At 40.3% G+C, this 55,754-nt stretch carries 66 protein-coding genes (1 of these 66 running past the window's edge); 24 read left to right on the forward strand and 42 right to left on the reverse strand.

The genetic code is table 11. From position 1 onward, the window contains the following. Positions 1-263 precede the first annotated feature (263 nt). On the reverse strand, positions 264-1,130 hold the full coding sequence (locus tag PFZ69_RS18610) for a nucleotidyltransferase-like protein (protein ID WP_270182609.1): 867 nt from the start codon (positions 1,128-1,130) through the stop codon (positions 264-266). Positions 1,131-1,314: 184 nt separating this feature from the next. Here PFZ69_RS18610 and PFZ69_RS18615 point away from each other — a divergent pair, with 184 nt between their 5' ends. Next, a complete protein-coding gene (locus PFZ69_RS18615; protein WP_270182610.1) occupies positions 1,315-1,674 on the forward strand; it encodes a YgzB family protein in 360 nt (119 codons plus the stop codon). 61 nt (positions 1,675-1,735) lie between these two features. Here PFZ69_RS18615 and perR read toward each other — a convergent pair whose 3' ends face one another. From perR to PFZ69_RS18650, 7 genes are all read right to left on the reverse strand, one after another. Next, on the reverse strand, positions 1,736-2,170 hold the full coding sequence (gene perR, locus PFZ69_RS18620) for a peroxide-responsive transcriptional repressor PerR (RefSeq protein WP_270182611.1): 435 nt from the start codon (positions 2,168-2,170) through the stop codon (positions 1,736-1,738). Between the two features lie 106 nt (positions 2,171-2,276). After that, positions 2,277-2,831 carry a cob(I)yrinic acid a,c-diamide adenosyltransferase gene (locus PFZ69_RS18625; protein WP_270182744.1) on the reverse strand — a complete coding sequence of 185 codons (555 nt, stop codon included), beginning with the start codon at positions 2,829-2,831 and terminating at the stop codon, positions 2,277-2,279. A gap of 2 nt (positions 2,832-2,833) precedes the next feature. Continuing rightward, positions 2,834-3,784: a D-2-hydroxyacid dehydrogenase gene (locus PFZ69_RS18630; RefSeq protein ID WP_270182612.1), complete on the reverse strand. Its 951-nt coding sequence runs from the start codon at positions 3,782-3,784 to the stop codon at positions 2,834-2,836. A 205-nt stretch (positions 3,785-3,989) separates the two neighbouring features. Beyond that, the gene (gene bcp, locus PFZ69_RS18635) at positions 3,990-4,460 is read right to left on the reverse strand and encodes a thioredoxin-dependent thiol peroxidase (protein WP_270182613.1); all 471 of its coding nucleotides are present in this window, start codon (positions 4,458-4,460) and stop codon (positions 3,990-3,992) included. 62 nt (positions 4,461-4,522) lie between these two features. Then, positions 4,523-4,951, reverse strand: coding sequence for an ion channel (locus PFZ69_RS18640; RefSeq protein ID WP_270182614.1), 429 nt, complete (start codon positions 4,949-4,951; stop codon positions 4,523-4,525). A 49-nt stretch (positions 4,952-5,000) separates the two neighbouring features. Beyond that, positions 5,001-5,606: a class F sortase gene (locus PFZ69_RS18645; RefSeq protein WP_270182615.1), complete on the reverse strand. Its 606-nt coding sequence runs from the start codon at positions 5,604-5,606 to the stop codon at positions 5,001-5,003. Positions 5,607-5,629: 23 nt separating this feature from the next. Continuing rightward, entirely contained in the window at positions 5,630-6,439 is an 810-nt protein-coding gene (locus tag PFZ69_RS18650) for a DUF4397 domain-containing protein (protein ID WP_270182616.1), read from the reverse strand. Positions 6,440-6,608: 169 nt separating this feature from the next. Here PFZ69_RS18650 and PFZ69_RS18655 point away from each other — a divergent pair, with 169 nt between their 5' ends. Further along, the gene (locus tag PFZ69_RS18655; RefSeq protein ID WP_270182617.1) at positions 6,609-7,160 is read left to right on the forward strand and encodes an RNA polymerase sigma factor; all 552 of its coding nucleotides are present in this window, start codon (positions 6,609-6,611) and stop codon (positions 7,158-7,160) included. A 28-nt stretch (positions 7,161-7,188) separates the two neighbouring features. Here the strand turns inward: PFZ69_RS18655 and PFZ69_RS18660 are convergent, their stop codons facing one another. Genes PFZ69_RS18660 through PFZ69_RS18670 form a run of 3 tightly spaced genes read right to left on the reverse strand, consistent with a single transcriptional unit; the run spans position 7,189 to position 9,775 of the window. Continuing rightward, positions 7,189-7,974, reverse strand: a complete 786-nt coding sequence (locus PFZ69_RS18660; protein ID WP_270182618.1) for an ABC transporter permease — start codon at positions 7,972-7,974, stop codon at positions 7,189-7,191. Between the two features lie 3 nt (positions 7,975-7,977). After that, the gene (locus tag PFZ69_RS18665; protein WP_270182619.1) at positions 7,978-8,769 is read right to left on the reverse strand and encodes an ABC transporter permease; all 792 of its coding nucleotides are present in this window, start codon (positions 8,767-8,769) and stop codon (positions 7,978-7,980) included. Further along, on the reverse strand, positions 8,762-9,775 hold the full coding sequence (locus PFZ69_RS18670) for an ABC transporter ATP-binding protein (protein ID WP_270182620.1): 1,014 nt from the start codon (positions 9,773-9,775) through the stop codon (positions 8,762-8,764). Before PFZ69_RS18670 ends, PFZ69_RS18665 begins: the two co-directional genes overlap by 8 nt. A gap of 132 nt (positions 9,776-9,907) precedes the next feature. Here PFZ69_RS18670 and PFZ69_RS18675 point away from each other — a divergent pair, with 132 nt between their 5' ends. Together PFZ69_RS18675 and PFZ69_RS18680 are read left to right on the forward strand one after the other, a co-directional pair. Continuing rightward, positions 9,908-11,203 carry a glutamate-1-semialdehyde 2,1-aminomutase gene (locus tag PFZ69_RS18675; protein WP_270182621.1) on the forward strand — a complete coding sequence of 432 codons (1,296 nt, stop codon included), beginning with the start codon at positions 9,908-9,910 and terminating at the stop codon, positions 11,201-11,203. A gap of 168 nt (positions 11,204-11,371) precedes the next feature. After that, positions 11,372-12,454 carry an FUSC family protein gene (locus PFZ69_RS18680; RefSeq protein ID WP_270182622.1) on the forward strand — a complete coding sequence of 361 codons (1,083 nt, stop codon included), beginning with the start codon at positions 11,372-11,374 and terminating at the stop codon, positions 12,452-12,454. 27 nt (positions 12,455-12,481) lie between these two features. On the opposite strand, the gene nikC is transcribed toward PFZ69_RS18680, so the two are convergent. From nikC to PFZ69_RS18730, 10 genes are all read right to left on the reverse strand, one after another. Next, a complete protein-coding gene (gene nikC / locus PFZ69_RS18685; protein ID WP_270182623.1) occupies positions 12,482-13,381 on the reverse strand; it encodes a nickel transporter permease in 900 nt (299 codons plus the stop codon). Positions 13,382-13,393: 12 nt separating this feature from the next. Next, entirely contained in the window at positions 13,394-14,398 is a 1,005-nt protein-coding gene (locus tag PFZ69_RS18690) for an ABC transporter permease (protein ID WP_270182624.1), read from the reverse strand. A 96-nt stretch (positions 14,399-14,494) separates the two neighbouring features. Next, positions 14,495-16,114, reverse strand: a complete 1,620-nt coding sequence (locus PFZ69_RS18695; RefSeq protein WP_270182625.1) for an ABC transporter substrate-binding protein — start codon at positions 16,112-16,114, stop codon at positions 14,495-14,497. Positions 16,115-16,141: 27 nt separating this feature from the next. Further along, positions 16,142-17,122 (reverse strand): ABC transporter ATP-binding protein, encoded by a 981-nt coding sequence (locus PFZ69_RS18700; RefSeq protein ID WP_270182626.1) that lies wholly within the window; start codon positions 17,120-17,122, stop codon positions 16,142-16,144. Positions 17,123-17,136: 14 nt separating this feature from the next. Continuing rightward, on the reverse strand, positions 17,137-18,141 hold the full coding sequence (locus tag PFZ69_RS18705) for an ABC transporter ATP-binding protein (protein WP_270182627.1): 1,005 nt from the start codon (positions 18,139-18,141) through the stop codon (positions 17,137-17,139). Between the two features lie 186 nt (positions 18,142-18,327). Beyond that, the gene (locus PFZ69_RS18710; RefSeq protein WP_270182628.1) at positions 18,328-20,049 is read right to left on the reverse strand and encodes an ABC transporter ATP-binding protein; all 1,722 of its coding nucleotides are present in this window, start codon (positions 20,047-20,049) and stop codon (positions 18,328-18,330) included. A 119-nt stretch (positions 20,050-20,168) separates the two neighbouring features. Continuing rightward, on the reverse strand, positions 20,169-20,696 hold the full coding sequence (gene ntdP / locus PFZ69_RS18715; RefSeq protein WP_224885093.1) for a nucleoside tri-diphosphate phosphatase: 528 nt from the start codon (positions 20,694-20,696) through the stop codon (positions 20,169-20,171). A 197-nt stretch (positions 20,697-20,893) separates the two neighbouring features. Then, positions 20,894-21,112 (reverse strand): hypothetical protein, encoded by a 219-nt coding sequence (locus PFZ69_RS18720; RefSeq protein ID WP_270182629.1) that lies wholly within the window; start codon positions 21,110-21,112, stop codon positions 20,894-20,896. A 97-nt stretch (positions 21,113-21,209) separates the two neighbouring features. Continuing rightward, positions 21,210-21,884, reverse strand: coding sequence for an SOS response-associated peptidase (locus PFZ69_RS18725; RefSeq protein ID WP_270182630.1), 675 nt, complete (start codon positions 21,882-21,884; stop codon positions 21,210-21,212). A gap of 116 nt (positions 21,885-22,000) precedes the next feature. After that, positions 22,001-22,234, reverse strand: coding sequence for a gamma-type small acid-soluble spore protein (locus tag PFZ69_RS18730; RefSeq protein WP_270182631.1), 234 nt, complete (start codon positions 22,232-22,234; stop codon positions 22,001-22,003). Positions 22,235-22,392: 158 nt separating this feature from the next. Here PFZ69_RS18730 and PFZ69_RS18735 point away from each other — a divergent pair, with 158 nt between their 5' ends. After that, positions 22,393-22,587 carry a hypothetical protein gene (locus PFZ69_RS18735; protein WP_270182632.1) on the forward strand — a complete coding sequence of 65 codons (195 nt, stop codon included), beginning with the start codon at positions 22,393-22,395 and terminating at the stop codon, positions 22,585-22,587. Positions 22,588-22,870: 283 nt separating this feature from the next. Here PFZ69_RS18735 and PFZ69_RS18740 read toward each other — a convergent pair whose 3' ends face one another. Then, positions 22,871-23,632 carry an SDR family NAD(P)-dependent oxidoreductase gene (locus PFZ69_RS18740; protein WP_270182633.1) on the reverse strand — a complete coding sequence of 254 codons (762 nt, stop codon included), beginning with the start codon at positions 23,630-23,632 and terminating at the stop codon, positions 22,871-22,873. 4 nt (positions 23,633-23,636) lie between these two features. Beyond that, positions 23,637-24,725 (reverse strand): A/G-specific adenine glycosylase, encoded by a 1,089-nt coding sequence (gene mutY / locus PFZ69_RS18745; RefSeq protein WP_270182634.1) that lies wholly within the window; start codon positions 24,723-24,725, stop codon positions 23,637-23,639. Positions 24,726-24,933: 208 nt separating this feature from the next. Here mutY and PFZ69_RS18750 point away from each other — a divergent pair, with 208 nt between their 5' ends. Continuing rightward, positions 24,934-25,914 (forward strand): metal-dependent hydrolase, encoded by a 981-nt coding sequence (locus PFZ69_RS18750; protein WP_270182635.1) that lies wholly within the window; start codon positions 24,934-24,936, stop codon positions 25,912-25,914. Between the two features lie 45 nt (positions 25,915-25,959). Here PFZ69_RS18750 and PFZ69_RS18755 read toward each other — a convergent pair whose 3' ends face one another. After that, a complete protein-coding gene (locus PFZ69_RS18755) occupies positions 25,960-26,229 on the reverse strand; it encodes a YfhJ family protein (protein WP_270182636.1) in 270 nt (89 codons plus the stop codon). A gap of 137 nt (positions 26,230-26,366) precedes the next feature. On the opposite strand from PFZ69_RS18755, the gene sspK reads away from it, so the two are divergent. Continuing rightward, the gene (gene sspK, locus PFZ69_RS18760; RefSeq protein WP_270182637.1) at positions 26,367-26,522 is read left to right on the forward strand and encodes a small, acid-soluble spore protein K; all 156 of its coding nucleotides are present in this window, start codon (positions 26,367-26,369) and stop codon (positions 26,520-26,522) included. 28 nt (positions 26,523-26,550) lie between these two features. Further along, on the forward strand, positions 26,551-26,709 hold the full coding sequence (locus PFZ69_RS18765) for a YpzG family protein (RefSeq protein ID WP_224885074.1): 159 nt from the start codon (positions 26,551-26,553) through the stop codon (positions 26,707-26,709). Positions 26,710-26,731: 22 nt separating this feature from the next. Here the strand turns inward: PFZ69_RS18765 and PFZ69_RS18770 are convergent, their stop codons facing one another. Further along, positions 26,732-27,052, reverse strand: coding sequence for a YfhH family protein (locus PFZ69_RS18770; RefSeq protein ID WP_270182638.1), 321 nt, complete (start codon positions 27,050-27,052; stop codon positions 26,732-26,734). 98 nt (positions 27,053-27,150) lie between these two features. Here PFZ69_RS18770 and PFZ69_RS18775 point away from each other — a divergent pair, with 98 nt between their 5' ends. Further along, positions 27,151-27,822: an SDR family NAD(P)-dependent oxidoreductase gene (locus tag PFZ69_RS18775; protein WP_270182639.1), complete on the forward strand. Its 672-nt coding sequence runs from the start codon at positions 27,151-27,153 to the stop codon at positions 27,820-27,822. Here the strand turns inward: PFZ69_RS18775 and recX are convergent. Further along, entirely contained in the window at positions 27,809-28,615 is an 807-nt protein-coding gene (gene recX, locus PFZ69_RS18780) for a recombination regulator RecX (RefSeq protein WP_270182640.1), read from the reverse strand. The two genes, PFZ69_RS18775 and recX, sit on opposite strands and share 14 nt — an antisense overlap. Positions 28,616-28,750: 135 nt before the next feature. Here recX and PFZ69_RS18785 point away from each other — a divergent pair, with 135 nt between their 5' ends. From PFZ69_RS18785 to PFZ69_RS18805, 5 genes are all read left to right on the forward strand, one after another. Then, complete coding sequence (locus tag PFZ69_RS18785) at positions 28,751-29,653, forward strand: TIGR01777 family oxidoreductase (protein ID WP_270182641.1); 903 nt, start codon at positions 28,751-28,753, stop codon at positions 29,651-29,653. A gap of 103 nt (positions 29,654-29,756) precedes the next feature. Continuing rightward, the gene (locus PFZ69_RS18790; protein ID WP_442865221.1) at positions 29,757-30,878 is read left to right on the forward strand and encodes an amidohydrolase; all 1,122 of its coding nucleotides are present in this window, start codon (positions 29,757-29,759) and stop codon (positions 30,876-30,878) included. Between the two features lie 216 nt (positions 30,879-31,094). Next, a complete protein-coding gene (locus PFZ69_RS18795; protein WP_270182642.1) occupies positions 31,095-31,649 on the forward strand; it encodes a GNAT family N-acetyltransferase in 555 nt (184 codons plus the stop codon). Positions 31,650-31,733: 84 nt separating this feature from the next. Then, complete coding sequence (locus PFZ69_RS18800) at positions 31,734-31,850, forward strand: YfhE family protein (RefSeq protein WP_270182643.1); 117 nt, start codon at positions 31,734-31,736, stop codon at positions 31,848-31,850. A gap of 84 nt (positions 31,851-31,934) precedes the next feature. Continuing rightward, positions 31,935-32,102, forward strand: coding sequence for a hypothetical protein (locus PFZ69_RS18805; protein WP_270182644.1), 168 nt, complete (start codon positions 31,935-31,937; stop codon positions 32,100-32,102). 298 nt (positions 32,103-32,400) lie between these two features. Here PFZ69_RS18805 and rlmD read toward each other — a convergent pair whose 3' ends face one another. The 5 genes from rlmD to PFZ69_RS18830 form a co-directional block, all read right to left on the reverse strand. Beyond that, positions 32,401-33,786, reverse strand: coding sequence for a 23S rRNA (uracil(1939)-C(5))-methyltransferase RlmD (rlmD, locus tag PFZ69_RS18810; RefSeq protein WP_270182645.1), 1,386 nt, complete (start codon positions 33,784-33,786; stop codon positions 32,401-32,403). A gap of 18 nt (positions 33,787-33,804) precedes the next feature. After that, a complete protein-coding gene (locus PFZ69_RS18815; RefSeq protein ID WP_270182646.1) occupies positions 33,805-34,668 on the reverse strand; it encodes a DNA-3-methyladenine glycosylase family protein in 864 nt (287 codons plus the stop codon). Between the two features lie 98 nt (positions 34,669-34,766). After that, complete coding sequence (pdaA, locus tag PFZ69_RS18820) at positions 34,767-35,555, reverse strand: delta-lactam-biosynthetic de-N-acetylase (protein ID WP_270182647.1); 789 nt, start codon at positions 35,553-35,555, stop codon at positions 34,767-34,769. A gap of 82 nt (positions 35,556-35,637) precedes the next feature. Then, complete coding sequence (locus PFZ69_RS18825; protein WP_270182648.1) at positions 35,638-36,432, reverse strand: YfkD famly protein; 795 nt, start codon at positions 36,430-36,432, stop codon at positions 35,638-35,640. 146 nt (positions 36,433-36,578) lie between these two features. Beyond that, complete coding sequence (locus PFZ69_RS18830; RefSeq protein ID WP_270182649.1) at positions 36,579-37,928, reverse strand: MATE family efflux transporter; 1,350 nt, start codon at positions 37,926-37,928, stop codon at positions 36,579-36,581. 172 nt (positions 37,929-38,100) lie between these two features. Here PFZ69_RS18830 and PFZ69_RS18835 point away from each other — a divergent pair, with 172 nt between their 5' ends. Then, positions 38,101-38,523, forward strand: a complete 423-nt coding sequence (locus PFZ69_RS18835) for a pyridoxamine 5'-phosphate oxidase family protein (protein WP_270182746.1) — start codon at positions 38,101-38,103, stop codon at positions 38,521-38,523. A 28-nt stretch (positions 38,524-38,551) separates the two neighbouring features. Here PFZ69_RS18835 and PFZ69_RS18840 read toward each other — a convergent pair whose 3' ends face one another. After that, complete coding sequence (locus tag PFZ69_RS18840) at positions 38,552-38,938, reverse strand: OsmC family protein (protein ID WP_270182747.1); 387 nt, start codon at positions 38,936-38,938, stop codon at positions 38,552-38,554. Between the two features lie 133 nt (positions 38,939-39,071). On the opposite strand from PFZ69_RS18840, the gene PFZ69_RS18845 reads away from it, so the two are divergent. Then, positions 39,072-40,244: an MFS transporter gene (locus PFZ69_RS18845; protein WP_270182748.1), complete on the forward strand. Its 1,173-nt coding sequence runs from the start codon at positions 39,072-39,074 to the stop codon at positions 40,242-40,244. Between the two features lie 141 nt (positions 40,245-40,385). Further along, positions 40,386-40,844, forward strand: coding sequence for a TlpA disulfide reductase family protein (locus PFZ69_RS18850; RefSeq protein WP_270182650.1), 459 nt, complete (start codon positions 40,386-40,388; stop codon positions 40,842-40,844). A gap of 33 nt (positions 40,845-40,877) precedes the next feature. Here PFZ69_RS18850 and PFZ69_RS18855 read toward each other — a convergent pair whose 3' ends face one another. Beyond that, entirely contained in the window at positions 40,878-41,339 is a 462-nt protein-coding gene (locus PFZ69_RS18855; protein ID WP_270182651.1) for a VanZ family protein, read from the reverse strand. A gap of 101 nt (positions 41,340-41,440) precedes the next feature. Between PFZ69_RS18855 and PFZ69_RS18860 the strand changes: the two genes are divergently transcribed. Next, the gene (locus tag PFZ69_RS18860) at positions 41,441-42,613 is read left to right on the forward strand and encodes a class I SAM-dependent methyltransferase (protein WP_270182652.1); all 1,173 of its coding nucleotides are present in this window, start codon (positions 41,441-41,443) and stop codon (positions 42,611-42,613) included. A 37-nt stretch (positions 42,614-42,650) separates the two neighbouring features. On the opposite strand, the gene PFZ69_RS18865 is transcribed toward PFZ69_RS18860, so the two are convergent. Next, on the reverse strand, positions 42,651-43,448 hold the full coding sequence (locus PFZ69_RS18865) for a VLRF1 family aeRF1-type release factor (RefSeq protein ID WP_270182653.1): 798 nt from the start codon (positions 43,446-43,448) through the stop codon (positions 42,651-42,653). Positions 43,449-43,746: 298 nt separating this feature from the next. Between PFZ69_RS18865 and PFZ69_RS18870 the strand changes: the two genes are divergently transcribed. Continuing rightward, positions 43,747-45,660: a heavy metal translocating P-type ATPase gene (locus PFZ69_RS18870; protein WP_442865222.1), complete on the forward strand. Its 1,914-nt coding sequence runs from the start codon at positions 43,747-43,749 to the stop codon at positions 45,658-45,660. Positions 45,661-45,696: 36 nt separating this feature from the next. On the opposite strand, the gene PFZ69_RS18875 is transcribed toward PFZ69_RS18870, so the two are convergent. The 6 genes from PFZ69_RS18875 to PFZ69_RS18900 all read right to left on the reverse strand — a co-directional run bounded on the left by PFZ69_RS18875 (position 45,697) and on the right by PFZ69_RS18900 (position 49,992). After that, positions 45,697-46,527, reverse strand: a complete 831-nt coding sequence (locus PFZ69_RS18875) for a YihY/virulence factor BrkB family protein (protein ID WP_270182655.1) — start codon at positions 46,525-46,527, stop codon at positions 45,697-45,699. 18 nt (positions 46,528-46,545) lie between these two features. Beyond that, entirely contained in the window at positions 46,546-46,947 is a 402-nt protein-coding gene (locus PFZ69_RS18880; protein ID WP_270182656.1) for a YtxH domain-containing protein, read from the reverse strand. A 65-nt stretch (positions 46,948-47,012) separates the two neighbouring features. Continuing rightward, on the reverse strand, positions 47,013-47,876 hold the full coding sequence (locus tag PFZ69_RS18885; protein ID WP_270182657.1) for a fructosamine kinase family protein: 864 nt from the start codon (positions 47,874-47,876) through the stop codon (positions 47,013-47,015). Beyond that, positions 47,873-48,343: a low molecular weight protein-tyrosine-phosphatase gene (locus tag PFZ69_RS18890; RefSeq protein WP_270182658.1), complete on the reverse strand. Its 471-nt coding sequence runs from the start codon at positions 48,341-48,343 to the stop codon at positions 47,873-47,875. The genes PFZ69_RS18885 and PFZ69_RS18890 overlap by 4 nt, the downstream gene beginning before the upstream one ends. A gap of 2 nt (positions 48,344-48,345) precedes the next feature. After that, on the reverse strand, positions 48,346-48,747 hold the full coding sequence (locus PFZ69_RS18895; protein ID WP_270182659.1) for a secondary thiamine-phosphate synthase enzyme YjbQ: 402 nt from the start codon (positions 48,745-48,747) through the stop codon (positions 48,346-48,348). Between the two features lie 30 nt (positions 48,748-48,777). After that, complete coding sequence (locus PFZ69_RS18900) at positions 48,778-49,992, reverse strand: EAL domain-containing protein (RefSeq protein WP_270182660.1); 1,215 nt, start codon at positions 49,990-49,992, stop codon at positions 48,778-48,780. A gap of 237 nt (positions 49,993-50,229) precedes the next feature. On the opposite strand from PFZ69_RS18900, the gene PFZ69_RS18905 reads away from it, so the two are divergent. Next, positions 50,230-51,018 (forward strand): PAS domain-containing protein, encoded by a 789-nt coding sequence (locus PFZ69_RS18905; protein WP_270182661.1) that lies wholly within the window; start codon positions 50,230-50,232, stop codon positions 51,016-51,018. Between the two features lie 51 nt (positions 51,019-51,069). Here the strand turns inward: PFZ69_RS18905 and PFZ69_RS18910 are convergent, their stop codons facing one another. Then, positions 51,070-51,621 carry a flavodoxin family protein gene (locus PFZ69_RS18910; protein WP_270182662.1) on the reverse strand — a complete coding sequence of 184 codons (552 nt, stop codon included), beginning with the start codon at positions 51,619-51,621 and terminating at the stop codon, positions 51,070-51,072. 85 nt (positions 51,622-51,706) lie between these two features. On the opposite strand from PFZ69_RS18910, the gene PFZ69_RS18915 reads away from it, so the two are divergent. The 3 genes from PFZ69_RS18915 (at position 51,707) to PFZ69_RS18925 (ending at position 53,628) form a co-directional block, all read left to right on the forward strand. Then, positions 51,707-52,429, forward strand: a complete 723-nt coding sequence (locus PFZ69_RS18915; RefSeq protein ID WP_270182663.1) for a YwaF family protein — start codon at positions 51,707-51,709, stop codon at positions 52,427-52,429. Between the two features lie 55 nt (positions 52,430-52,484). Continuing rightward, entirely contained in the window at positions 52,485-52,757 is a 273-nt protein-coding gene (locus PFZ69_RS18920; protein ID WP_270182664.1) for an acylphosphatase, read from the forward strand. 70 nt (positions 52,758-52,827) lie between these two features. Continuing rightward, the gene (locus PFZ69_RS18925; RefSeq protein ID WP_270182665.1) at positions 52,828-53,628 is read left to right on the forward strand and encodes an STAS domain-containing protein; all 801 of its coding nucleotides are present in this window, start codon (positions 52,828-52,830) and stop codon (positions 53,626-53,628) included. Positions 53,629-53,655: 27 nt separating this feature from the next. On the opposite strand, the gene PFZ69_RS18930 is transcribed toward PFZ69_RS18925, so the two are convergent. Further along, positions 53,656-54,945: a lysine N(6)-hydroxylase/L-ornithine N(5)-oxygenase family protein gene (locus PFZ69_RS18930; protein WP_270182749.1), complete on the reverse strand. Its 1,290-nt coding sequence runs from the start codon at positions 54,943-54,945 to the stop codon at positions 53,656-53,658. Between the two features lie 141 nt (positions 54,946-55,086). On the opposite strand from PFZ69_RS18930, the gene PFZ69_RS18935 reads away from it, so the two are divergent. Beyond that, positions 55,087-55,754, forward strand: partial view of a class I SAM-dependent methyltransferase gene (locus tag PFZ69_RS18935; RefSeq protein ID WP_442865226.1) — the 5' portion only. The gene runs 94 nt beyond the window's last position; 668 of the gene's 762 nt are visible here — the first part of the coding sequence; the start codon lies at positions 55,087-55,089; the stop codon falls past the right edge of the window.

Here is a 55,754-nt window from a genome sequence, read left to right on the forward strand (position 1 = left end):
TCTAGCTTTAAAACAATGTTTGTTTCCGTAGAAACAAGTTCTTGCATGGCGTTTCGTTCAGTTTTCAAAGATCGATTTGTTTCTTTCAATGTCGTTTTCAGCGACTTTATTAATGTAACACATTAACTCGTTCGAAGTCAACAACATTTTTGAAAGTTTTTGTTTGCCGCGTTGCTTTCTTGCGGCGACAAGTAATAATATATCACGGGGTAAAAATATGGTCAACCCTTTTTATAATATTTTCCCCCGTTTATTTTAAATTGCTATTTTGCTCGATACTGACGACTATAAATTCCATTACCTTTTGTTTCAGATAGTAGAACTTCAATTAGTTCTTTCTCTACCATATACTCTAGAAGAGCGCCTAGGTCGATTCCATACTCTTTTAACTGATCGTTCTCCAAGAGCTCCTGATAAGTCCAAACTCCATCGCGCTCATTCATAACCTTCCTTATATGAAGAGTAGCGTTGAAAGATTTAGATGAAAGTGAAAAGTCATTAGCAAGAAGGAGCAATTCAAGGCGTTTATCAAGAGGATCCTCACCAGTGAGAAGCTCAGTATACAACTTAAAGATTTCAGGTTCAATATGTTTCACTTGATTCCAAACGGTGATTTCTGGATGAAAACCATGCTCGATGACAGATAAACGTGCTAGATGATGCAAAGCATGCAAAATAAAATTGTAAGCATCCATATATTGTTTTGAAGCAAACAGTTCCTTACCATCCATATACCTTCTGATGAGTTTAGCGAATTCAACTCCGATCTTGCGAGTACGTTCCTCTAATGGAAATTCACGAATACGCTCTTTCAATCCTGCTATGTATTCATTTCGATCAAAAATGATCTTTCCGTTAACAAGCCATGCCACTAGACGACGATGGCTTCCTGTAAGCAACCAATCATGAACTTGTTGTTCAGAAACAACATGCATCGCTGCTTTCTTGTCCTCAAATTCATAATGCTTAACAAGCCATGGCTTTTGATTATTATTAACGATGATCAATAAAACGACATCAAAGTTATCAGTCAATGGATGATGTGGTTTTGTTTTTTCAATTACAATAACTCCAAGGGTTTCGGGGTGACTTGCTCTTTCCTGGTAAATCGGCCTTAAAAGGTTTTCCATCTGACTTTCCTCCAGCAGTACTTTTTTATTCTTGGACCCGTACCTGTCTAAACAATTCAACATTCAATATTATAAATCCTGTTATAAATTAAGCAATCCTAATTTTGAACTTTTTATGGAAGATGGTAAGGAAAGTGCTTACAGATAATCCATATGCTATACTTGGTTGCAGGAGGGACAAGTGATGCAATTAAAGTATACAAACAAAATAAATAGAATTCGTACGTTCGCACTGAGCTTAGTCTTTATCGGAATTGGTATAATGTATATAGGTATTTTCTTTAAAACATCCGTCTTCTTAATGACGTTGTTTATGATTATTGGTTTCTTAGCAACGATTGCTAGTGCTGTTGTGTATTTCTGGATTGGGATGCTATCGACCAAAGCTGTCCAGGTCACCTGTCCTAATTGCGAGAGAACCACGAAAGTTCTTGGGCGAGTGGATGCTTGTATGTACTGCAAACAGCCATTGACGATGGATCCAAGCTTAGAGGGTGTCGAGTTCGACGAGAAATATAATAGTAAAAAGACTAAAAATAAATAAGGAGCCGCTGTGCTCCTTTTTTGTTAACACAAAAAAAGCTCGCCATTTGAGGCGAGTTTTTTTAGTGTTTATTCTTTTGACACTCCGGACATGAACCGTATATTTCCATCCTGTGGTCGCCAACTTTGAAGCCTGTGACTTGCTCAGCTAGCGTTTCAACTTCATCTAATCCGGGATAATGGAAGTCTACAATTTTCCCACATTCATCACAGATAATATGGTAATGATCAGTCGTAACACAGTCGAATCTGCTTGAAGAATCTCCATATGTTAATTCTTTAACGAGTCCAATTTCCTTAAACACTCTTAAATTATTGTAGACAGTGGCTACACTCATATTAGGGAATTTTCCTTCAAGCGACTTATATATTTCATCTGCTGTAGGATGGGCCATTGATTGGATCAAATGTTCCAATATGGCATGACGTTGAGGGGTAATACGCACACCCGAGCTTTTCATTGCTTCTATCGCTCCATGCAGTTTTTCTTCAGCCATTCGTCATGCACCTCTCTTCCAACAAGCATTCTTACATTATAATGTTTATAATTAGTGTACATGGTAGAGCCATCAATTGTCAATGATCTACTACTCGTGCAAGGAATCACTTCTTTTCATCATGCAAAATAGATTCCTTTTCTCCCATATGATAATTAATATAACGTGCAGCTACGAATAGAAAATCAGACAAGCGATTTAGAAATGAAAGAACGAGCGGATTGACCCCATCTACTAAAGTTGCATTTCGTTCTGCTCTTCGTACGATCGTCCTTGAAACATGTAAACCTGCACCGGCTTGATGTCCACCTGGCAGAATAAAGTTTTTCAAAGGATCAAGTTGTTTCTCCCAAACATCGATCTGAGCTTCCATCTCTTCAATATGAGAAGCTTCTATTTTCCACCCAACATTTTTACCATCAGGAGTGGCTAGTTCTGCACCCACATGAAAAAGCCACGTTTGGATTTTGTGAAAAATATCATCCCAATTCTCTTTTCCATCGAATCGGGCGTTTGAGACATAGCTGAGCGCAAGTCCAATCTGAGAATTCGCTTCATCACAAGTCCCGTAAGCTTCTACTCTAATATCATTTTTTGGGACACGCTTCCCGTAGATTAATGACGTCTCACCTTTATCACCCGTTTTAGTATAGATCTTCATCATTAATACCCCCTATCTAGATTAATATTATTTTGAAAATCGTTCGTACCGTTCATGTATTCGTTCAAGTTTCTTTTGAAAATCTCGATTGCACGAGGCTGATAATTCGGTGATACTCCTGAGTGATGTGGTGTTACAGTAACGTTAGGCATTTCCCAAAAAGGGTGTTCCTTATCGAGCGGCTCGGTTTCAAAAACATCCAAGACAGCATGGTGGATCTCTTCATTGTGTAGTGCACTCACCAAAGCATTTTCATCTACAGTATCGCCTCTTCCAATATTTATAAAAACGGATGTGTCTTTCATCGCACGGAAGTGTTGGCCTTTAAAGAACTGATACGTATCAGGAGTGCTTGGAAGTACGTTGACGACAGTGTCACACTTCGGAAGCATATCCATCACTTTGTCATTAGAATACATGTGATCGAAATATGCAGATGGCTCCCCTTTACGATTCACTCCAATCGTAGTCATATTGAATGCTTTTGCTATTCGACCTATTTCGCCACCAATAGCTCCAGTACCGATTACACCGAGAGTTGATCCAGATATCTCATTTAATGGCATCCTCTTGTTCCACGTATTAGAAGCTTCATTCGCAAGAAGTTCTTTTGTATTACGAGCCGTCATCAGCATCGCCCAAACCGTATATTCTGCCATTTGGATACGATGAATTCCTCTTGCATTCGTAACGAATATCCCTCTCTCTTTTATCGTATTAAAAGGTAACAACTCTACCCCTGCTGATAAGACCATGATCCACTTCAGCTTTTTCGCTTTATAGATATGCTCCTCTTGAACGTCCTCACCATATGTAACCAGTACGTCTGCATCATGTAGGTGTTCCTCTGCTTCACTCATAGAAGGATAAAACTGAAATGTAACTTCTGGGTATTCACTTATCAAATCGCTTTTAATTTGTGATTTAAGTTTTGCTGTAGATACAATGTTCATAGTTTCACCTCAGGGAATTATTATGATTCAAGTATAGCTGATTTATGTTGACCCTTTAAACGAAAACCCTTGAGTTAAGAGAATTTTCCGAATAAACACAATAAAAAAGAGCGCTATTTGCGCTCAAAACTGAAGATATGATCTTCTGATAGACTATGCATATCGACTAGATCTGGATAGTCTTTTGCCATTAAAGCATCACCTTTTAGCCTAGGTATTCTTTAATATAGTTTAGTGCTGTTTCCACATGTTCTTTCACTCTGACTTTGCGCCATTCTTTTACAAGATTGCCTTCCTTATCGATAACGAACGTGGATCGCACGATTCCCATGTACTCCTTACCAAAGTTCTTCTTCAGCTGCCATACGTCATACGCTTCAGCTACTTGATGATCTTCGTCAGCTAGAAGAAGGAAAGGAAGTTCATATTTATCGATGAACTTTTTATGTTTCTCAACAGGGTCTGGGCTAACGCCTAGAATAACTGTATCGAGCTCTTCGAAACCTTCGATATGATCTCTGAAATCACACGCTTCAGTCGTACAGCCAGGTGTCATATCCTTAGGATAAAAATAAAGAACGACGTTTTTACCTTTGTAGTCTGATAGGGATACTGTTTCTCCAGTACTTGCTTCTAATTTAAAATCAGGTGCTTTTTGACCAACTTCAACACTCATCGTTACGCCTCCTTATAATTACTTCTAAAGTAAGCGTACCGAAATACGAAGAAACTTACAACTCATGACCCCTCTTTGTAATGGACGATCGTCGTCACAAAGAATGCTGCTGGCATTAAGTATCCTATCAAAGCTTCGAGTATAGCGATCCAGCGCCCTACCCCGATTGGGGTGATGTCACCATATCCAACTGATAAAAGTGTCACTGCACTAAAATAAAGAACGGATTGCACCCTAGTCAACGCATCCATAGGAATTAAGGAAATATCAATACTACCTTCTCTTAATACAGGAATTTCAAGAATGATTAGCCCTAGATAGATGCAGGCAAAAGCTGTAATCATCGTAAAATATACGATAAATAATAGTACTAGCTTGTAAACGGAGAGAAGACTTCCTGGTATACGCGTCCTCTTCATTAGTGAGACTAGACTTTTCCCAATTCCTAAAGTAGCGATTATCATTGCTAGAATTATCAATCCAATGATCATTGAACCACCTCATAATCACTTTATGAGGATTATTACGAAATAGGACAAACTAATGCGAAGATAGCACGGTATAGACGACCATCCGCTCTTCGTGCGTACCGGCACTTCGATTGAAAGTCCCTGTGCAGGTAATAAGGTTTAATCGTGGTTTATTACTCATACCAAAAATCTTCTCTAGCGGGGCATCATTTCTTGGATATGAAGATGTGCTCTCGACTGTAAACTCATAGGATTTTCCGATATTGCTCGTTACGGTTAGGACATCGCCTGGTTTAAGATCGCCTAGATGAAAGAATACTGCAGGCCCAGTTTTATTATCTACGTGTCCAGCAATTACAGCATTTCCAGCTTCCCCAGGCTCAGCGCCTAATTCATACCACCCTACGTTCTGATCATCTTTTGGCACATCCATTTGACCATTAGGTAACTGACCAACATGTTCAACCTTTGCATCTACATCTATTTCTGGGATCGACAATCGTTCTGGTACAACCCCTTCATATATTGGTGTCTTTGCTTCTGATTTACTTTCATAAGTAACAGCCACTTCTGCACTCTCAGTAACTGGCATCGCCTCTGGCTCAGTATTATCAGAAGAGGAGCAGCCCATGGCTGCCCCTAAAAGAATGATACTGAACACCTTCTTTAGTGACATCGCTGCTCCTCCTCTTTAATGAATTATGCTGTTACCTTTTTACGAATAAAGATGATTGTTCCAGCTGCTAGAATTCCAGCACCTAACAATGTCCAAGCAATCATATTGTTTCCTTGATCAGCCGTACCACCCATTCCTGTCTGAGGCATATCAGAAGGCATGTTTGAAGAATCTACAAGCGGCCAAGCTTCTAAAGGTTGTTCTCCTTCAACAAGTCCGATTGCATATACAGAATAGACATATCCTTCTTTAAGTTCTACTCCAGGGATTTCAAGTACAACGTCTTCAGAACCAGCTGGACGAACTTCTAAATCAACCGTCATAGGATCAACTTCAGCATAGTCAGATGTGGATTTAAAAGCAACATCTGAGAAAAGAACATCTCCATCTTTTACTGCTACATCAACGTTAGGAGCATCCGGGGAAGCATGTACAACTCTTACTTTCGCTTTTCCTTCAGAAGCTTTCGCGTCATCACCTAGCGCCCAAAGAGAAATTCCATCAAGTTTACCAACTGCAGCTGCAGAATATTTCATTCCTTCTTCAAGTGTTACGTTCTGAATGATAACTGGGTCACCTTCACCGTTTTCACCTGCAGGGAAAACTTCGATCTTGTGGTCTCCAGCAGGTAGAGCCATATAATCTGTCGCTTGCTTATACTCAGCACCTTCCACAACCGCTTCTCCATCAACATAAACATCTACTGCCGGTGCATCAGGTGATGCATGAATAACGCGAACCATCGCTTCGTGATCATCCGCAAAAGCCTGAGTACCGATAAGACCAAACATCATAACTAGTGCAACTGCGGACGCCATAAATTTCTTCAACATGCTTCCACTCCTCTTGTTTTGTTTTTGTTATACTTTTGTATAACCTATGTTCAACTATTAATACGACAAAAAGAGTGTGAATGGATCACTTTTTTTAAAGTTAATTTGTTTTTATTTCGAAACAAGGGGAATAAACCTACTAAATTAACTAGAGAGGGAGTTGCGTAACGTGAAGAAAGAAAACTTCGCGATCGGTTACTGGAGCTCGAATAATGAGGAGCTGTTCCAGAGGTTTTGTTACGAAAATCAACAGACGCTGATCAACATCGCACGTCGTATCGTCAATGATCAACAAATTGCTGAAGAGGTCGTTCAAGATGTGTACATGGAGGTCTGGAATAAGCGCAATCAATTCGATCCTAGTAAAGGAAAACTTTCTTCATGGGTGAATCAGATTACGAAGAATCGTGCCATCGATCGAATCAAAAAGGAACAGCGCAGCTTCCAAGAAACGGTGATGGAGGATTTTCGTGCTGTGAACGAAACAGCTTATACACATGATCATATAGAAGATAACCATGTGATCGATCAGGCATTAACGACATTGACGCATGAACAGCAAGAAATCATGAGACTTATTTATTTTGAAGGGTACTCACAATCAGAAGTGGCGACTAGAAAGAAAATTCCACTCGGTACAGTTAAAAGCCGCGTTCGGTTAGGAATTAAAAAACTCAAAGAAAATCTTGCGCTGTCTCAACTTGGCTTAGCTTCTAAATAAAAAAACCAGAGGGAGTCCCTCTGGTCGATCAATTACCTGCGCCTCGATATTTAGTTACACCGATGTTCCACATGAATATGGCGAAACCGAAGAAAGCAAAACCGATTACTGGTGTAAGAAATGCATAGCCGTACCATTCTTCACGGCCTAGAAAATAAGCGGAAGGATAGACACCAACGAATGCAAACGGAAGAATCCATGTTAGGATAAAGCGAATAACTTTATTGTAGATATCGACTGGATATCTTCCATAGTTTCCGATATTGTACATCATCGGCATAATGCTTGTTCTGCTATCAGACCAGAAGCTAATACTAGCAAGAAGAACGAAGATTCCTGCATAAACAAATGCCCCTCCGATCACCATCATAAGAAAAACAAACGGATCATACCAAGATAGAGTTAAATCCAACCTGCTTCCTGCGTAAACCATAACCGCTATCCCCGTAATCATTCCAAACAATGATTCTAGTTCCATTCGTTCAAGGATGATCTGAAACAAACTGTGAACCGGCCGAGTAAGGATACGATCCATTTCTCCTTTAACGATGTACCTTTCATTAAAATCCCAAATGTTAAAGAAGGCACCGAAGATAGCGAACGGAACGAGGAAAAAGCCATAGATAAAGATGATTTCATCCCTCGACCAACCACTCAGCATATTAGTGTGTCCGAATACCACAAGGATAAAGATTAGATTTACAGCTTGAAACAATAGGTCAGACATGATTTCCATCGCCATATCAACGCGATATGTTAATCTCGTTTTCATATATTGTGAAACATATAGAAAGAAAATAGTTGCGTGCTTCATATATTACCCTCCCTGCACGATCAGTTGTTTTTTTGCGATGATCCAGAGAGCTTGAATCGGAATAATTAAAATCGCTGCCCATACCACTTGAAAAAGAAGTGCTTCATAAACGGCAGCACCTTGGAAACCTTCAGTAAAGATCATACTTGGAATATAGCTGATCGCCTGAAATGGTAAAAAGTCCATTACCTGTTGCGCCCACCCGGGATAAAAACTGATCGGCAGCAGTAGTCCAGAGAATAGATCGATAACAACGCGTTTCGCTCGAATAAGGCCGTCGTTGTTAAAGAAAAAGAATGTAAGGACGCCGGTTAACAAATTGATCTGAGTATTGACGATAAAACTAAGAATAATTGCTAGCGTAAAGAAAAGCCACGTTGAGGCTGCTGCTGAAAACTCGATAGGAAAGATTAAGCTAACGATGAACATGCCCGGTATTGAAAAGAAACTCAAACGGAAGATGCCCTCTCCTAATCCTTGCATCGTCTTCATCATTAAATAATGATACGGTCGAATAAACTCTACAGCTACTTTTCCTTCTTTAATTTCTTGAGCGATTTCTCTGTCGATATTATTAAAGTAAAATGCCCGAGCCATCCAGGCCACTGCGATGTAAGTCGTCATCTGAATAACGGATAGGCCTTCGATCTCTCCTTTGTTCCCATAGATCGCACTCCACAAAAAATAGTAGGCCCCAATGTTGATGCTGTAGATCAAGATACCACTATAATAATTGGTACGATAAGCAAGCATCATGAGGAAACGAATTCGAATCATCTCAATATACTTACCCATTGAGCATTCCCTCTTCATAGATGTTACGTATAATCTCTTCAGTCGAAATCTCATGAATCTTAATATCTGTAATACGATGAGCCGCCACGACCCTACCGATCACTTCAGAAATAACGTGCTCTTCATTCACAACGTTTGCAACAAAGACATTTGGGCGATCACCTATCGTCCATTCTGCTTCAAGCTCATTCAATAACGGAACAAGCTTTTCTTTGTTAACATCCTCACCAAACTGAAACTCGATCTGTTTTCCTTCTCCCCAATTCGAACGAAGTTTCGCAAGTTTACCATCATAGATGATTTGTCCCTCATCGAGCATGACCACTCGATCGCATAGTGCTTCTATATCAGTTAAATCATGCGTTGTAAGTAAAATAGTCGTTTTGTACTTTTCATTAATTTCTTTTAAGAAATTACGAATCTTAAGTTTTACTAATACATCAAGTCCAATTGTAGGCTCATCTAGAAACAATAGTTTAGGATTGTGAAGTAGTGCTGCTGCGAGTTCACACCTCATGCGCTGACCAAGTGAGAGTTTTCTAACCGGTTTATCTAATAAAGGGCCAATGTCGAGTGATTCGATCACATGGTTCATGTGTTCGTTATACACATCATCTGGAACGTTATATACTTTTTTAAGTAAGCGAAAGGACTCCTGAACAGCAATATCCCACCACAGTTGAGATCGCTGACCAAACACAACACCGATCGAACGAACGAATTTCTCTCTTTCTTTATGGGGATCCATTCCATTGACGCGAACTGTACCTGACGTCGGAGTCAAAATGCCAGTCAACATTTTGATACTCGTTGATTTTCCCGCTCCGTTCTCTCCAATATATCCAACCATTTCACCTTCATTAACGGTGAACGAAATATCTTTAACAGCTGAAATCACTTTGTAGTTCCTTGTAAACAAATCTCGAAAAGCTCCTTTAAGTCCAGAGCGGCTCGAGTGTGATTTAAAGTCTTTGCGCAGTGACTGCACATCGATGACTTTTTCCATTTGCCTTCCTCCTTTTTACACATACCAATTTAGTTTACAAGAGGCTTTATAAATGTACAATCAATGAGCTTGTTTCTTCCTATATATATCATGCTACAATGAAACAGGAATTAGTTTTAGAAGGAGGCAATTATGAACATTTCAAAATCAGAACAACATCATAAAGAATCACTAGAAATTATGCTGGGCGGAGTCAATAGTCCTTCCCGCTCTTATAAAGGTGTTGGAGGCGGCACCCCGATATTTATGGAGAAAGCTCGCGGTCCTTATTTCTGGGACGTAGACGGAAATAAGTACATAGATTATCTAGCTGCTTACGGTCCTATCATCACAGGACATGCACATCCACATATCACTCAAGCGATTACGCACGCGGCAGAAAACGGCGTTTTGTACGGTACGCCTACCGTACTTGAGAACCGTTTTGGAAAGATGCTTCAAGATGCAATTCCATCTTTAGAGCGTGTGCGCTTCGTGAACTCGGGTACAGAGGCTGTCATGACGACGATCCGTGTTGCTCGTGCTTATACAGGCCGAAATAAAATCGTTAAATTTGCTGGCTGCTACCACGGACATTCTGATCTTGTTCTTGTGGCAGCTGGTTCTGGTCCAGCAACACTTGGTAGCCCGGACTCTGCTGGTGTACCGGCGAGTATTGCGAAAGAAGTCATTACAGTCCCTTTCAATGATATTGAGGCATATAAAGAAGCGATGAATAAGTGGGGCGATGAGGTCGCTGGCGTTCTTGTCGAACCAATCGTGGGTAACTTTGGCATCGTAGAACCGAAAGAAGGTTTCCTTGAACAAGTGAATGAGATTACTCATGATTACGGGGCACTCGTTATCTACGATGAAGTCATCACCGCATTCCGTTTTATGTACGGCGGAGCTCAAAACCTAGTCGGCGTTGAACCAGATATGACAGCATTAGGTAAGATCATCGGTGGTGGTTTGCCGATCGGGGCATACGGTGGTAAGAGAGAGATCATGGAAAGCGTCGCACCACTTGGACCAGCGTATCAGGCAGGTACGATGGCAGGAAATCCAGCTTCCATTTCAGCTGGTATCGCTTGTTTAGAAGTTTTACAACAAGATGGTGTGTACGAACACCTGGATGAGATGGGAGCTAGACTTGAAACGGGTATTCATAAGCTTGCAGAAGAGAACAACATCCAGATTACAATCAACCGACTGAAAGGTGCCTTAACTGTCTACTTTACAGAAGAGGAAGTCGTAAACTATGAGCAAGCAGAAAATACGGATGGAGAGAAATTCTCAACGTTCTTCAAACTTATGCTAAAGGAAGGAATCAATCTGGCACCTTCCAAATATGAAGCATGGTTCCTTACAACGGAACATACGACCAAAGATATCGATGACACACTTGATGCTGTCGGACGAGTCTTCCAACAGATGAGCAACATTTAGTATAGATTAGAGAGGCAGAATAAACGCTATTCTGTCTTTCTTTTAGTAAAAATAGGGCTTGCTATCTTTCTCATTCCATTGTATAACTAGTACATTCTGTAATGTTTAAAAGTGGTAAGACAGGATAATCACTATACTAAAAGCTATTCATGAAAGGATCTATCAAAAATGAAGTTTGGTGCCCGGATTTTTAAAACAGGGCTAGCGATTACGATCGCTCTTTATATTGCTACTTGGCTAGAACTAGACCCACCCTCTTTTGCAGGAGTTGCAGCTCTTTTTGCGATCCAGCCGTCTATTTATCGATCATATCAATCAGTAATTGAACAAATCCAATCAAATATCATTGGAGCTATTCTAGCAGTAGTGCTTGTACTTGTATTTGGAAATCAGCCTATCGTCATCGGACTCGGTGCGATCTTACTCATTGCGATCAACATTAAACTTAAGATCGAAAGCACGATTCCTCTTGCAATCGTGACGCTCATTTTGATTATGAACGCACCTCAAGAAGAATTTATTTCGTTCGCAACCAACCGTTTCCTTGTTATCATGGTCGGGGTGATCAGTTCATTTTTCGTAAACTTGATTTTTCTCCCTCCAAAATACGAAACGAAGTTGTTTCATAAAATCGTACGGAACACAGAATACATTTCGCAATGGATTCGCCTCGCAACTAGAAATGATGCGGAGCATAAGGTATTGAAGGAAAATTTAAACCAGCTTAAAGAAGATACGGTGAAAAGTGATCAGTACTTCCTCCTATATAAGGAAGAACGAACATACTTTAAGAAAAGAGATTATGTAAAAGCACGCAAGTTGGTTCTCTTTCGACAGATGATCGCCACTACTGAAAAATCTTTTGCGATCTTGAAAATGTTAGATCAGCTTGATGTGAAAATATTGATTATGCCTGACGAGGTAAGAAAACTCATTCAGACGCACTTAGACGAATTAACAAACTACCATGAACGTATACATCTGAAATACATTGGTAAAGTACGACACCAATCACCTGAAGAGATGTTAAATATAGTAGATAATGGAGAGTCTTCGTTGACGGAAAGGTACGTAGATTTATATGAAGGCGGAGAGTGTAATCGTGACCTATGGATGACGATCTTCCCATTGATCGGTATGATTATCGATTACCATGATCATCTTGAACATTTAGATCTACTCGTAGACAGCTTCCACTCCTACCACCAAGAAGATAACGAAGTCGACATACAAGAGTTACACGCAAAATAAAAAAAATCAGCCAAACGGCTGATTTTTTTATTTCTTCATTTTCGGATCGAGTGCATCCCTTAACCCATCTCCTAATAAGTTGAATCCTAGAACGGTCAACATGATTGCGAGACCAGGGAAGAAAACGGTCCAAGGTGCTTGGATGATATATTGTCTAGAGTCTGCAAGCATTTTACCCCACTCTGGCTGAGGTGCTTGTGCCCCAAGACCCAAGAAACTCAGCGCCGCCGCTTCGAGGATCGCTGTTGCAATCGCGAGCGTTCCTTGAACGATGATAGGGGCTAACGAGTTCGGAAGTACATGAGAGAAGATGATCCGTGTATCCCTCATCCCTACGGCTCGTGCAGCCATCACATACTCTTCTTGCTTTACACTCAATACCCTTGACCGTACCAACCGCCCAAAGTTCGGGATGTTGATGATTGCGATCGCGATCAAAGCATTTCGAAGTGATGGTCCAAGTACTGCTACTACAGCGATTGCTAGTAGAATACTAGGGAATGCAAGCATGATATCGAAAATACGTGAAATGATCGTATCGACCCAGCGGCCATAATAGCCAGCAATCATTCCTAGTAAACTTCCAATTGCAGCTGAACCTAGTACAGCAAAAAACCCTACCCATAATGAGATCCTTGCTCCGTAAATAATACGTGATAAAATATCTCTTCCGAAGTCATCGGTTCCGAACCAGTGACTCGCTGAAGGCGATTGTAGACGCTCGGATAATTTTTGTTCATTGATACCTTCCGGAGCAATCACTCCGGCAAAAATGGCAAGAAGAATGAAGAAGAGAACAATACCCATGCCGACCATTGCCAGCTTATTTCTCCTGAACCCTTTCCAGGCTTCGCGCCATGGTGAGATTACTTCTTCGTCTGGTTGTTTTGGTACATTTGTTTGCTTCTGCGGAGCAATTTCAGCCATCTTGAAGCCCCCTTAGTTGTATTTGATTCGAGGATCAATTGCAGCATAGAGCAGATCGACAATTAAGTTGATGAATACGAAAATAACAGCGACAACAAGGATACCTGATTGAATTACAGGATAATCTCTAAAGTTGATCGCATCGTAAATATACCTTCCGATTCCCGGCCAACCGAAGATCGTTTCTGTTAGGATAGCGCCCCCTAGTAGAAGCCCCATCTGTAGACCGATTACCGTTAAAACAGGAATAAATGCGTTTTTCAAAGAGTGTTTGTATACTACCCAGAACATTCTCGTTCCTTTAGCACGTGCAGTACGAACAAAATCAGAGCGCATGACTTCAAGCATACTCGACCTTGTCATTCGTGCAATGATTGCCATCGGAATCGTTCCGAGTGCAATCCCTGGTAAGATCAAATGTTTCACTACTTCTCCGAATTGATCCATACGACCTTGGATAAGGGTATCGACAAGGTAGAGATGGGTGATCGCATCGACCGGATTTCTTACATTTTCTCGACCAGTGGACGGAAGCCAGCCTAATTCAAGAGAAAATGCCCACTGTTCCATTAGTCCAAGCCAGAAAACTGGCATCGAAACACCCACTAGAGCAAGTACCATCGCCGTGTAGTCAAACCAGGAGTTTTGAAACCATGCACTGATGATTCCAGCATTTACTCCAATGAAAATTGCAATGACCATCGCTACAAGAGATAGCTCAAGCGTAGCTGCAAGGTACGGCCAAATTTCACCGCTAATTTCTGAACTTGTGCGTAATGATGTTCCAAGGTCTCCAGTAAACAAACCTTTAATGTAGTCAACATATTGTATGTACCATGGCTGATCGAGCCCTAATCGTTTGGTGAGACTTTCGATCGCTTCCTCTGTAGCCTGTTGACCAAGTATGACTTGCGCAGGGTCTCCAGGAATAGCTCTTATCATAAAAAACACGATCAACGTCATTCCAAATAGAACAGGTATAAGCATTAACAGCCGTCTAATTGTATATGCAAGCATATACTCACCTCTTCTTCCTTATGTACGATTCATGATTGCATCTCCGTCTTTAACCGAATAGTAAGGGGGAGTGCTCCACTCCCCCCTGTTTTTCATTTATTGTTCAACAGTAACTTTCGTCAACGTATCAGATCCTGTCGGATGTGGAGAGAATCCTTTTACTCTCTCAGATCCACCAAGTGCTGGTTTAGAATGCACTAGAGGGATCCACGGTGCATCTTCATGGATGATTTCTTGAGCTTTCTTATAAAGCTCTTCACGCTTCGCTTCGTCAGGAGTAGACTGCGCTTCGATCAAGATGTCATGAAGCTCATCGTTAGAATAGTACGTGTAGTTGTTGCTTCCAATATTGTCTTTGTCTAGTAGAACGTAAAGGAAGTTATCAGCATCACCATTATCACCAGTCCAACCAAGTAGGAAGCTGTCAGCTTCACCATTACGAGCTTTTTCTAGGTAAGTTGCCCATTCATAAGATTTGATTTCAGCATTAACGCCGATTTCAGCAAAACTACTTTGAATAACTTCAGCTACTTTTTGACCATCTGGCATATATGGACGAGGTACAGGCATTGCCCATAGCTCCATATCGAATCCATCTTCGTAACCAGCTTCTTTTAGAAGTGCTTTCGCTTTATCAAGGTCATACTCATATGGTTCGATATCATCGTTATACCCACTGATTACAGGTGGCATTGGGTTTTTAGCTGGCTCTGCTTGTCCAGCATAGAATGCATCGATGATCGCTTGCTTATCCACTGCATGATTCAAAGCTTGACGTACTTTCTTGTTATTTAGAGGTTCACGGTTAGATGTTAATCCTAGGTACCCAACGTTCATAGAAGGACGGAAAAACGTTTGAAGGTTTTCATCATCTTCAACTTGTTGTACGTCAGAAGGATTTAATCCATCCATCAAATCGATTTCTCCAGCCATCAACGCATTCAATCTAGCAGAGTTATCTGGAATAGCTCTGAAAATAACGCGCTCAAGTTTTGGATAACCATCCATCCAGTAATCTTCGTTTTTCGTTACAACGATCTTGTCATTACGGCTCCACTGATCAAATACGAAAGGACCAGTACCTACAGGGTTTTCACCAAACTTATCTCCATGCTTTTCAACAGCATCAGGACTTGCAATTGCGAATGGAGACATCGCTAGGTTCTTCAAGAATGGAGCTTGAGGTCTTTTCAATTTAATTTCAACTGTTTTCTCATCTGTTGCAGTTACGCTTTCGATTACGTGACCTTCATCACCTTTAAATCCACCAAACATAGATTTATAGTAATAAAAAGATTCTTCACTACCATTCATCCAGCGGTCGAAGTTAAACACAACAGCATCAGCGTTGAAGTCAGTACCATCGTGGAACTTTACGCCTTCACGAAGCATCAGTGTATATGTTTTACCATCTTCAGAAACTTCCCAGTCTTCAGCTAGACCTGGATTTACCTCTGTATCTTGTTCACCATAAGTAAGCAACGTATCAAAGATATTCTTTGTTACTTTGAAAGACTCACCATCTGTTACAGCTGCTGGGTCTAGTGCAACAGAGTCACCGCCACGTCCGAAGATTAGCGTTCCTCCATCAGCAGATTCGCCACCGTCGGAGTCTCCCCCACCGTTGCCGTTGGTTTCATTAGATCCGCCACAGCCGGCTAATCCAATGGAAAGCAACATCACAAAAACTAATGATAAAATGTACTTTTTCTTCATCGTTTTCCCCCTAGATTATGAATTTATTTATACCTGGTCTTCTTCATAAAGATGGCACGCAGTGTAATGCCCCTGTTCGATTTCCCTGAATTCCGGAACGACCGTGCTACACACATCCATTGCTTTTGGACATCGTGTATGGAATGGACATCCCGAAGGTGGTTTCGCTGGACTTGGCACATCGCCACTTAAAATAACGCGATCCTTTCCATATTCAGGGTCAGGTACTGGCACCGCTGAAAGAAGAGCCTGAGTATACGGATGTTTTGGTTCTAGATAAAGCTTTTCACTATCAGCCATTTCGACTACTCGACCTAAGTACATCACGCCAACCCTGTCACTGATGTGACGTACTACCCCAAGGTCATGTGCGATAAATAAATATGTTAGACCAAGCTCTTTTTGTAAATCTTCGAGGAGATTTAACACCTGAGCTTGAATGGATACATCGAGTGCAGATACTGGCTCATCCGCAATAATTAGCTTTGGATTAACCGCGAGTGCACGCGCAATTCCAATCCGCTGCCTCTGCCCCCCACTAAATTGGTGAGGATACCTTCTCGCATGATAGGGACTCAGCCCTACGATATCTAACAATTCCTTCACACGCTTTTTACGTTCAGCCTTATTCCCAAGTCCGTGAACGATAAGCGGTTCTTCAATGATCTTCTCAACGGTGTGTCGCGGGTTAAGTGAAGCAAACGGGTCTTGGAAAACCATCTGAATATCTTTACGAAGGTTTCTCATCTTGCTCTTGTTTAGAGAAAGAATGTTCTCGCCATTAAAGATGACTTCTCCTTCACTCGGTTCTAGAAGCCTCATAAGCATTCTTCCAGTTGTTGATTTCCCGCAACCACTTTCACCAACAAGGCCAAACGTTTCTCCTTTATGTAGCTTGAACGATACACCGTCTACGGCTTTTACAGTACCAACCTGCTGTTTGAGCACGCCGCCTTCTATCGGAAAATGCTTCTTAAGCTGTTTTACTTCGAGCAATGCTTCTTGCAAATTAGGTGCCCCCCTTAGCTTTCTACCCTCTCTAACAAGGTTGCTTTCTCTTTGTCTTCATGAAGCCAGCATCTTGCCATCTGACCATTACCAGCATCGATTAACTCAGGTGTAACCTCTGTACATTTGTCAAAAGCAAACTTACAACGAGGGGCAAAATGACACCCTGTTTTAATTGAGCCTGGCTTTGGTACGTTACCTGGAATCGAATATAGCCTCTCTTTTCGAGTTCGAACGTCAGGGACCGATTCGATCAGGCCGATTGTATACGGGTGTTTTGGAGATTCAAAAATCTCTTTCGTTGTACCCTGTTCAACGATTTTGCCTGAGTACATAACTACGATTCGATCGCACATCTCCGCAACAACCCCAAGGTCGTGCGTAATCATGATGATGGAAGTATCCGTATCATCGTTAAGTTTTTTCATCAGTTCAAGTATTTGTGCTTGAATCGTTACATCGAGTGCTGTTGTCGGTTCATCAGCAATAAGAACATCAGGTTCACAAGCCATCGCCATCGCAATCATCACCCGCTGCCTCATACCGCCTGATAACTGATGAGGATACTCGTTCATCAGTTCTTCAGCTCTTGGCAGACCTACCAGCTTCAAAAACTTAATCGCGTGAGCCCAAGAATCCTTTTTGTTCCACTTCTTATGTATTCGAATTCCTTCTACGAGCTGATTCCCGATCTTGAAAACAGGATTAAGAGACGTCATCGGTTCTTGGAAAATCATGCCGATTTCATTCCCTCGAATCTTTCTCATTTCTTTTTCAGATTTTGATAGGAGATTCTCGCCCTTATACGAAATTTCACCACCTACAACTTTTCCAGGTGCTGAAATAAGCTGCATGATGGATAGGGACGTAACACTCTTTCCAGATCCAGACTCTCCTACTATTCCTAACACTTCACCTTTGTTGACATGAAAGTCAACTGAATCTACTGCAGGAATTTCACCATCATCGGTAAAAAAGTGAGTTTCTAACCCGCTGACTTTTAACACTGGTTGTTCCACTCTCTCACCCCTTTCAACCAATTCTGAATTTTTTAATTAAACTAAAATCTGTTTATAATTATTACATTAAATCGAAAACTTGGCAATGAGAGATAAAAAATTTTCTGTCATCTTTTGACGCTTTTACGCAAATATGTGCAAATAAACACAAAAAAGCACCCGATTTGGGTGCTATTGTTGTTAATATCACAAGTTTTGAACTTGGAATAACTGGTGATAGGAACCTTTCAATTCCATCAATTCACTATGGTTTCCAATTTCTGATATATTTCCATTTTCAATAACGACGATGCGATCAGCATGCGTAATCGTAGCTAAGCGGTGGGCAACGATGAAAGTGGTTCGGTCTTTTGCAAGATCTCCTAACGCTTCTTGTATAAGGTGTTCACTTTCTAAGTCGAGTGCAGATGTTGCTTCATCTAAAATCAGAATAGCTGGGTTCTTCAAGAATACTCTTGCAATAGCAACCCGTTGCTTCTGTCCACCAGAAAGCTTAACCCCTCGTTCACCAACAGGTGTGTCATAGCCTTGAGGAAGATCTTTAATAAATTCATGAGCATTCGCTGCTTTAGCAGCAGCAATAACTTCTTCTTCCGTTGCATCTGGATTCCCCATCTTTATGTTCATACGCACTGATTCACTGAAGAGTATATTATCCTGTAGAACCATACCGATATTATTTCTAACACTTCTTGCATGATAGTCACGAATATCAGTGCCATCAATTTCGATTTTACCGCCCGTCACATCGTAGAAACGCGGAATCAAACTGACAAGAGAAGACTTCCCTCCACCGCTCATGCCGACAAGGGCGATGGTTTCACCAGCTCGGACACGAAGATCGATCCCTTTTAAAACCGGAAGATCTTCATCGTTATATTTGAAGTAGACATCACTAAAATTCACATCACCTCGAACATTTTTCAACTCTCGAGCATCTTCACGGTCTACGATATCGTACTTTTCATCCACAAACTCAAAGACTCGGTCCATTGAAGCGATTGACTGAGTGAGTGTTGTAGAAGAGTTAACCAAACGCCTAAGAGGGTTATACAACCGATCCATATAAGTTACAAATGCTACCATCTCACCAATTTTTAGGTCCCCAGAAATAACGAGGTATGCTGAAAATGCAATAACGATGAGTGGCGCCACATCTGTGATCGTATTAACGGTCGCAAACGTTTTAGCGTTCCATTTCGTATGATCGATTGCACGAGAAAGGAAATTTGTATTTCTCTTATCAAACTGTTTTTGCTCATAATCTTCAAGAGCGAAACTTCTTATAACCGGCATTCCCTGTACGCGTTCATGAAGATGACCCTGAACTTCAGCAAGAGCCTGAGACCGGTTCTTCGTTAAATCGCGTAATCGTTTATAAAAGTATTTAACTGCAAAACCATACAATGGTAAAAGAATAATTGCTGCAACCGTTAACCATACGTTCATGAATGACAAGATTACAATAATGATCACGATTGTGATCATATCTAGCCATACATTCATAAGCCCGGTAATCACGAACGTTTTCGTTTGCTCAACGTCATGAATCACTCTCGAAATAATCTCTCCAGCTTTATTGTTCGAGTAGAACTTTAAACTGAGCTGCTGAATATGAGAGAAAAGCTTATCTCGAATATCATAGAGGATTTTACTTCCGATCCATTGTGCAAAATACTGCCTGAAGTATTCTACTGGTGGTCTTACAATTACAAATAGAAAGAACGCCCCTCCCATTAACCACAGCAACTGTTCATATTTCTCACCACTCGTCATACCATTTGCATTTATGATATCGTCGATCACATACTTCAGAATCAACGGAAGCAAAAGTGGTATTCCAAACTTCAATATCCCTATACCGATCGTAATTCCAATCTGCTTTCGGTATGGTCTAACAAATCGCATATATCTCTTGATACTGCCCAGATGACATCACCCTTTGTTTCATTACCTCTTGCATCGTTGTGCTAACAGGTTCATTTCTATCATGCAAAAACCTGTTGAAAATGATTCAACAGGTTTTCTCACCTATATTGTAAAAATTGTTCATACCATTGATCGACAAAACCTGGTGCGAACGGTCCTTTTCGTTGATGTATCCAATTCATCAGTTCTTTAACGTTTTCCTTAACGATATGGTCGATTGCATCTGGATAATTCATTTCTTTCTTATGAGCTTCATACTCATCTTCATCTAAAAGTTTATAAGTCATATCGGGATATATCTTAATATCAAGATCGTAATCAATATACTTTAGTGCTTCCTCATCGTACGTAAACGGTGTACCAAGGTTACAATAATAGTAAATTCCGTCAGTTCTCAACATGCCGATAACGTTGAACCAGTGATTAGCACTAAAATAACAAATGGCTGGCTCACGAGTTCTCCACTGTCTACCGTCTGATTCAGTGACGAGAATACGATCGTTTCCCCCGATGATTTCTTTCGATGACCCTTTAAGTACGATACTCTCTTCCCATGTTCTGTGTAGAGTACCACGGTGTTTATAGCTTTGAATTTGAATTCTCGTTCCGGTCGTTGGGAAACTCATCTCCTTCTCCTTTCTAAGAAATTCCGGAAAACGATGAATGCCTCACGTAAGGCAGACTCACAGCATCCTTCTTTCCTTCCGATCACTACAAAGTTTATCAATCGTCTCTTCCTATTAATTCCCCTCTATTATAACGCTTAACATCCGAAAGTTAAAACAAAAGCGCCATTCGAATGAATGGCACTCCATGTAGTCCATTAAACTGACGTCTTTTCAAACGTAGAGATCACTTCGGTAATCAAATTATTAAAGTCTTCTTCCATTCTCAACAGCTCTTGTTTCTGTTTTACTAACGCTCCCTGCTCTAACGTGGATGCAGATAACATCTCTTCTTTTGATTGTATTTCCTTCTTCGTATGAATCATCTTATCGGCAAGTTGAAGCTGTAATTGAATAAGTTCATCGAATCGATCCATTCAATTTCTCCTTCCCATTCATACTGTCTACGAAAAAGAATTCAATAGGAAAAAGAAATTTCCTTTCTCAATATGTGTTGAGATATAGGAACTTTTGTCATATCTCTTCTATCGGAAGAACGCATGTCTCATCTTCATTCTTAGGCGAATTAACATGGGTGGAAACTTCATACGCATTCATTTTGTCACTAGGATACGATACCATCATATCTTTCAAGATGTTGAAATCTTCAATAGATGGATCCAGCCAGTCATGCTCTTGCTCTTTTGGCAATATAACTGGCATTCTGTTATGTATCTCTTTCATCATGTCGTTTGCCTCAGTAGTTAAGATCGTGCATGTGTAGATCGATTTTTCTCCTTCTTTCCACTGTTCCCATAATCCAGCCATTGCAAACGGTTCACCTTTGTTTACTTGTATTCTCATTGGAACTTTTCGATCTTTATCCTTTTTCCATTCGTAGAACCCATCTGACAATATGATACATCTGCGTTTTTTTAAAGCATGTTTAAAACTTGCCTTTTCAGCTGCTGTTTCACTACGTGCATTGATCAACTTATTCGCAATTGATGCATCTTTGGCCCAAAAGGGAATTAACCCCCACCTCAGCGTACCTAATCGGTTTTCATCATTCGCTCGAATGATGGTTGGCACTTGTTGCGAAGGTGCTATATTATAGCGAACAGAATAATCATCAATTGTAATTTGATCGATTTGAAATCGTTCGATCAAAGCATCTAACTCGGCTGTAAGCGAAAAGCGTCCACACATAACCATTCCCTCCCTAATGACATTTTCTTCGTTGAATGCCCTTATTCCTTTGCTCAATAAAATTATATTAAAATAATGAAACGGGGCTGACATGGTCAGCCCCGTTAGGGAAGCAATTATTGTTGTTGCTGGTTTGGTTTTTGAGCAGGCTGAGCTTGACGAGCTTTTGCTTGCTGTTGAGCTTGCTGCTGAGCTTGTTGCTGAGCTTGCTGAGCTCCCATTTCTTGACCAAATTCAGCACCGTACTGCTGCTGATTAGCTTGACCAGCAGAACCTTTGCTCTGTTGGTTTTGTTGTTTCACGTGTTGAATGCTTGTACCAGCTTGTGTTTGTCCTGGTTTCTTTGCCATGGCTTATCACCTCCCACAAACAATAGAATATCCAGATAAAAAATAGATATGTACGTAATGAGATAAATTTTTTAGGATAGTTTTCCATTGTTTCCACCCCCTTTTTTGATAGCTTTTTCTCACCTGTTGCACACTAACTAACGAAAGGGGGTTCATCGATGGATCACAAGCGAGATATGACTGAACTATCCATGATGCCTAAAAGTGACTGGGAGAATGGTGAGCTTGCCTTTTTTCATCACAGCTTGCAACAGATTGCTCCTTATCTAAATAGTGAAGGCGTAGCCATCCATAGGGAGATCATCAAAGAAATCGAACATCGTGGAGGATTGTCTTTTGGGGGAAAGAGGTAAGTTTAACTAACAAGATGTTGGTTTTGGCGCTCCGAATATCGTAGGAATTTGAATACCGTTTGCTTTCCTGCGGAAGAACGCCCGGATTTCCTCCCGGACAAACAACGTCCGGTCCGGGGTTTTGGTAGCCCGTTCTACCGCGGGAGTCAAGCGGTATTCACTTCTACTAGAAAGAGCAAAATTCAAGTGAATTTTCCCTTCAATTTGTTTTAACTCATTCAGCTACACTTTTAGTGCAGCGCGAATACACTTCCTGTATTCCGATACAGGAAGTTTTTTTCGTCTAAAAGTTTGACCGAGATTGACCACCATCAACGTTTAAGGTAGCTCCAGAGATCCAAGATGCTCTTTCTGATGCTAGGAACACTACAGCGTCAGCAACTTCTTCAGGTGTCCCAAATCTACCGCCTGGTATTTCACGATCAACAAAAGCATTGATTTTTTCAGGGTTCTCATCTAGCCTCTTCTGCCAGTTTCCGGTCGGATGAAGAATAGCCCCTGGCGCAACGCCATTCACACGGACTCCTGAACGAATCACTTCATCTGCCATCGCTTTGGTAAAGCTGATCAACGCAGACTTCGCGTTGTTGTAGGTCGGTTTTCCACCAGACTCTCTACCGAATATGGAAGAGATATTGACGATTGAACCGTAACCCTTCTCCTGCATTTCTTTAGCCGCAAGTTGACTCAAGTGAACAGCTGAATAAAAATTTAGTTCCATTGCTTTATGGAACTGATTAACATCCGTTTCCATAATCGTTGTTCCGCTACTGCCTCCCGCATTATTAACGAGGATATCGATCGATCCAAACTCTAATAAAAACGAATCGATAAGATGCACGCGTTTATGATCATCAGTAATATCCGCTTCAAAAATCGCGATGTTGTTATTTAGTTCAGCTTTTGTTTCCTCAAGTTCCTCACGGTTCCTCGCACAAATGCCTACGTTTGCTCCCTCATGATAAAATGCAGAAGCGATTGCCTTTCCAATCCCTTTCGAACCTCCTGTTATTAAAACATTACGCCCTTTTAAGTTTAATTCCATTACGCTATTCTCCTTTCACGATTTGTTTAACAATCTTTTGATGTGCAACTGGAAATGCGAATTTTTCAAGTTCACTCTCATTTACAAAACGAACGGTTTCAGTTTCGTTAATTCCATCAACTTCACCTTTATAAACTGTTAAATACCACTTAATATGACTGAACACGTGGGTGAATGTTGTCAATTCATCTTGAATAGTGGCTGTTCCACCGTATTCATCACGAATATGAGTGATCAATTGTTTTTCTTTTAACCCGCCCTCTGTAAGCTCAACATTTACAAATTCCCATAGTCCAGCTAACAATCCATCTTCTGGACGCTTTCTAATCAAGTACCTCCCACTTGAATTTTGAAAAACAGCTACCGCTATAGGTACTGGTCGAGGCGCTTTTTTCTTTGATTTGATCGGAAGCTCTTCTTGAGAACCTTCATGGAATGCTCTGCAGTGAGATTGGACTGGACAAAGTAAGCAAGAAGGCGATTTAGGCGTACATATGATTGCTCCTAATTCCATTAAGCCCTGATTAAAAGAAGAAGGGTCTTCTTTTGAGATAATTTCTCTGATGACTTCTTCAAAGATTTTTCTTGTTGAAGGTTTTGCAATATCTTCCCAGATGCCTATTATTCTTGAAATCACCCTCATCACGTTGCCGTCTACAGCAGGTTCAGGAACACCATACGCTATGCTTAAGATCGCTCCTGCAGTATAAGGTCCAACACCTTTAAGCTTTGAAATTTCGCTTGGTGTATTTGGAACCACCCCACCATATGTTTCTGCCACTTCTTTTACCGCAGCTTGTAAATTCCTTGCTCGCGAGTAATAACCGAGGCCTTCCCATGCTTTTAATACCTCTTCTTGTGGAGCATTCGCAAGGTCTTCAACAGTAGGGAATTTCTCTAGAAAATGATGAAAATACGGGATGACCGTATCCACCCTTGTTTGTTGTAACATAATTTCGGAAACCCATACGCGATAAGGGTCTTTATTTTCTCTCCATGGCAGTATCCTTTGTTCACTTCTGAACCAATCGATTAAATCATTTTGAAATTGTTCTTCTTCAAATGAGTGTAGAAGTTCCTTTACATTCGTCATTGTTCAACTCTCCGATACTTTAATTGCTTTGTTCTTCCTCTTCGCTTAATTAATACATATAATATCGTACCTTATCATTTCCAAACAGCATTTAACTTTTCACACAAACGATTATTGGGTATAACTAAACTATAGACTATATAAAACCAAAGCTTTCTATTTAGAAAATAAGGCATAAACGCTTTTTACTAAGGAGGATCTTTACCATATGGATACTGGGACACATGTGGTCATGGGATTGGGGCTAGGAGCTCTCGCAACACTAGATCCAGCAGTAGCTCAAGATCCCATCACCGCTCAGAGCGTTCTAATCGGAGCGCTGATTGGATCTCAGGCCCCAGACTTTGATACCGTGCTCAAGTTAAAAAACAATGCTGTATACATCAGACACCATAGAGGAATAACGCATTCGATCCCAGCCGTCTTACTTTGGCCAATTTTGATAAGCAGTGGCATCATGCTGTTTTACCCAGAAACAAATTGGCTCCACCTTTGGCTTTGGACGTTTTTAGCAGTGTTTATTCATGTGTTTGTAGATATCTTTAATGCTTATGGTACACAAGCGTTAAGACCCTTCTCCAACCGATGGGTAGCTCTTGGTGTGATCAACATTTTTGACCCGTTCATCTTTTTAAGTCATATAGCTGGACTTGTACTATGGTATATAGGTGCAAATCCTGGTTATACCTTTTTAACCATCTACGGTATATTAGTGCTCTATTATTTATGGAGAATATACGAACAGCGTAAGTTGATCAATGCTGTTAAAGAACGTATACCAGATGCAGTCGAAGTCATCGTATCACCTACGATCAGGTGGAGTAGGTGGCACATTGCCATTAAATCTGAAACCCAGTTTTTTGTAGCGAGGGGTGAAGGCACTACGATTCATATTCAAGATGAATTCGACCGTGTTCCTGTGCCTGAAACACCAGTACTAGAAACTGCAAAAGAAGACCCTAACCTGAGCGCATTTCTTTCGTTCTCTCCTGTATATAGATGGGAGATTGAAGAGACAGAAGAGGGATATGAAGTGAGGTTCATCGACCTTCGATACCGCAGCAAAGGTCATTACCCATTCGTTGCAGTTGTTCAAATGGAAGATCAGTTAGAAATCAAAAGCTCATATACAGGCTGGGTGTATAGTGAAGACACGCTTAGGAAGAAATTGGACCCTGCCATTGATTAATTCCATATGAAAACCGGCTGATATGTCAGCCGGTTTCTTTATCGTTTAATGCTTAATGCTTCGATCGTCATCAAAATACCCTTTATATTTCGGATTATTTTCCATGAAATCGTGTAAAACTGGACCGTAATAGTCGATCCATTGTTGAACGATCTTTTCTGTAACGTCTACGCCTTTATACTCTCTTCCAGCTTTTGCTCTGGATGATTCGAAATCTTCCCAGAGTAGTTCAACCATCGTTCTGGCCTGACCATATGACAACTGGTCATTCTTTTCAAGTAAGTTATGAGCAAGCCTTTCAAATAAATCTTCCATAAGGCATCCTCCTTTCATGTTGTCTTCCAACGGTTTCCGTTCATTCTGTATCTTTTCTTCACATAACGCCTGTTAGCTAATCACATACTAACATTGTGCCTGTTTAGACAAAAACTGTCGAAAAGGGAGGCGATGAAATGCGTAAGAAGGTCTCTAAATATCCAGATCTTAAATTCTCAGGCGAACCTCGCGCGAAGGAAGAATTTTCTTCAAAACGCGCGGACGGAACGACAAACACGCAACCTCAGGAACGCATGAAAGCTTCTAACCAAACTAACAATCGACATGGTTAATTCTCACATACGATAGGAGGCGCAAACAATGGGTAAAGACAATCGTGATAGGCTACATCCGAAATATAAAGATCCATTTCAATCACCCAGTGCTAATCCGAAGCATGCTCACCACCAGGTGAATGGAGAAACTCAGCAGGCATATAATGATATCGTTTTGCAGATTCAAACCCGCAAACGTTCTTAAAAAAGCTTAAGCAAGAGCAGCGTTATTGCTGCTCTTTCTCAATTAACATTGAAATCGGAAATGCTTCTATAGTTTCGCTTCCTTTACGAAAACCCCATGCGAACGTTCCGTTCATGTAATCGATAACGAACGAGGAACCTGGGTCACCTTCTAGTTCATATGTTTTTCCGGGAGTAAAATCGTCCGGGTTTAATAAATAAGACTTCGCAAGAGCGATTCTTCGTTCATGTACTGCAAACTCATTTACCATACCCATTTGCTCAGCTCTTCTAGCTTTCTCACTGAGCTGTGCGATTGAAGTTCGTAATTCTTCTTTATTCATTTCACTGAACCGTTTATCCATGACAACCTCCATAAAACTGTTCCTAATGTCTTCAGTATAGTTCATTTCACAATGTATGACAAAAATATGCTACGCTTTCAAAATAGGAGGTATGTAATATGAAAAGTATTGTAATCACTGGTGGAGGATCAGGTCTCGGAGCTGAGCTTGCCAAAAGGTGGGCAAGTTTAGATAAGCACGTTATTTTGGTTGGTCGCACGAAAGAAAAACTTGAGACTATTTGCACTGAGATCCAAGAACAGGGTGGATCCTGTTCATCATATACGTGTGACATTTCAAACTACACAGACGCTAAAGAACTGTATACGAAAATCACCAATGATGGTCATACCATCGAGATGCTTGTAAACAATGCTGGGGCAGGAGCATTTGGCTCCCTAGAGGACATAGAAGAAGAAGCGATACATAGCGTCATCGACACGAATGTAAAAGGGGCCATTTTTCTAACTAAAATCTTTCTTCCTGTTTTAAAACAAGCAGAAGGACGAATCATGAACATTATTTCAACAGCAGGTTTAAAAGGGAAAAAACATGAAACGGTTTATGTGGCATCCAAATATGCGGTAAGAGGATTTACTGAGAGTCTCTGGAAGGAACTAGAGGGAACCGGGGTAAGTGCAACTGCAGTGTACATGGGAGGTATGGACACTCCGTTCTGGCACTCCACAGATCACATTAAAGATACTTCCAGATTGAAATCCCCAGCAGAAAAAGCAAAGCAAATTATCGATCAAGATGAAGGACAACAAGAAATTTTCATTGATCGATAAATTCTTCTAAATAGTGATTGATCAATGAAAACGGAAAGCCTTTACGGTATAAAAATTGTTTCATTTTATATTTGTACTCTTTACTATCCAATTTTGAGAAACGGCGTTCGGCTTTTTGTGCTTGAAGCAGGAGTGCTTCCCACTCCTCTTCATGATTTTTATGATCGATCTCATTCATGACTTCTTGAATGATTTCTCTTTCAAAGCCTTTACTCGTAAGCGCCTGTCCAAGCTTTTGTTTCAGTTCAGTCGATGAGACGTTTTTAAGCTTCTTCACTTTTTTCAAAGCAAACTCTTCGGCACGTTCAAATTGACGTTCATATGGATATTCTTCAAGAGCCTTTTCGATCGTATCTTGTGAAACGCCTTTTTGAATCAACTCTTGATGGATGATGTAGGGTCCTTTCCCCCCTGCGTTCACCTTCGTTCTAACAAAAGCGCGTGCAAATTCAAGATCATTCACATATCCATAGCGCTTTAATTTACTAATGATAGAAGAGAAAGCTGCCTCCTCGATCTCTTTCGTTGCGAGGTGATCTATAATTTCTTTCTCAGATCGCATTCGATAAGACAAATAATGAAGCGCCAAGTTGAAACCTTTTTTTATGTGGTCTTCAAACTGTATCTCATCTAGAGTTTCCTGATTTAGTTCGATTCCTTTTCTAAGACCGAACCGAATCAGCACATCCTGATCCACACCGAACCCAAATTCTTCTCCATTCCCTTCATCTATAAAAATCGAAAACCGTTCACTGTTGTTCTTTTGTGTTGTGATACGTGTAATTTTAACCAATACGCTCACCTCTCTCATCACATTGTATCATTTTCAAAAAAATAGTATGAACCTAGAGCATTGGATTAAAGGATTCTCTTTACGGGTAAAGAAATAATTACTATAAGAAATGGATTAACTAGGAGGAACCACGTTATGAACATAGCGATTGCTGGTGGTACTGGTTTCGTTGGGAATGCTCTCACTGAATCATTCGTTAATGATGGACACCACGTCTACATCTTAACTCGAAACCCAAACAACAAACCTGCCCAAACAGGTGTAACGTATGTTAAATGGCTCAAAGATGATGCAGAACCAGAGAAAGATCTACAAAATCTGAATGCCATTATCAACCTTGCAGGAGAATCGATCAATAGCGGCCGATGGACGGAAGACAAGAAAGAAAGAATATTGAACAGCCGTATCTCCGCAACTCGAGAGATCGTTTCGATTATAGAAAAACTTGACCATAAACCACGTGTACTCGTTAATGCATCTGCCACAGGATTCTATGGCTCTTCTCTCGACAAGTCCTTTACGGAGAACGACACGAACCCGGGGTCTGATTTTCTTGCTGATGTGACATATAAATGGGAAAAAGAAGCGATGCGTGCCCAAAATTACGGTGTACGCACAGTGCTGACTAGATTTGGGCTCATCTTAGGTGAAGAAGGCGCACTCCCTCTTATGGTACTGCCTTATAAATTCTATATGGGCGGCAAGCTCGGAGATGGAAGACAGTGGTATTCTTGGGTTCATATTAAAGACGTGGTCGGTATGATACGATTTGCTGTCGATCATGATTCTGTTCAAGGACCACTGAACGTGACAGCACCAGAACCAAAACGAATGAACGAATTTGGTAGAACGTTAGCAGAAGTACTGAATAAACCTCACTGGATTCCTGTTCCTGAAGCACCTGTGCAGCTCGCTCTTGGCGAAAAGAGCGGCGTTGTTCTGAAGGGACAATGTGTATTGCCTCAAAAAGCGAAGGAACTCGGCTATCCTTTCCGATATTTAAAACTTAAAGATGCTCTTGAGAATCTGCTGGCTTAATTCCAGCAGATTTTTTTCAAACTCGTATTAATTCATGTTTTTCATACCTATAATATAGTAGCTACTCTTTCTTTGTACCTAACTTGAAATAAGGTGATAAATCATGACAATTTTAATTAAGAACGCCCGTGTATACCCGATAAGCAGCGCGATTTTAGATCAAGCAGATGTTCTAGTACGAGACGGCTTGATCGAGAGAGTCGCCACTTCAATTGAAGAAAAACCTGACATGACGGTCGTAGATGGAAGTGGAGCGCATCTTCTTCCCGGATTGATCGATGCGCATACGCATGTAGGTCTATATGATGAGGGAACAGGTTGGGCAGGTAACGATGCCAACGAAACAGTAGAAGCACTCACCCCTCATGTTCGTGCCCTAGATGGGGTCAATCCTCTTGATCTTGCATTCAAGGACGCCATTTCATTTGGAGTAACTTCTGTGCAAGTGATGCCAGGTAGTTCGAATATTATCGGAGGCACTACCACAGTCTTAAAGACATATGGAAAGAATGTTGAGAAAATGATCGTTCGAAAAACGGCAGGGCTTAAGGTTGCATTAGGTGAAAACCCAAAAAGGGTTCATAGTCAATCAAACAACGAGTCCATTACAAGAATGGGAATTACCGGACTGTTGCGCGAAGCATTTTACAACGCCAGCAAATCTCAGCCCTCAGAGCACCCTAGAGTCGCTCCGATCATCGCAGCCTTAAAAAGAGAGATACCTGTACGAATCCATGCTCATCGAGCAGATGATATTTTAACAGCACTACGTTTTGCAAGAGAATTTAATTTAGATGTACGAATCGAACATTGTACTGAAGGACATCTAATCGCAGATGAACTAAGCGGACAGAACCTTCGGGTCACCGTTGGACCCTCAATGACGAGACGTTCTAAGATTGAACTCAAAAACAAGACCTGGGCTACTTATGGCATTCTAAATAATCACGGTATTGAAGTTTCGATCACTACCGATCATCCGTATGTTCCGATTCAATACTTGAATATATGTGCGGCCCTTGCAGTAAGAGAAGGTTTAAGTGAAGAAAAAGCACTAGAGGGAATTACGCTAAATCCTGCAAAGAGCCTAGGCGTAGAGGAGCGTATCGGTAGTATCGAAGAAGGGAAAGATGCTGATTTAGTCTTATGGTCCCACCACCCATTCCACTTTGAAGCACGTCCACATTGGACCATGATAAATGGAAAAATTATTCATAGAAATTAGTGATATTTACAGTATCATTTTCTTAACAAATCGAGTATGATACTTTTGAAGCCAAAATAAACTAAATACAACTTCATAATTTGAAATGGGAAGGCAATTGGTGCGCCACCAGCAAAGTGACTGGTCCTAGTGGGTTCGATTCCCACCCCGAATAATAATTCAACATACTATTATTCGAGGGTGGGGTGAAATCTGCCCTCGACAGGAGGGAAACTCATGATTAAAAATCGTGACCTGTCGGAATGTCATGTTCTCTTTGACTTGATGGTTGACCCAGCTGTCTTCCCATTCGTACGTCATAAAGCAAATTCATATGAAGAATACTTGTTTTTAACAAAACAAACGATAGAAGCTGAAGAACAAGGCGAGCTCATCTCAAGAACAATCCTTGATGAATGGGGAGCACCGATCGGTACTATTAATTTGTTCGATATTCAAAATCAAGCAGGCTTTCTAGGCACATGGATTGGAACGCCTTATCATGGAAAAGGCTATAATCAAATCGCAAAAGACGCGTTTTTTAAAGAACTTTTTTACGAAAAGCAAATTCAAACCATTTTTCTTCGAATCAATCGAGACAATGTTCGCTCGCAGAAAGCTGCTGAAAAAATCCCTTACGTTGAACTGGCGAACGAGAAATGGCCAGGTGTCTATCAGCAAATCAACAGTGGTGAAAAATCGTATCACCTTTATGAGATCGAAAGAGATAATTATTTATTGCATACAATGCGTGATCGTACAGAGACAATTGAAGTTCAGCTAGAAGCTTAGTTCCTTTTTAGGAACTTTTTTTGTTTTAGATCGTTTTTTACATGGCAATGCTAATACCATCCTAAAGAAAAGGGTGATGTGAGCTTGGATAAGAAAAAAGGAAGAGAAAACAAAGAATCAAAAATGTCTCTTACAAAAACACAAGATGTATTGTTTGGAAAAGCATTTAAAAGAGCAGACCGAGCTGGTCAAAAACCGTAATCGATGAATAAGATTCACTGTTTTAAACCATTATAATGAGTGGAGAAACCCTTCTCCAAACTTACTAACAGGAGCTGATTTCAAATGGCAAAACGTCCAAACAAGGAAAACAAGCAACAGCGTCAAGCTCAGAACAACCCTGCACAAGCTCAAAACCAAGATGCAGAATTCGCTAACGAATTCGCTGCTGATCAAAAAGCAGCTGAAAGAGCTAGACAAGCTAACCAACGCGAAAAAAGAGACCAGCAGTAATTGATAAAAGGGACCTCAACAGGTCCCTTTTCTCTTTGTGGAAACAACTTATCAACAGGTTGTTAACAATGTGTATAAGTTCCACCATCATCTAGTGTGCTCAATAAAATTTATAAACAATTTACATTGTGGATGAACACCGGTTCGCTTGTGGATAATGTGTATAAATATGTGTATAACGCATGAAATAACCTTTTGTGATGTGCATAACTCTGTGGAAAGTGTTGATTACTCATAGAAGGTATCATAAGCAAAATGAAAACGATTCCGCTAAAGAAAGGGAATCGTTCTACTAAATTTATTTCTTACTTTTTTCGAAAACTGCGACAACTTCTACGTGTGCGGTATGTGAAAACATATCGACAGGTTGCAACTTGCCTACTTCATATCCCCTCTTTTGAAGGAAATCGGCATTTTTAGCTAATGTGGATGGATTACAAGACACATAAACGATTCGTTCAGGTTTTGCTTTCACCATTGTGGATAACAGTTTATCGTCACAGCCAGTACGAGGCGGATCGACAACGATCACATCTGGCTTGAATCCACCTTTGATCCATCTAGGCACAAGATCTTCTGCTTTACCCACATCGTACTTCATTTTATTCGCAAAACCATGCTTCTTCGCATTCTCCCTTGCATCATCAATCGATTCTTTGATGACGTCCATCCCTCTTACTTCCTTTGCTTCATCCACAAGCCACAAACCAATCGTGCCTACACCACAATATGCATCGATGACATTTTCACGTCCTGATAGCTTTGCTGCTTTTTTTACTTCATCGTACAATTTCACGGTTTGAATGGGATTTAATTGAAAGAATGCTCGTGCAGATAGTTCAAAGTTTAAATCCCCTAATGATTCCTGTATCACTTCTTCACCATCAAGAAGATTTGTATCATCTCCAAAAATAAGAGACGTCTTCTTGCCATTCACATTTTGCATGATCGAGACAATATCCGGCAGTCTCTTTTTGATTTCCTTAACGAGTAAGGACTGTCTTGGGATCTTTTCTTCAGACGTAACGAGAACAAGCTGTACTTGTCCTGTTTGGAATCCTACCCTTGTTACAATCGTCCGTACAAGTCCTTTTTTGCCATTATAGATGGAGATATTTAGATCTTCTAAAACCTTCACAACCTGTTTTGTCACACGATTCGTTTCTGGGTGTTGCACGAGGCAGTTCGTTAATTCGACTAGCTCATGAGACCCAGCGCCATAGAGGCCAGCGATGACTTTCCCTTTTTGTTTTCTAACTTGAAGCTGACTTTTATTTCTGTAGTTCCATGGATCTTCCATCCCAATGACTGGGTTAACAGTTAGTTTTGAGTTGTTTTTCGAATAGCGCTCAAACGCTTGAACAACAACGTCTCTCTTCTCTTTCAATTGGCCGCTATAACTTAAATGCTGAAGCTGGCATCCACCACATTCTTCATAAACGGGACAAGGGGCCGCGACACGCTCAGGAGACTTTTTCCTTAAGCGTTTGATTCTTGCCTCAGCACGATTAGGAAAAACGCGTGTGATTTCAGCAGTGATCTCTTCATTCGGAAGAGCACCGGGAACAAATACCACCGTTCGCTTAAAAAAGCCAATTCCTTCTCCATTAATTCCTAATCGTTTTATTGTAAGAGGAACAGTTTGCCCTTTTGTAAGAGCTGTCCCTTCTGTTTTATTCTTCAATCGAACCTCTCCTTATATCTATCCGCTCAAACTCTCCCATAAGTACATCGAAACATAGCTCGAGTATGGGGACCATCTCTTATTATACTCATAAAGCTCTTCTTTTGAAGGCTTTGTATCTAGATCAAATAGCTTCTTCATGGCATTCTGGATACCGACATCACCAGCTGGCAGAACATCTTTTCTCCCTAGTCCAAATAAAAGGACGCATTCGATCGTCCATGGACCAACACCTCTAAGAGGCAATAATGTCTCATACACTTCTTGGTTCGTAAGTTCATTCAACCGATGGAGATCTAGGGTTCCATCCTGAATGTTCTTTGCGATACCGATCAGATATTCTGCTTTTCTATTACTGAACTGGAGCTCTCGCAATTCTTCTACTCGAAGTTTACTAACGACATCAGGAGTAGGATAAAACCAAGCCCCATCTTTTTGTTCTCCATATTTTGTTACAAACCGATAGGTGAGCGTGTATGCAAATTTCATATTTAACTGTTGATGAACAATATTTTTCATGAGGGCACTGTAAGCATCTGGCTCACAAATGATCGGCATCCCTACATATTTTTCTACAAGACCCTGTAGTTCCGTGCCTTCAAAGTGCCTCTTGATTCTTTCTGTGTCCATGTTCAGATCAAACATCTCGGTTACTTTTCTTATTGATACTGGTTTAAGATCCTCTATTTCCCCACTAATGTGAAAGGAAGGATCGAGTTCATCTCCAACAGCTTTTATCGTGAGTACCTCTTTTGTTCGATCGATTGTAATTGGTACCTTAATCTCATTCGAATTAATCGCTTGAAGCGGATCCATGCGTAGCCGACCGAACAACCGATCAATAGCATATGGAGCTTCTGGACGTACGACTTCTGACCACATGAAATTCCTCCAGTCTTTTATTAGCTTCATTATCGCAGACAAAAGGAATCAATACCACCTACCAAGATAAAACAAAAAAAGCTACCCTACTGGCAGCTTTAAGGTGCTAATAAGCTAGGTAGTGTCCGTTTAAACACTAATTCATCCAAGCTCTTAAAGGTATAGCCTTCTTTCTTAAGATCTTTAATCACACTCTCTAACGCTTCTGCATTGTCTTTTGAAACAGAATGGAGGAGAAGAATGGCTCCAGGGTGTACTTGCTTCATGATGGAATCATACGCATATTGACTACCCTTTTGCCTGTTTGTTTCCCAGTCTTTATAGGCAAGTGACCAAAAAACATTGATATAACCTTCATCACGAGAAATAGCGAGTGACCTTTCGCTAAAAACACCACGTGGTGGTCTTAAATAAAGCATCGTTTTATCTCCGGTGATGCGCGTGTATTCTTCCTTCACTCGCTTCAGTTCTTTCTTTACTCGCTCATCAGGGATCTTCGTCATGTCTGGATGATTCCATGAGTGATTCCCGACAATGTGCCCTTCTTTCACCATTCGTTTAATAAGATCGGGTTGATCTTCTAAATAGTATCCTGTTACGAAAAAAGCAGCAGGGACTTTTTCTCTCTTCAATACATCCAGCACTTGAATGGTATAGCCATTCTCATAGCCATTATCAAATGTAACGTAAAGCTCTTTCTTGTCTGTATCCCCGATAAAGTACCCTCCATACTTTTTCAGCATCTGTTCGAACTCAGGTTCAGTTGTTGCTGGAGCATGGTCTTTACTTTTCTTAAAGTACCAGTCATGTGATTGATTATCGATTGCTGATGCTTCTGAAGAAATGAAGACAAACACAAGTGCTAATATAGCCGCAATAGTTTTCATGTTACCCTCCTTTTGTGCGCTTTTCTATAGTTTGCTTGGACATCACGATTCTATTCTGTAAAAAAACCAGCATTTCTGCTGGTTATTTTTGCGTATTAAACTCAAAGCTTAAATAATCTTGAACCGGAATCCATGCCCCGATCCCTTGCTGGGTTACGTTCCTTACCTCAATGCCTTTCTCACTACCTTTTAGTACAAGGTACACTTCTCCATACGTTACTTTTCCTTTTTCGTTTACAGCAGGCACATAACTCGAGAGCGTACCGTAATGGAGAGGAGCTATGTTATAAACGTTTGTTTTCCTCGTACCTTTTCCAATGATAGTTTGAAAAGCGAGAGAAAGCTTGGTTTTTTCTGATGCCTTCATGAGCATCATTTTTTTAACATCATCACTGGACGGGATCGATGCCGTTAACCCTCCACTCACACTCTTCTCCTCTTCTTGACGATACGACATTTTTGCGGTGCCTTTTCCACCTCTATTGTCGTAGCGGTTAACGTTCGCTTGCTTGTACTGCCAATTAACATTTGTTTCTTGTGAATCATACATCAAAGGCCATTTCCCTAAATAAATACTTGCACGATACCCGATCGCGACTTTGGACGGAGAGATATGTGAATCATTTAGAATTTGAATAAGCTGAGGGTTCTCGATTTTGATATCAGTGGAATCAATTAACTCTCTTGTCAGCTCACTCGGTTGAAGTGTTGGTTGATCTTGTGTCGGATTTGGATAAGTGTTTTCTTTAGAGATATTCACTACCGAATCCGGTATTTGAATCGCATGTTTTTTAGAAACTTGTGTCGCTTCCTTCGCCATCGCATTCATTGGTAAGATGACTGTAAGAAGGATAATCATAAGAGCTATTTTCTTCATTTCTAGATTCTCCTTTTATCTGTATCTTTTTATACAGCAGACTCTTATGAGTATTTTTTTCAAGTTGTTGTCCTTTTATCCAACATCACATAAATCTTCTCCCCCATACACTACCAAAAAAAGCCGCCGATGCTCGGCAGCTTACGTTACTTTTCAACTTCCTGTTCAAAAATCTCAATATCTCTCCACTTCCCGTACTTATAATACCCAATGGCAAAGATGCTCGATAAAACGAAGCTGATTCCGATGCCATAAGCGATCCCTTCTTCTCCAAGCCAATCAGATAATAGATAGGTTAACGGTACTCTTAAGATCCAGAACGATATGATGTTTAATACCAATACTTGGACCATCGCACCTGCAGCTTTTACTACCCCATTCAAAACGAAATTAATACCTAGAAACGGGTAAAAAAACGCAATCGTTTTTAAATATGTCGTTCCGAATGCGATCGTTTCTGCATCATTAATAAAGAGTGAGACAAGGGTTTCTGCACTAAAGAAGATGATTGCACTAATCGTAAACGAGACACTTAGAATAAGGATGATACCATTTCTTGCTATTTCAGAAACACGATCCCACAACCCTGAACCAATGTTCTGACCAGCCATACTGTTAACGGCTGCTCCAAGTGTAAACGCAGGAAGCATGATTACCCTGTCTAATCTTTGTGCTGCTCCAAACCCAGCTACAACTTGAGTACCGAAACTTGCAACGATTGCCATTATGGCGGTTACTCCCGCTGAGATCGTCATCATTTGCAGACCTGCAGGCACACCAAGCTTCGTGATTCGCTTCGTCTCTTTACCATCAGGCCAATGCGGCACTGTAAAAGGCACTTTGGATTTCCAAACTGAATAGATCACACCATAAAGGAATGCTGCTCCTTGAGCAATGATGGTTGCATATGCAGCACCTTCGATCCCCCAGTCAAAATAATAAATAAACAAAGGGTCTAATCCCGCGTTTAAAATGACAGCAGCAAGTACAAATCGAATTGGCGTCTTACTATCTCCTAATGCTCGAAGCACTGTCCCAATAAAATTGTATCCAAATAAAAAAAGTATCCCTAAGAAGTTGATACGCAAATACAGCTTCGTCGTCTCAAATATATCCTCAGGAGTTCCTAAGAATGTTAATATCGCGTCTGTAAATATAAAACCAATGATTCCAAACGTCACAGATAACACTGTGAGAACAACTACAAAAGCATTTAATGATTCGATTAACCCTTCGTCGTCACCTGATCCTTTTCTTTGAGATAACACAGTAAGCGTTGCACTGTTAACACCGATAATAAAAGATAAAACGGTAAAGATTACAGGAGCTGCGAGTGAGATTGCTCCAAGCGCATCTGAACCGAGTAAATTCCCAACCCAGAGACTATCAATAAATTGGTAGGATGTTTGTAGCATGTTGGTAAAAAATATGGGGAGCGAGAAAAAAATCATCTGTTTCGTGATGTTCCCCTGAGTAAAATCATAGGTGTTATTCATTTTTATTACCTTCTTTGATTTGAATTAAGTCTCTTTATGGTATACCCCTGGAGCGTCATTGAAAAACAGAATGGCACACTTTGCAAATAATGGCATATTATCTTGTTTTAGAATTGCTCAATAAAGGAAGATTAAGATTAGCGTTGATATTGAAAGGAGAATGATGATGACGATGACTCAAACAGAATTGAAGGACAAAGTGTTAGAAATTCTAGAATCTCACCATGTAGGCACACTCAGTACGATAAAGGATAACAAACCCCACTCTCGCTTCATGACATTCTTTAATGACGATCTTACATTGATGACTCCGACAAGCAAAGAAACACATAAAGTAGAAGATATTGAAGAAAACCATAATGTACATGTATTACTTGGATATGACGGTGAAGGTTGGCATGACCGTTATGTAGAAATTCAAGGAACCGTTAAGATCGATGACTCAAAAGAAACAAAGGAAAAAATCTGGGGAGATACGCTTAAAAGATGGTTTGATTCTCCCGAAGACCCTAACTACATCGTGTTAAGAATTACTCCAGAAACCATTCGTCTTATGAATGAAGGAGAAAATACGCCAGAGACGCTAGAGCTATAACAATAAAAGTGACACCAGAAACCTGGTGTCACTTCTTAATTTCAAATGTCTCTTCAAGCTCGATGCTATCGATTACGGATTGAGCCATCGAACAATGTTTTTTCGTTAATTCAAGAGCTTTTTCAACCTTTTGCTCATCAAGATCTCCTTCTAACGTGAAATGAAGGTGAATCTTCTCTACTCGGTTCGCTTTTTCTTCATTACGCGTAACATCAGCACTGATGTGGATATCTTCATATTTCATGCGTTTTTTATCTAAAATTTGACGAAGCACTCCACCACTACATACTGCGATCGAAGAAACGAGAAGTTGATATGGTCTAAAACCGGACTGCTCATCACCAGAAATATGTAATGTTCCGTATTCGAAGTCCGCTGTAAAACCAGTCTCTTCTTTTTTCATATTGAATTCCATCTTTTCCACTCCCTTTGCGTTCAATATCTTTATTTTAAATGAGAGTCCGCCGAAATGCGAATGGTGGTTCTTTTCTGCCTTATCCATTATAATGGCACTCATATGATCGTCTTGACGGAGTGTGAAGAAGTTGATGAATCAATACCGGTACAGATTTTTAATATTGATTACAATCGTTTTTATATCTGGCTATTCTCAAGGCATGCTTTTACCGCTCTTATCGATTTTACTTGAAGAAGCTGGCGTTTCATCGAGCATGAACGGTCTAAATGCATCAGCCCTCTATATAGGAATACTTTTTGCCTCACCTTTTATCGAAAAACCGGTTAGGAAATATGGATATAAGCCAGCCACCTCGTTCGGATTAGTGTTAGTAGCAATTTCTATCACCCTTATCCCGATCTGGCAAGCCTTCTGGTTTTGGTTTATCCTTCGAGTGATTGTTGGCATAGGAGACAACCTCCTACATTTCGCTACTCAGCTATGGATTACAACGAGCACTCCAAAAGAAAAGCGCGGAAGAAACATCGCGATTTATGGCTCTTCGTTTGGGCTTGGCTTTGCTGCTGGCCCGCTTTCAACAAGGTTAGTCGATCTATCGATTTACCTTCCGTTCTTACTTGCATCAGGGCTTGCACTCTTAACCTGGGGACTGTTAATTAGAATACGTAACGAATTTCCAGATTCCATCGATACGGGTTCAGATCGGGTTCTGATAAAGTATTGGAATGTCCTGAAAATTGGATGGGCAGCTTTACTCCCTTCATTCGGATACGGATTTTTAGAAGCGTCCTTGCATGGAAACTTTCCGGTATATGCGTTACGTATTGGACTTGATGTTAATGCAGTCTCCATCCTTCTTCCTTCGTTTGTTGTGGGAAGCTTAGTTTTTCAAATGCCGCTCGGAATATTAAGTGATAAATATGGACGAAAAAACGTTCTGTTAATAAGTATCTTCTGTGGATGGCTCTGTCTATCTGGTGCGATTTTCACAACGTCACTATCGATGCTATTCATCTTACTATTCATCTCTGGGATGACGGTTGGATCGCTTTTTTCACTGAGCATCACGTACTTAGCCGACCTCCTCCCTACTGACCTCTTACCAACTGGCAATATTTTAGCTGGTATTTTCTTTGGAGTCGGTAGTATCCTCGGTCCTTTTCTCGGTGGGATGTTTATCGACCTTTTGGAAAAGGGAAGTATCTTCTATGTGATCAGCGGAATGCTAATCGTCTTATTCTTAGGAATTGCACTTCATACGACTACTCAACAAAACGAACCGCGTTATTCGACTAATTTATGAGTAAACTGAAACTTTTAAAGCCACTTTAATAGTATATAGAAAGCGTCGTTATTGACTTATCATATGAATATACTATAATGATAATTGTGATTAACTAATAATTATTATAAACAAATTACAATAAAAGGAGTCGATCCCCTTATGAAACTACGCGAAGAAATGCCAGAACTTGAAGGTGCTAAAACCTGGTTTAATGGAGAAGTTTCCAAAAGTGATTTAGTAGGAGACAAGCCTCTAACCCTCATCCATTTCTGGTCCATCAGCTGTGGGCTATGTAAAGAAGCGATGCCAATGGTGAATGAATTCCGTGATGAATATGCAGAAGACATGAACGTTATTGCTGTTCATATGCCTCGTTCTGAAAAAGACCTTGATCTAGATGAAATCAAACAGGTGGCTGATCAGCACGATATCTCTCAACCAATCTTTGTCGATAGTGATCATAAATTAACAGATGCTTTTGATAATCAATATGTACCTGCATACTATGTGTTTGATTCAGAAGGTAAACTCCGTCATTTCCAAGCTGGAGGCGAAGGACGCAAAATGCTAACGAAGCGTATCACGAAGCTTCTAGACAAAGCGAAAAAAGCAGAATAAATGACGAAAGGCAGCTTACAATAAGCTGCCTTTTTATTTTCTCTTTAATTTTTTGTAGAAAAAGAAACATATCTTGTATACGCCATACCCTACTACAGCACCGAAACCATTCAATAAAATATCATCGATATCGAATATTCGTTGCGCAGCAAGGTATTGAAGCAGTTCGATACTCGTACTGATCAATAACCCGATTAACGTTATGACAATAACGGACCTACACTTTCGGTGCACAAGAGGCACGAGAAAGCCCAGTGGCATAAAGAGTAGAACGTTTCCTATTATGTTCTTAATGATCAGCCAGTAACTCCCACTCTCCCACATCAACTTAATGCTATCGAACAATACAAGATTGACGGATTTTCCATATGGATAGTAATTGTAAATAAATAGAGTCGTGTAAAAGAGAGTGAGCAAATAGATAAAGAGTGCGAACGTTCCGCCCCTTCTCATCCACTTGTTATCTGTTTGAATGTCTTCGTTTTTGGTTTGCATAATTCCTATATCTCTCCCTATCCTCCATATGCTTACGAGCGACCGTTATGCTATAGTATTCTATACAAACTAAGTTCATGTAACTAAATTGAGGTGGTAAGATGCCCAACACATTAACAAGCACAGTGCTTACCCTATCATCAGCACTAGACGATCAAGCAATTCCCTATTTCTATATAAACCAAACCGCTTTATGGCTGCAAGGTGTATTAGATGATTGTAATTCTATAACTGTTTCGGTACAGTGGGACAATTTTGAGTCCGTAATTTCTTATTTCAATAACCATTATGGGCAAGCTACACCGAAACATACGGATGAAAAGTCCATGGCGACTTACGAAATAGATGGGAATCCAGTAACCATCGAATGTGAATATAACACGGTTATCCGAACGAATCCCTATTTAATAGATGTTCCTCTAAATAACAGAACGGTTCCCGCTCTATCCCTTTATCACTATCAACGCTCCGTAGAATGGGCACCGCTGATCAACGATCATCTAAGAAAGGTACAACAGAGAATAACGGAACAAAACGAGCAAGCCTGGAACCAGCAAAACTACGAAGCCTTACTAAATAGGCATGGAACTCCCGAGCAGGTAGCAGACAAACTCAAGGCAAATCCTAATGGAAAACTAAGATCTCTCCTTCCTTACTTGCCAGATCTAAAGGGGAAACGTATTGCTAACCTGATGGGCTCTCATGGAATGAAAGCAACTGCCATGGGTTTATTAGGTGCAGATGTCACAGTGATCGACTTCTCTTATGAAAATGAGCGCTACGCAAAAGAACTTGCAGATGCAGCCTCGGTTGATCTGACCTATTACCTTTCAGATATTTTAAGATTAGGGACCGAGCATCATAGCAAATACGATATCGTGGTTATGGAACTTGGTATCCTTCACTACTTCCTGGATCTACATCCACTATTTCGAATCGTACATCACATTCTCAAACCTGGAGGTCAATTTATTCTTCAAGAGTTTCACCCGATCTCAACTAAATTGATTACATCGAAGGGTAAAAAGCATAAAGTAGATGGGAACTACTTTGATCCAACGATTCAAGAAACGAATGTTGCTTACAAAAAGCACTTGAACGAACAACAAAATACCAACGCCGTTCTTCAAAGAAAGTGGACGCTTGGAGAAGTGCTAACGAGTATTGCAGATGAAGACCTCATCATAAAACAAGTCGTAGAAGAACCTAATATCAAGGTCAACGATCGTGGTATCCCTAAGCTTTTCACTGTAAAAGCAGAACGGTTAAATTAGAAAAAGCACCTTCAGAGGTGCTTTTTCTTACGTCTTATTACGAAACGAGCGATTCTAGTACTTCGTCATCTCGTTTATCGGAGAAGTTCTTGCCTACAATTTCCGTTTGTTTATTCATCAGATTAGCTAGTTCTTCTGCTTCCTCTTTTTCACCAGCTACAAAAATCTTTTGCCACTCGCGCTTTTTGGACTTTTTATCTAGTTTGGATGCCATCGATTTGTACCATCTTTCTCGATTGGCTTTAATTCTGTCTTCATATAGCTCTCTTTGTGCAGTACTTCCGTTACCAGGCGTGTTCTCGCTTCCAGTCGTACCTTCATAAATTCTCCAATTATCTTCATCCGGGTCCCACGCGTATTCCTCACTCTTCGTTAAGAAACCAAGTTCCGTTTCTAAAATACGTACATAATCATAATGCACAAGAATGATTCCAGTGTTTGGATAATCATTACTTAATTGTTCGAGTTGGTCAAGCTGTGGTTCTTCTTCCCAATAAAGATTCGTCTTAACCGGTACCTGAGTACGTTCAACGAACCAGATTTGATCATCAGATGAAGCGATGATCACGAGACCCCGTTTTAAATCATTTTCAATCGAATTGATTTCATCCTGTACTTTTTGTTTTACCTTTTCAAAGTTCTCTTGCTCATCTTTATTGCCACTTTCTTTTAAGTAATCTTCAAAGTTTCGGAAACCATTCTTTAATTGAATCTTCCACTCACCATGTTGACGGTCTGGATCACGTCGGTCTGTATTTAAGTATAGAGTAAACACCTTATCTGGCTTTTGTACTTGAGCTCGTTTAATTTGATCTAGTTTTTCAGTTAATAGCATGTCATCGTGTCCTCCTTCACTTTTTGTTACTTATAAAATGGATTCCCTGTTTTTTGTAAGGATTAAACATAAAAATATGTAGCATATTTCATTTCTTTATGATAGTAACGATGAAGACTTTGTGATAGAATAAAATCATTAAAAGATAATAATAATTCTAATTTAATGAAATGCATTCTCATTTAGAAGTTATGAAAACCGTCTTTTCGGGCTTCAAACGATCTTTCTTAGCATGAAATGAGACCTATAAGAACGCTGAGTATGAATATCTTTCTCAATTAGAAATTAACAAGGAGGAATGATGATGCAACAGTTGAATGTTCAAAACAGTACTTATACCACTCAAACTTCCTTTTGGCGGAATTCTTTCAAACGACATAGCGAGTTACTTGCTGCCTTGGTAAGTGGCTTGATCATTGCTTTCACGTGGTTGATGGAGGGCGAATTTTCTTCATCCATAGAAGCTGGGCTTTATATAACTGCTTTTATTATTGGGGGATTCGCGAAAGCAAAAGAAGGCATTGAGGATTCGCTAGAAGATAAAGATGTGAACGTGGAATTATTAATGATTATTGCTGCAATTGGTGCCGGCTCCATTGGATATTGGACAGAAGGGGCCATTCTAATCTTTATCTTTGCAGTCAGTGGTGCACTTGAAACATATACGTTAAATAAGAGTGAACGGGAACTTCAGTCACTAATGGACATACAACCCGAAACAGCTACCATCGTAGAGGATGGAATCGAGAAAGTTGTTCAAGCTTCGGAGCTAACGATCGATAGTACAATACTAATTAAACCAGGCGAACGCGTTCCTGCTGACGGAGTGATCTTGAAAGGTCAAACGTCACTCGATCAATCAGCAATTACTGGTGAATCTATTCCAGTGATCAAGCGGATCGATGATGAAGTGTTTGCTGGTACGCTTAATATATCCGGCCATCTAACGATTCGAATGACGAAACGGAACGAAGATACCGTTTTCCAAAAAATTATCGCTCTCGTTCAAGAAGCACAAGATCAAAAAGCTCCTTCACAATTGTTCATCGAACGATTAGAAGGCTGGTACGTTAAGATCGTATTACTTACGGGAGCTCTTCTTATGGTTCTCCCCCATTACCTCGTTGGGTGGACGTGGGAAGAAACGATCTATAGAGCGATGGTTTTTCTAGTTGTAGCTTCCCCGTGTGCGCTCGTTGCTTCAATTATGCCGGCTACGCTGTCAGCTATTTCAGCTGGAGCAAGGAACGGGATATTGTTTAAAGGTGGCATACATCTCGAACAGCTTAGTACCGTTCGAGCTGTTGCACTTGATAAAACCGGTACTCTAACTCAGGGAAATCCAGAAGTAACAGATGTAATTACAAGGGAAGACATCGAAGAAGACAAATTGATCCGAAACGTCGCTTCGATTGAGAGACAATCAACGCATCCATTAGCGAAAGCGATCGTTCATTTTGCTGGGGAGACGAATTGGTTTTTACCAGACGAAATGGAAGACCATTCTGGATGGGGCGTTAAAGCAAAAATCTCTGGAGTACAGTGGAAAGTCGGTAAACGTGAATTTTTCTCAGATGCAATTGGTTTCGATCGTTTTGAACAACGTTACAAGCAACTTCAACAAGAAGGTAAGACGATCGTACTTGCAGCTGATGAAGCAGGTATTGCTGGAATGATCGCGCTAAAGGATCAAGTAAGAGCAGAATCCTCTAAGCTTGTGAGAGAATTAAAGAAACTAGGCATCGAACCTGTCATGATTACTGGAGACAGTGAAGAAACGGCTAGAGCGATCGCCAATGAAGTAGGAATTGAAAAATACTATGCAAACTGTTTACCTGAAGATAAAGTAACAAGGATCAAACAGTTAAAAGAAGAATGCGGCTCTGTTGGAATGATTGGAGACGGCATCAACGATGCACCAGCTCTTGCTACAGCTGATGTTGGAATCGCTATGGGTCAGGGGACTGATGTAGCATTAGACACAGCTGATGTTGTACTGATGAAGAACGACCTGTCTAAACTAACTCGTGCAGTAAGCTTATCAAATCGATTGAATGGTATCGTAAAACAAAATGTCACCTTTTCTATTGCAGTCATCCTCGTATTGATCTTATCTAACTTCTTCCAGTTCCTAACGCTGCCTCTAGGTGTGCTAGGTCATGAAGGAAGCACCATCCTCGTTATATTGAACGGCTTACGTTTATTAAAATAATAAGTAAAAACAGCAGTCACAGACTGCTGTTTTTATTTATGTAGACTTATTCCTCCTGAAGTAGTTGGAAGTGGCGTTTATTTCTCCTCCTACAACAATGACGAGGCCAGTTAAGTAAAACCATAGCATCAATGCGATTACGCCACCTAAACTACCGTAAGTTGCAGAGTAGTTCCCAAAGTTATTTATGTAATATGAAAAACCAAAAGAAACGGACTGCCATAACACCGAGGCTGTAATTGAACCTATGATCACATCTTTATAGTGCAAACGCTTATTAGGTGCGTAATAGTAAATAAACATGAAAACGATAATCATGATCGTGAGACTCAACAACCAGCGAATCAGTGAAAACATAAAGCTAAAGGTCTCTGGAATCATAAAGAAATCAACGAAAAATCGCCATAGCATTTCTCCAAAAACAGGCAATATCAATGCAACGACGATGACGAAGATCATTGCTAGTGACAATAAAATCGACAGCCCTCTTGCAAGAAGGAAATTTCTGCTTTCATCCACGTTATAAGCTCGGTTGAGTGACTTAATTATGGCATTGATGGCATTTGAAGCTGACCAAATCGTAGCGATGATTCCAAACGAAAGTAATCCCTTTCGTGCGCCGTCCTCAAGAATGAGATTTTCTTGTATTGTAATAAGAGACTCTGATGGAGCATATTGAGAAATCAGATCAAGAATTTGATCCTTAGAGAAATCAAAATGAGCCAGAAGGGTAATGGCGAAAATGAGGAAAGGAAAAAGCGACAGTAAGAAATAGTACGCGAGCTGCGCAGCTAAATCTGTCACCTGATGTTCCTTTATACTCGAGAAAAGCTGCTTACTAAAACTAACTAGAGATAAGTTCACCATATACCCTCCTGAAGTAATCTAGTGCGTGATCTCGCGGTTATGGTCTTTCGTTAATTCTTCACCTGCTTCTACAACCCTAGAACCAATTTCTTTAATATCTTTTTGCGTTTCTTTCACAATGTTAAGTGCTTCGACCGAGCTTTCTTTTAAACCGCTGAACTTCTTAGAAAGTGTCGTGATGTCATCCTGGACCTCTTTCATCAAATCACCAGCATCTTCAACCGTTTGTCTTACCTTATTCGAATAATAAGAAGGGTTGTTCTTAACTTCTCGAAGAACCTCTCCAGTACGCTTCGATCCTTCTTTGATCGATTGCCTTGTCCCTCGATCTAAAAGAGAAATAAGAGCCCCCGCTAGACCACCGATTAGGACAGCTTTAAAAAGTTTATTTTCACTCTTCTTCTGATATGTCTCATTCATTGAAAATTGCCTCCTTTAATTTCACAAAGTTGCGATTATTTTCCCTATAATAGGTGCGCTCAAACCTAACGAGCAGTGGTGTAGCGGCGAAGAATTCGGTCTACCGCACTTCCATAGCTTTCCCCAAATATCACAAGATGAACAAGAAGATAATAAAGCTGATAAATCGGAAAACGATCTTTGTATCCATCCTCTAATGGGTATTCTTCTTCATATCTTCTATAGAAAGCTTCTGAGTACCCTCCGAATAAATATGTAAATGCGATATCCACTTCCCGATCGCCATAGTATACCGCAGGATCTATCAAGACAGGTCCTTCTTTACTACTTATCCAGTTTCCTCCCCAAAGGTCACCATGCAGCAATGAGTTTTTTGGAGTATGGTTCAGGATAGAGTGAAGATTGTCTCTAAGCTTCGTCAGAAGTCGATTACGTTCTTTCGTGAGGACTCCTTTTTCTTCAGCTAAGGATTGTAAGAAGCCTATCCGTTGATCACGATAAAACTGTACCCAATCATTCCGTTCGTTTGTTTGTGGGAGTTCCCCTATAAAGTTATTATGTTCTAAACCCGCCTTTTTACTATAGTGGGTATGCATATTCGCAACGACACTACCTAGTTCTTTATCAGCTTCACCGCTTACAAAGGGAGGAATCCATTCTAATAAAAGGACGTTATTTCCTACTCCACCATCATGATGATAAAGAGGTTTAGGTACAGGGACCCCATTTTCTCCTAAAAGTGTAAGCCCATTTACTTCTGCCTGAAAAAACTCGTGACCAGCTGAAGGGTTGTACTTAACAAAATAGTCCCTTTCACTCGTTTTTGCATAAAACGTATGGTTGATGGAGCCACCTGTAACACGATCCCACTGATCGATCTTCCCATCATCTCCATAAGCTTGAAGGGCGGACCGCACTTGAGAAATCATAGCCCGCTTTCTTCTCTAATGTGTTGAAGTAACTGATCGCAGCCCTTTTCTACCATCTCATAAACCTCATCAAAATTACCTGTGAAATACGGATCAGGAACATCTTCAATTTCAAAATCTTCTACGTAGTCCATCAGCCTAGAGATTGAACTCGTATTCGTCAGACCCGCCAGTTTATGCAATTCACCTAAATTTCCTGCATCCATTGCGACGATATATTGGAATTCCTCTAGATCACTCTTTTTGACTTGACGTGCCTGCATCCCATCCATACGAATGTTCTTCTTATTTAAAAGGTCTGCAGTCCCTTCGTGCGGAGGCTCTCCGATGTGCCAATCACCAGTACCTGCCGAGTCGACGCTAATCATATCTGAAAGACCAGCATGTGCAACCTTATCTCGAAAGACCGCTTCAGCCATTGGAGATCTGCAAATATTACCGAGACAGACAAACAATACTCGAATCATACTTATCCCTCCATCGTTTTGATGTACACAGTTCGGTTTCGTGGGCCATCAAATTCACAAAAATAAATCCCCTGCCATGTACCAAGAATCATTTTTCCGTCTTGAATTAAAATCGTTTGTGAAGCTCCTACAGTACTCGTCTTCAAATGAGAAGCAGAATTTCCTTCTGCATGCCGATATTTCGGATGTTCCCATGGATATACTTCATCAAGCCTCATCAACATGTCATGTTTGACGTCAGGATCTGCATTTTCATTAATCGTTATTCCAGCCGTAGTGTGCGCTGAAAACACCACTACCATTCCATTTTTGATTCCTTCTTCTTCAATGGCGTTCTGTACAGTTGACGTAATATCGATCATTTCGTCTCGCTGTGTTGTGTTAACGGTCGTTTTCTTTAACATCTCTGAGCCCTCCTAGTGATTTTTAAAATCTCAATGATGGTCTCGATCGTACAAATACAAATAAGGAATATCAAGAAACAAATAATGCGTCTCGTTAATAGGGTACGAATATGTCCTTATCAATTCATTTGTTTCGATATCACTGTACATATCTGAGAGGTTCCCTATCCCTTCATGTTTCATTCTCATAATGTTTTCTAAGAAATACGGTCTCCAACTCCAGTTGTTCCCCACATACTCTGGTTGAAGTTCCCAGCTCCCATCATCGTTACGGTAGTAGTTCGAGGACACCTGATTCCCATCCTCATTGCATATATAACCTCTAAAGCAAGCGTCATTCAAGGATCTTGAAGCTTGTGAGACAATGTCATCCCAATCGTTTTGCTTCATCATCTTAACCTGTTTTTGTAGATGCTCATTAAACCTTTTGGATAAATGATAAAGCGATAGAAGCCGATTTTGTTCATGATTGATAAACTGATGAAACTCCTTAGAAAGCAGTGGTTTGAATTGATCTCTTTCTAAAAATTCTGGACCTGGTTCTTTAATGTAATCACCTTGATAATAGCGACCACCGTTTTCCCAAGCATACTTCATCTGACCATGTCCTTCGATTCCTTCAAACAGTAAGGTAGCACCAATTTTACGCCCAAGCATCGATAATGCGTAAAGCACATCTCGATATTCTTGAGGCATGCCTTTATCTTTAAGACTAAAAAGATTTACTTTAATAATATTTGGATTTAAAATCGCAATCTTTTCGATATTGCTCATCTTATTTCCAGAATGGCTAACAGCTATTTGCACGCCGAGACTTCTATAATAAGTTAGAAGATGTTGAAGCTTCTTTAAATCACTTTCATCCACATCATAATCAGACACCTCTAACGCGATTCGCTCATATGGAATTCCGAGATTAGCATATCCCTCTAATGATGACGTGATCGTCTCTCCTCGATCAAACAACAAATGACTGGCATTGCAGTTAAAAAACAAACATTCACCTGTCCCATAATTACTGTAATACTCGATCGCTAAATCTCGAACAATCGTATCGATTTCCAATATGTACTCTTCTGGTATCGAAGTATCTTCAAAGAAGAAACTAAGGTCTTCAGCACCTTTTTCTGTTTGGATTCTTCCCAATACTTCATATCCAATAATTTGTTTTTTATCAGCGCTGATGATCGGTTGAAAATATGGAAACACGTTCTCTTTATTGCCCATGACATCTAGTGCATCCACCGCTTATCCCCCTCTCCTATGTCGATTTAAATACTATTATTATAGCATGAACATCTAACTTTTTTAGAGGCTTGTCCCCTCCCAATTATGTCAGTTACTCTCTTAATTCTAAGCATAAATCCTATGAATAATTGGTTAATTATTGGTTTTTATGAGTTTGAGATTTATACTAGTAGTAACAATTAGTATAAAAGGTGATGATTTGAATGAGGGAAAGACAGACACGGGGCGAACAAAATGAGAGCTAATAAAGAACAAATCAAACGAATGAAGAAAAATGAATTCATCAGAACTGCGATTGAGTACGTCGATACAGGAGTCGTCATCACAGACCCTGAACTACCTGACAACCCCATCATATATACGAATAAAGGCTTTGAGCAATTGAGCGGATACACAGCAGAAGAGGTCATCGGGTTTAACTGCCGGTTCCTTCAGGGCGAAGACACGGACAGAACAGTATTAAATCAGATTAAGTCTGCCATTCAGAAGAAAGAAAAAATGAAAGTAGAAGTAAAAAACTATCGTAAAAACGGAGAACCATTTTGGAACGAGCTGCAAATTTTCCCCGTTTACATTGAAAGTGAAAAGCAGTCCTATTTTGTAGGTGTCCAACAGGACGTAACGAAACGTAAATATGCGGAAGAACGTTCCAATCATTATTTACAACAAGTAAAAGCACTATCTACTCCGATCGTTCCGATCGATAGAGGTGTTTCGATCGTACCACTAGTCGGTGAAATCGATGATGAGCGACTAGAGCTTCTGCATCACAACGTGAGTAGACACATTCAAAAAAGCGGTGATCAGTATTTGATCCTAGACCTTTCTGGAGTGAGTCACTTTACAACTCAACTTCACAACGGTATTTATCAACTCGATCAGCTCATCAAATTAATGGGAGCTACGCTAATGATGTCTGGGGTTCGGCCAGAATTTGTTCTTGAAAGTGTACGTTCGGATTTAACATTGTCATCGATTCAAAGCTTTCCATCTGTTAAACAAGCCTTGAAAACAATTCAATAAGAATAGGAAAAAAGCTTTCGAGATTGTTTTCTCGAAAGCTTTTTAGCAGACTTACTTAAGTCTTTCTTTTATAGATGCATTCAATGACTTCGCATCTGAGAGCGCTCTGTGGTCTTCCTCTATCTCACCAGGCTTAACAGCTTGACCGATGATGTAATCGACCATTTTCATTCCGAGAAAGTCGCATATGTATTGAAATTGCTGAATAAGAGGCAATCCTTTGATTCTTGGATTGTCGCCGCCACATGACACCACATAAACTTCTTTATCTGCTAGCTTACTCTTTAAATCAAACCGTTCATCGCGCATTGCCTGCGAAAATCGATCGACCATATTCTTCATCGTCCCTGACATGCCGTACCAATAAATTGGCGTGGAGAAAACGAGAATATCGCTGTTGATAATCTCCTCAATCAAGTTATCGTGATCATCGTATACGCGTGTGAAACCACCTTCTGCATGACGTTGGTCATGAATGGGGCGGATAGATAATTGCCTTAAGTAAACCTTTGCATGGTCGATGTCATCCAGTACATGGTTTGTTAAAGTTTCTGTGTTTCCATCGGGTCTTTGACTGCCGTCTAATACAAGTATCCTCTTCATATCATTCTCCTTTCTTTCGCACATATTTATTTTAACGATTACACAGTTCCTTTTACACTGTTTTGCTTAAAAAGGAGGAGGCATTTTGCAGAATTATTTAACCTGGTCGGTAAATGAGACCTTTTCACTCTTCTCACTACCTCACCTACTTGTACTAGTCACCTTAACGGGATTGCTAGTCCTTACCTACCTATTCAGAAAAATGCTACGAACAAAACGATATAACAGAGCGTTTCGCTTTATTTTGATCTTTTTATTAATCCTGTCAGAAACGAGCTTTCATGCTTGGTTTAGTTATCACGATGAATGGCATGTCACGACAACGCTCCCACTGCAATTAAGTAGCATCTCCCTATTTCTCGCTTTGTTTTTGTTACTTTTAAAACGGCAGTTTCTGTTTGAGATAACGTATTTCGTAGGTTCGAGCAGTGCGCTTCTCGCAATGGTTACACCTGAACTTAGTTATGCCTATCCGCATTTTCGTTTCTATCACTTTTTTGTTGCCCATGGCGGAATCGTTCTGACAGCGTGGTTTATGATCGTGGTTGAAGGATACAAACCAAGTTATTCTTCCATTTGGAGAGCATTTATCTTTCTCAATGTGTATACAGCGTTTATTTTCCTACTGAACTTTCTTATTGACTCGAATTATATGTTTCTAATGGAGAAGCCGATGAGCAATACCATCTATGCCTACCTAGGCAATTGGCCATGGTATTTAGTAACGTTAGAAGTGATCGCCATTTCATTGTTTCACCTTTTATACTTGCCATTTGCCATGATTAATCGAAAAGAGAGGTCCGTTTAAACAGTCCTAAAACAGGTAAATGACTATAAAACAGATCTTTGAAAGGATGAATATCATGAAACGTTATCACCTTATCGTAAGCGGGCAGGTTCAAGGTGTTGGATTCAGAGCATTCACACAGCAAAAAGCAGCAAAATACAATCTAAGTGGCTATGTGAAAAATAACACGGATGGTTCTGTAGAGATCGAAGCTCAGGGAGATGAAACACAGATTAAGCAATTTATTTCTTCGATTGAAAAAGGCAGCGCTTTTTCTTCTGTAGATAAGATCAATGCGAATGAAGAGGAAGTAAAGCAGGAAGAAGAGTCTTTTTCAATACGTTATTAATGTTCAATCATCGCTTCTTACTCTATAATACTAGTAGATTTAAAATCGAATAAGTCGGAGGAAGCGGATTGTGACAAGTAACTCGTTTTTTGAAAATAATGAAACGATCAGAGTGCTAAATAGTATTGGGGACAATATCTTTGTATGTGATACAAGTTTTACCATCGCTTGGTATAATGAGCAGGCTGAAGATCTTTTGCAATCGATCATCGATTATCTTCCCGTCGATTCACCTTCACAATTAATCGGAAGAAGCATACATGACTTTCATAAGAATCCTGCCCATCAAAAAAATATTCTATTACATCATTTGCCTTATCAAAGTACGATCACTCTTTTCAATAAGTTTGCTGCCAATATCGTTATTTCAGAATATAGAAACGAAGACGGCGAAAAAGTGGGATACATACTTGTCTGGCGAGATGTAACTGAAAAGGAAAAAGAGATCGATGAAAACAGGAAACTTGTGGAGGAGTATTCGAATACGATCCTTCCTACTGTTCTTGAGAATGCTATTCTGCTTCCATTGATCGGCACGCTGACTGTAAACCGTTCAGAAAAATTGATTAGAAATGTACTCAGCTATTGCGCTAAAACGAAGACAGATTATGTTCTGATCGACTTTTCTGGACTAACAAATCTCACAGATCGTTCAGCCAATATAATAATTGAAACGATGACAAAGTCTCTTAGTCTGATGGGGATTCAAGTGGTTTATGTGGGGATTACATCACGAATTGTAAGATGGCTAATCGATCTTGACTTAGATTCGTCTATCCCTACCTATGCAACGTTTAGACAAGGAATCCGAGCGGTCATGAAAAATGAAGGATACGAACTTAAGAGGATCAATGAAAAGATCAAAAGCTGAAGAGCACACTCTTCAGCTTTTTTTATATTACATCTGTTTACTTGAAAACTGCTGAAACACCGTGTTTGTCTTGATTGGAAAAATTTCTTCCCCTGCTACAGTGTTCAATATCCGTTTATTTCTTTCTACAGATAGCGCAAGGTTTGTTGCCCCCGCACCGTGAGAATGTTCAAGATTTGTGAGGGTAAAGAAATGGTTTTCTCTCCCATCTTTGAAAACGAGTTGCTGGTTTAATGTGACTTTATACCTCTTTTCATCCTCCCACTCAATTTCATCGTGCATTCTCGTAAACCATTCAGGAAAATGAGGCTTGTAACCTGTAGCTAACAACACCTTCTCAGAATCTACCGTAAACGAATGGTCTTCTTGCCACTGTCTACATGCTAATCGGTAAACTCCGTCCACTTTCTCAACACCGTTCACCTCTGTCATCGGCTGTATCGTGGCTTCAGGGTAATTCCCTTCAGCTGATCGATGGTAGAGCAAATCATAAATGGCTTTCAAGGTTTCTGGATCGATTCCTTTTCTTAACGGACCTAACGTTGAGAGCGCCTCTTCTCGCTCCTCGTATGAAAGTCGATGAAAGTAAGAAATATAGTCTGGAGAGAAAACTTCCTGACCTAGCTTCGCCGACTCTAATTGGAAGAACCCAGCTGACCTTGTAAACCAATTCAACTTGTACTTATAGTGCCTCTGGTCGTTCAGTAGATCATAAAAAAGTTCTGCTGCGCTTTGCCCAGAGCCGATCACAGTGACAGAATCAGACTGCTTTAACTGTTTCTCATGATAGAGATAATGATTTGAATGGAGCACGTCTTCTATTGGATACTTATCAAAACCTTCTGGAACATTTGGTAGACTGCCTGTACCTAACACAACGTGTTTTGCTTTCACTTTATGAGTCTCAGATCTTTTAATATCTTCAATGATCACTTCATAGTATCGCTCTTCTTTATGATACGTTACATCGATTACTTTCTTCCCAAATTGACAGTTAGAAAGTTTTGAAGCCACCCACCGCGTATATGCATTGTATTCCTTTCTCGGAATATCGAGTTTATTAAAAAAATAAAATTGATAAAGTCTGTCGTTCTCATGCAAATAATTAATAAACGTGTATGGACTCTTTGGGTTAGCAATCGTTACAAGGTCCGCTAAAAATGGCACCTGTAAATCTGCTCCCTCAATCAACATACCTGGATGCCAATTAAACTCTTCTTTCTGATCAAAATAAATCGCTTCTATGTCTAAATCCTCAGCGAGCGCCGCCATTCCGAGATTGAATGGTCCGATTCCTATTCCAACTAAGTCATACATCATTTGATCGTTCATTATCGTCACGTCCTTTTTCTCCACTTAAACAGTTCCATATCTTGTTTTACCCTAATCAACATGATTCTAAATCTATATGCAGATAAACTCTGATACAATTATGGTGAGGAAATAAATGGGAGGTACATCATGACAAATGATTTGTTTACTTTTTACTTGAGCGAGATTGAAAAGCCATTTTCAGGTTGGGACTTTTCTTATATTCAAGATACAGGACGTATTCATAGTGAGCGCTTGCCGTGGTGCTATACTTCAGAGGTTCTACCCATATTTAAGAATACAAGGAGTGTTTTAGATATGGGTACAGGTGGCGGAGAATTTCTAGAGAAGCTTCAACCTTTCCCAGAAATGCTAGCTGCAACTGAAGGATATCCTCCAAATGTTCCGATTGCTAAGAACCGCTTGGAACCACTAGGGGTGTCTGTTCATGCATTCGAAGAGGATGATCATCTTCCTTTCTCGGATGACCAATTTGAGTTCATCATGAATAAACATGAGGCTTATTCTCCTACTGAATTAAAAAGAATTCTGACTTCAGATGGAAAGTTTATCACACAACAGGTAGGAGGCTCCGACATGCTTGAACTCAATCGACTTCTTGGAGCATCCACTGAAACAGAATTTGAGCATTGGAACCTCGCTTATGCAGTGAACGAATTAGAGGATGCAGGATTCGAAGTGTTCGGTCAGGAAGCATTTCCAGAAACACGCTTTTATGATGTAGGGGCGATTATCTATTATTTAAAAGCCATACCGTGGCAAATACCAGATTTCTCAGTAGAACGTTATCGAGA

The organism is Alkalihalobacillus sp. CinArs1 (assembly GCF_947387515.1).
GTDB lineage: Bacteria > Bacillota > Bacilli > Bacillales > Guptibacillaceae > Guptibacillus.

Bases quoted from the DNA above. Each gene is read 5' to 3' on its own strand.
- PFZ69_RS18845 (WP_270182748.1), top strand. From the start codon at position 39,072: ATGAATCAATACCGGTACAGATTTTTAATATTGATTACAATCGTTTTT.
- PFZ69_RS18670 (WP_270182620.1), bottom strand. From the start codon at position 9,775: ATGGAAAAAGTCATCGATGTGCAGTCACTGCGCAAAGACTTTAAATCA.
- PFZ69_RS18660 (WP_270182618.1), bottom strand. From the start codon at position 7,974: ATGAAGCACGCAACTATTTTCTTTCTATATGTTTCACAATATATGAAA.
- PFZ69_RS18850 (WP_270182650.1), top strand. From the start codon at position 40,386: ATGAAACTACGCGAAGAAATGCCAGAACTTGAAGGTGCTAAAACCTGG.
- PFZ69_RS18625 (WP_270182744.1), bottom strand. From the start codon at position 2,831: ATGAAGATCTATACTAAAACGGGTGATAAAGGTGAGACGTCATTAATC.
- PFZ69_RS18860 (WP_270182652.1), top strand. From the start codon at position 41,441: ATGCCCAACACATTAACAAGCACAGTGCTTACCCTATCATCAGCACTA.
- PFZ69_RS18825 (WP_270182648.1), bottom strand. From the start codon at position 36,432: ATGAAGAAAATAGCTCTTATGATTATCCTTCTTACAGTCATCTTACCA.
- PFZ69_RS18830 (WP_270182649.1), bottom strand. From the start codon at position 37,928: ATGAATAACACCTATGATTTTACTCAGGGGAACATCACGAAACAGATG.
- pdaA (WP_270182647.1), bottom strand. From the start codon at position 35,555: ATGAAAACTATTGCGGCTATATTAGCACTTGTGTTTGTCTTCATTTCT.
- PFZ69_RS18765 (WP_224885074.1), top strand. From the start codon at position 26,551: ATGGGTAAAGACAATCGTGATAGGCTACATCCGAAATATAAAGATCCA.
- PFZ69_RS18735 (WP_270182632.1), top strand. From the start codon at position 22,393: ATGGATCACAAGCGAGATATGACTGAACTATCCATGATGCCTAAAAGT.
- sspK (WP_270182637.1), top strand. From the start codon at position 26,367: ATGCGTAAGAAGGTCTCTAAATATCCAGATCTTAAATTCTCAGGCGAA.
- perR (WP_270182611.1), bottom strand. From the start codon at position 2,170: ATGGCTGAAGAAAAACTGCATGGAGCGATAGAAGCAATGAAAAGCTCG.
- PFZ69_RS18795 (WP_270182642.1), top strand. From the start codon at position 31,095: ATGATTAAAAATCGTGACCTGTCGGAATGTCATGTTCTCTTTGACTTG.
- PFZ69_RS18720 (WP_270182629.1), bottom strand. From the start codon at position 21,112: ATGGATCGATTCGATGAACTTATTCAATTACAGCTTCAACTTGCCGAT.
- PFZ69_RS18785 (WP_270182641.1), top strand. From the start codon at position 28,751: ATGAACATAGCGATTGCTGGTGGTACTGGTTTCGTTGGGAATGCTCTC.
- PFZ69_RS18675 (WP_270182621.1), top strand. From the start codon at position 9,908: ATGAACATTTCAAAATCAGAACAACATCATAAAGAATCACTAGAAATT.
- PFZ69_RS18650 (WP_270182616.1), bottom strand. From the start codon at position 6,439: ATGTTGAAGAAATTTATGGCGTCCGCAGTTGCACTAGTTATGATGTTT.
- PFZ69_RS18695 (WP_270182625.1), bottom strand. From the start codon at position 16,114: ATGAAGAAAAAGTACATTTTATCATTAGTTTTTGTGATGTTGCTTTCC.
- PFZ69_RS18615 (WP_270182610.1), top strand. From the start codon at position 1,315: ATGCAATTAAAGTATACAAACAAAATAAATAGAATTCGTACGTTCGCA.
- bcp (WP_270182613.1), bottom strand. From the start codon at position 4,460: ATGAGTGTTGAAGTTGGTCAAAAAGCACCTGATTTTAAATTAGAAGCA.
- PFZ69_RS18790 (WP_442865221.1), top strand. From the start codon at position 29,757: ATGACAATTTTAATTAAGAACGCCCGTGTATACCCGATAAGCAGCGCG.
- PFZ69_RS18665 (WP_270182619.1), bottom strand. From the start codon at position 8,769: ATGGGTAAGTATATTGAGATGATTCGAATTCGTTTCCTCATGATGCTT.
- PFZ69_RS18890 (WP_270182658.1), bottom strand. From the start codon at position 48,343: ATGATTCGAGTATTGTTTGTCTGTCTCGGTAATATTTGCAGATCTCCA.
- PFZ69_RS18880 (WP_270182656.1), bottom strand. From the start codon at position 46,947: ATGAATGAGACATATCAGAAGAAGAGTGAAAATAAACTTTTTAAAGCT.
- PFZ69_RS18855 (WP_270182651.1), bottom strand. From the start codon at position 41,339: ATGCAAACCAAAAACGAAGACATTCAAACAGATAACAAGTGGATGAGA.
- PFZ69_RS18885 (WP_270182657.1), bottom strand. From the start codon at position 47,876: ATGATTTCTCAAGTGCGGTCCGCCCTTCAAGCTTATGGAGATGATGGG.
- PFZ69_RS18725 (WP_270182630.1), bottom strand. From the start codon at position 21,884: ATGTGTGGACGCTTTTCGCTTACAGCCGAGTTAGATGCTTTGATCGAA.
- PFZ69_RS18740 (WP_270182633.1), bottom strand. From the start codon at position 23,632: ATGGAATTAAACTTAAAAGGGCGTAATGTTTTAATAACAGGAGGTTCG.
- PFZ69_RS18755 (WP_270182636.1), bottom strand. From the start codon at position 26,229: ATGGAAGATTTATTTGAAAGGCTTGCTCATAACTTACTTGAAAAGAAT.
- PFZ69_RS18640 (WP_270182614.1), bottom strand. From the start codon at position 4,951: ATGATCATTGGATTGATAATTCTAGCAATGATAATCGCTACTTTAGGA.
- PFZ69_RS18815 (WP_270182646.1), bottom strand. From the start codon at position 34,668: ATGTGGTCAGAAGTCGTACGTCCAGAAGCTCCATATGCTATTGATCGG.
- mutY (WP_270182634.1), bottom strand. From the start codon at position 24,725: ATGACGAATGTAAAGGAACTTCTACACTCATTTGAAGAAGAACAATTT.
- PFZ69_RS18895 (WP_270182659.1), bottom strand. From the start codon at position 48,747: ATGTTAAAGAAAACGACCGTTAACACAACACAGCGAGACGAAATGATC.
- PFZ69_RS18775 (WP_270182639.1), top strand. From the start codon at position 27,151: ATGAAAAGTATTGTAATCACTGGTGGAGGATCAGGTCTCGGAGCTGAG.
- PFZ69_RS18870 (WP_442865222.1), top strand. From the start codon at position 43,747: ATGATGATGCAACAGTTGAATGTTCAAAACAGTACTTATACCACTCAA.
- nikC (WP_270182623.1), bottom strand. From the start codon at position 13,381: ATGGCTGAAATTGCTCCGCAGAAGCAAACAAATGTACCAAAACAACCA.
- PFZ69_RS18865 (WP_270182653.1), bottom strand. From the start codon at position 43,448: ATGCTATTAACTGAAAAACTAGATCAAATTAAACGAGCTCAAGTACAA.
- PFZ69_RS18805 (WP_270182644.1), top strand. From the start codon at position 31,935: ATGGCAAAACGTCCAAACAAGGAAAACAAGCAACAGCGTCAAGCTCAG.
- PFZ69_RS18680 (WP_270182622.1), top strand. From the start codon at position 11,372: ATGAAGTTTGGTGCCCGGATTTTTAAAACAGGGCTAGCGATTACGATC.
- PFZ69_RS18645 (WP_270182615.1), bottom strand. From the start codon at position 5,606: ATGTCACTAAAGAAGGTGTTCAGTATCATTCTTTTAGGGGCAGCCATG.
- PFZ69_RS18770 (WP_270182638.1), bottom strand. From the start codon at position 27,052: ATGGATAAACGGTTCAGTGAAATGAATAAAGAAGAATTACGAACTTCA.
- PFZ69_RS18875 (WP_270182655.1), bottom strand. From the start codon at position 46,527: ATGGTGAACTTATCTCTAGTTAGTTTTAGTAAGCAGCTTTTCTCGAGT.
- PFZ69_RS18610 (WP_270182609.1), bottom strand. From the start codon at position 1,130: ATGGAAAACCTTTTAAGGCCGATTTACCAGGAAAGAGCAAGTCACCCC.
- PFZ69_RS18710 (WP_270182628.1), bottom strand. From the start codon at position 20,049: ATGCGATTTGTTAGACCATACCGAAAGCAGATTGGAATTACGATCGGT.
- PFZ69_RS18630 (WP_270182612.1), bottom strand. From the start codon at position 3,784: ATGAACATTGTATCTACAGCAAAACTTAAATCACAAATTAAAAGCGAT.
- PFZ69_RS18840 (WP_270182747.1), bottom strand. From the start codon at position 38,938: ATGGAATTCAATATGAAAAAAGAAGAGACTGGTTTTACAGCGGACTTC.
- PFZ69_RS18835 (WP_270182746.1), top strand. From the start codon at position 38,101: ATGACTCAAACAGAATTGAAGGACAAAGTGTTAGAAATTCTAGAATCT.
- PFZ69_RS18910 (WP_270182662.1), bottom strand. From the start codon at position 51,621: ATGAAGAGGATACTTGTATTAGACGGCAGTCAAAGACCCGATGGAAAC.
- PFZ69_RS18730 (WP_270182631.1), bottom strand. From the start codon at position 22,234: ATGGCAAAGAAACCAGGACAAACACAAGCTGGTACAAGCATTCAACAC.
- PFZ69_RS18905 (WP_270182661.1), top strand. From the start codon at position 50,230: ATGAGAGCTAATAAAGAACAAATCAAACGAATGAAGAAAAATGAATTC.
- PFZ69_RS18690 (WP_270182624.1), bottom strand. From the start codon at position 14,398: ATGCTTGCATATACAATTAGACGGCTGTTAATGCTTATACCTGTTCTA.
- ntdP (WP_224885093.1), bottom strand. From the start codon at position 20,696: ATGAGTTTCCCAACGACCGGAACGAGAATTCAAATTCAAAGCTATAAA.
- PFZ69_RS18920 (WP_270182664.1), top strand. From the start codon at position 52,485: ATGAAACGTTATCACCTTATCGTAAGCGGGCAGGTTCAAGGTGTTGGA.
- PFZ69_RS18750 (WP_270182635.1), top strand. From the start codon at position 24,934: ATGGATACTGGGACACATGTGGTCATGGGATTGGGGCTAGGAGCTCTC.
- PFZ69_RS18930 (WP_270182749.1), bottom strand. From the start codon at position 54,945: ATGTATGACTTAGTTGGAATAGGAATCGGACCATTCAATCTCGGAATG.